This is a genomic window from Pseudoalteromonas sp. NZS11 (assembly GCF_015864765.1).
GTDB lineage: Bacteria > Pseudomonadota > Gammaproteobacteria > Enterobacterales > Alteromonadaceae > Pseudoalteromonas > Pseudoalteromonas arctica.
This window is the reverse complement of the sequence record NZ_JADYWP010000005.1, coordinates 173,015-230,685: the sequence shown is the minus strand read 5'-3', so window position 1 is coordinate 230,685 and position 57,671 is coordinate 173,015. Positions and strand designations below refer to the sequence as shown.

Genomic DNA, 57,671 nt, shown 5'->3' with positions numbered 1-57,671 from the left:
GAAGGTGAGTTCCGTTCTAACCTTCACCGTGGCGGTAGTGCTACATTAGTTCGTATTACTCCAGAAGAACGTAAAACGGCAGTAGCGGCGGCTAAATCAATGGGCTTGAACGTAGCGGGAGTTGATTTACTTCGCTCATCTCGTGGACCACTTGTGATGGAAGTAAACTCATCACCAGGTTTAGAGGGCATTGAAATAGCAACAGGTAAAGACATTGCAGGCATGGTGATTGATTTCATCGAAAAAAATGCTTCAAGTAAAGGAACGGCAACACGTGGCAAAGGTTAAAATTAACCGTCCTTTTTCCTTATTAGGAGAGAGTGTAGGCGTAGGCGAGCGTAAAACACTTGCCTTAGAGGCAGCTAAACTTTATACCCATTCACCACTTAATATTCCTATTGAAGTGGTTAACGGTGTAATGGAAGGTCCTGTGCTTATGGTGTGTGCGGCTATTCATGGTGATGAGCTAAATGGCGTAGAAGTTGTGCGTCAGTTAATTGCTAAAATAGACCCAAGCCAACTGCGCGGTACAATAATCGCTGTGCCTATTGTGAATGTGTTTGGCTTTATTCATAAATCGCGTTACTTACCAGACCGACGCGATATGAATCGTAGCTTCCCAGGTTCTGAGCGTGGCTCACTTGCTGGGCGTATGGCTTATATGTTTTTTAATCAAGTGGCAATACATTGTACCCACATTATTGATTTACATACTGGCGCTATTCATCGAACTAACTTACCGCAAATTCGCGCTAACTTAGCTGATGAAGCAACCGCTGAAATGGCTAAAGCATTCGGCACGCCAGCAGTTATAGATGCATCATTGCGTAATGGCTCATTACGAAGTGAAGCTGCAAACCTAGGTATACCGGTTATAACCTATGAAGCTGGTGAAGCACTGCGTTTTGATCCAATCGCAATTGCGGCCGGTGTACAGGGTGTTGATTATGTTATGCGTCATTTAAAAATGATCCGTGGCAAGCGTCCTAAAAAGTTACCAGATCCTATTATTGCAGGTTCAACTAGTTGGATACGTGCCGAAGTTGATGGCATTGTGCGTGCACAAGTATCACTAGGGGAGCATGTAACTAAAGGGCAAGTACTTGCTTATATTAGTAGCCCACTAGGTGACTCTGAGCTTGAGCTTTTAGCGCCTAAAGGCGGTATTGTTATTGGTCAGCAAACGATGCCATTAGTAAATGAAGGTGATGCGGTATTCCACCTTGCTTACTTTGCAAATGATAATAGTTTAGTAGAGCAGCAACTAGAGAACTTTATTGACGAGATAAACGATTTAGATGACGAGCTTAAAACAGCTGAGCTAAATAACTAATAGCTAGGGCGTGTTTAACTTTGCGGATTGAAATTTGTTCAATCTAGGGGCGATTAAATCGCGGCGCGAGGTTTGTAACCTAGTGGGCTAAGTAAAAACCGAGTAACAAAGAGTTTATCGCCCCTAGGCAGAACCCGAAGGGCAGCGCATGTTTGGCATTTATGCTGCGTTATCGCCTATTTATGGGGAGTAACCACACTTCATAGGCTCTGCCTTGCCTAAAAACTAAACATGCTGCTGCAAATTCAACCATCAAAGATCAACACGCCCTAGTCTTAATTGTGGTTAGTTAAAGCATTAAAAAAGCCGCAGAAGGTAATTATCTTCTGCGGCTTTTTTGTGACTATTACTTTTTTAACTATGTTTTTTAGGGCCAATAATACGTTTTATAACGGGAGCTTTTGTTGGCTTTGGTTCTTTATTTAAAACCATGACAGGGCGTGTCACAAATAAATTATTAGGGTAAATTACACGGTGCCCATCAATATGCTCAAGTACTACATTCATTAAGCCCATTTCAACAATGCGCCCTTCAACATGATTTGCACCATCAATAATTCGTACCCAATAGCCAACACGGCAATCGTTTTGAATAAACATTAGTAAAAATGCGGTGAGATTACTTAATAATGACCAGGCAGCGAAGAGTGCTACGCCCAACATAGCGAATAAAGAGGAGCCTAAAACCAATAAGCCACGCAGCTCTATACCCCAAAATACTAAAACTAAACACAGCACGACAAAGGCGAGTATAATTTTTAGTAAGAGCTCTGCACGGTATTTTCGGTGTAAATCAACTTTCCCCTTAATTGCTTTTTCGAGTAATTTTTTGGTTATTTTTAATAGCAGAGGGAAAACCAAAATAGCGATTATAGTTACAATTAACTTATATTGTGATGCAAACAATTCTAAAACTTCTATTATTTCCACATTAGGCCCTGAACTTTAATACCAATTTAATTTAATTCAATTGGTATTAGTTTAACGCGTTTGTATTATTTAAAAAGTGTTTTTAACGCTTACTAGCCACTGTACTGAGTCTACGTCATCGTAGCTATCAACTGGGGCTGCAATATCAATGTGGATCATAGTTCCTGAGTTTGCACGACTTGGTGCTAAACGAAGACCCACGCCTATATTTTTTAATACATGTGCGTTTTCGCCATTATCTTTATCGTTAAACCATGCTCTGCCCACATCTACAAAAGCTGCGCCACCCACTTTAAATAGTTGTAGTAAATCGTACTCCCAGTAATAGCGCTTTTCTAGATTAACTAAAAAGCTGCGGTCGCCATGTTGATAATCCATAGGGTAACCACGCAGGCCTGTTTCGCCGCCTAAAGTAAGTTGTTGATCAGCAGTAAGGTTTTTGGCGTATTGCACGCGGGCTTTAACATACCAAGATTGGTCTTCACTGGTATTTAAATAATATTGTACTTGGCTGGTGGCCATAAAGTTTTCGAGTTTTTTCTGTTCTTTATTCCAATAGCCATCAATATCAGCACTAAAACGCCATAAGGTATTATCGTTAGTAAAGTGGGCTTTTTTAAAGTTAAAAGAATACACCGCGCGGCTGTCGTCATTACTTAATGACTCATCTGAATAGCCAATTAAGCTTTTAATATTCCAACCTAAATTTAAATCCTCAGTGCGAGATATACTGTCAAAATTGCGTACCTTTATGTAGTTATCTTCAAACCAATGGCCGCTTATAAAGGGGTAACTTAAACTTCTGTCATCGGCAAGTGGTGCAAATGTGGTGTCTATAGCTTCAAAGGTATGCTGCTCGTCGGTATAGCCTAACGTTAGTCGCTGGGTCCAATTATTATTAAGCGCTTTAGAGTGTCCTATAAATGCACGGTTTAAATCAGTAGTTTGATCAAATTCGCTAAACTCTTCGCCGCGTTTATATAGTGACTCTTCGCGCTGCTCAGAATAGCTTAAAATACCGTAACTAAAAGGGGTGTCTATCGCGTAAAATGGATAGGTTAGCTCAAGTAAATGGCGCTTGCCATCGCTGTTATCAGCGTACTCTAAACGGCCGCGGTAGCGAGTAGATAAAATATTAGGATCGTCGTAAACAAATAAATAACCGCTACGATCGCTGTCGGTCGTGCGTGACAAAGAAAGGCGCTTCCCCCAACCAAGCAGGTTTGATTCTCTAAAACCTATACTCGATTTATTTTCTCCGCCGCTACGGCTAAAGTTTACTTCAGGTAAAAGTGTCCATAAATCACGGGTAACCACTTCTACATTAACGTCACCGTCGCAGTTTTCGATTGCACTAATTTGTGCATCATATAAGTAGCTTTCTTTACGAAGTAGGCGCTCAGACTCTGCAAGCTTTTTAGCATCGTACTTGTCACCAGGGGAGAATAATAAAAGGTTATTAATGACATCGGGCTCTGTTTGAATATGAGCGCGGTTAGCAAATCGGAATAGGGCATTATTCTCCTCTTCAAGCTCAGTATTAAATACATTAAGTTGCTTGAGCTTTATTGAGGCTATTTTAGCGTTACTATTACTGTGCGTGAGGGTTGTTTTGTCTTGAACTTCTCGGCGTAAGTTTTTATTTGTGCTTAAATCTGTCTGTTCTACAAGGCAGTTATCAGTTTTCGTTGAAGATTGTTGTGCGAATGCATTAGGCACATAAAAGCTTAAAACCGTTAAGCTAATACAACATTGTGCTATCCATTTCTTGTTCACCATTAAACCTCTTTACTGCTACGTAGCAAATGACTATCGTAATATCAGCTTACATCATTGTTATTATAATGTAAGTAAAAGGTATGGATTTTGAAACTAATTAATTGTTACTCATATTCACTTATGTTAATAACCAACCTGGTTTAGAACCGCCTGTGGGCGGGATATTAAAAGCTAACTTAAATAAAATGCTAAAGCGGCTAATAAGTGTTCAGCTTCATGGCCTTCGGCATTAATCCAAATACTTTGGCTGTAATGCTCATAGTTTAAATTAAAGGTCTGCTGATTATAGGTAAAGCGAACTTGATGGCGATCGGCGCCTGCAGAATACTCATTGAGTGTTACATCGTCTGAGTGTAAAAAGAGTGTGCTCCACAGTTCAAAGTCTTCATCGTGTGGAGGCTCGACTGGTGTAATTAAAATGTATTTATGGGCGTGGTCATATTCTATTTGGGTCATAACATTCTTAATTTGTAGCTAGGTAATTGCGAATTGCAGTTAAAAATTCGCCGCCGTACTTATTTAACTTAGTAAAACCCACACCCGACACTTTTAAAAATTCACTGTCGTTTGTTGGCATAAGCTGCGCCATTTCGGCTAATGTTTTATCATTAAATACCACATAAGGTGGTACATCATCGGCATCAGCAAGTTCTTTACGTAGTGCGCGCAGGCGAGCAAACAGTTTTTTGTCGTAATTAAATTGTGCTAATTTATCTTGATAAACGTGTTTGGCTTGCAGGCGTGGCTCGGCTAATTGCAGTGCGTACTCACCTTTTAAAATTGCACGCGCGGCTTCGGTTAAGCGAAGCGACGCACCTTGCGTTATATCTTGGCTAAGTAAACCTTGATGAATAAGCTGGCGTAAAATACTGAGCCAAAATTCACTACTTTTATCCCTACCTATGCCGTAAGTACTTAGCTCATGATGATTGTTATCGCGTATGCGACTAGTGTTTGCACCGCGAAGTAATTCAACAATGTAACCAAGACCAAAGCGTTGGTCAGCTCTATATACACACGAAAGTGCTTGTTGGGCGACTAAGGTACCGTCAAAGCTTTTAGGTGGATTTAGACAAATATCGCAGTTACCACAAGGTTCGCGTTGATATTCACTAAAATAGTTAAGCAATATTTGCCGACGACACGTTTGTGCTTCTGCAAAGCTTGCCATTGCGTTAAAGCGTTGTTCTTCTACACGGCGGCGTTGCTCGTCGTCTATGTCTTCAAAAAAGCGTCTTACACGGCCAATATCAGCTGGGTCAAAATACATTATGGCTTCTGCGGCAAGTCCATCTCGCCCAGCACGCCCTGTTTCTTGATAGTACGACTCTATACTTTTTGGAATATCGTAATGCAGTACAAAACGCACGTTAGGCTTGTTTATACCCATACCAAAAGCAACGGTTGCGACCACTATTTGTATATCGTCACGGGCAAAGCCAGTTTGTACAAATTGTCGTTGCTCGTTACTCATACCTGCATGGTAAGCGGCAGCGTTTAGCCCTGCATCTGCAATTTTTTCAGCAATGTCGTCTACGCGTTTACGGCTGGTGCAATAAATAATACCGCTTTGGCTTTTTTGCTCCTTTAGGTAGCGAAGCAATTGCACCATAGGTTTAAATTTTTCTTCTATGGTGTAGCGAATATTGGGGCGATCAAAGCTGCCAGTATGAATATAAGGCTGTTGTAATTTTAGTTGCTCAACTATATCAAAACGGGTGGCTTTATCGGCAGTTGCAGTGAGCGCCATCATGGGTACATGTGCAAAACGTTGCTTTAATTCGTTTAAGCGAAAGTAATGAGGCCTAAAATCGTGACCCCAATGCGACACACAATGCGCTTCGTCAATGGCAAATAAGCTTACATTTAAATGCGATAAACGCTCTAAAAATTCGCGTTGTAATACTTTTTCAGGTGCCACATATAAAAGCTTAATTTGCCCCTGATGAAGCTGTTGATACACCAATTGCTGCTCTTCTCGCGCTAAGCTGTTATTTACGTAAGCGGCTTTTACCCCAAGTGCTTGAAGTTGCGTTACCTGATCTTGCATTAGCGATATGAGCGGAGATATGACAATAGTTACGCCTTCGAGCACTAAAGCGGGTATTTGATAGCAAACCGATTTTCCGCCGCCAGTAGGGAGCAATACAAGCGAGTCTTGGCCGTTAATAGCAGCATCAATAACTGTTTTTTGGCCGTCGCGAAATTCACTGTAGCCAAACACTTGTTTGAGGACAGTTTCGGGTTTACGCACAAGGGTGCTAGAAGGTGGTGTTGATGTATTCATTGGCGGGTATTTTAGTGGTTTTTTAGTGAGATGTCTTTAGCTGAGTTACTTATACCAATCCGCAATACTACTTAATCAATTTGAGGGATCAAATCTGACGCTCGCTGCGTTAAAAATTTCTGATATAGAACAACTAAATAACGAGTTTTTTGCCTTGTTATAGACACTATTTTCTTACCTCCAGATAGATCACTTAATTAAGCTAATTGGTATTAACCTCAACTCTATTGTAAGTAAATTAAACTCTGGTAGTGTTGAAACCGCTTATTAAGATAGATCTGCTTTCTTAAAGTTAGGTTGCTAAGTAAATGATTTAACTAGAACCTCGTAGTTTTGCTTAAGTTATGCTTTACTCATCGTACCAGTTTAAACATAGAGAATAATAATGAATAAAGAAATGTTAATTGAACAAGTGGGCGCATTATTTGTAAATGGCATGCCATTTAACCAGTTTTTACAAATATCGGTTGAGTCGTTGAGCCCTGAACAGGCCAAAATTACGTTTCCGTGGCAGGATGTACTCATTGGTAACCCTGCGCAAAAAATACTGCACGGTGGTGTTATTTCAGCCGTACTTGATAATGTAGGCGGTATGCTCGCTGCAGCAAGCGTGATTGATAAGCTCACCGATTTAGATATAGGAAGTGTGCAAACAAAATTAGCCACGCTTGGGACTATCGACTTGCGCACTGATTATTTGCGCCCTGGTAAAGGAGAGAGCTTTACAGCGAGTGCCACACTTATTCGCTCAGGTAATAAAGTATGTGTATGCAGAATGGAATTACATAATGAGCAATCAGTTCAAATTGCTTTTGGGACAGGCACGTATTTAGTTGGATAAAACGTGTATGGGAAGTAAACTAGCGGCCTTTTAAATCACTAAGTGTTTATTATGTCGATTGATACTGAGCAGCGTAAAGGTGCTATTTTTGCTTGTCTTGCTTTTTTTATGTGGGGCCTTGCGCCAATATATTTTAAGTTAATTCAGCATGTTTCTGCCTTTGAAATTTTAATGCATCGGGTTGTTTGGTCGGTTGTATTTTTAGTACTAGTAGTAAGTGTTTTAAAGTATTGGGATAAAGTTAAACGCATTATTGTTCAGCCTAAGCTTTTGCTTATGCTTGTTATTACCTCAACATTACTAGGGTTTAACTGGGGTTTATTTATATGGGCTATAAATAATAACCATATGCTTGATGCGAGTTTGGGCTATTACATAAACCCTCTTTTAAATGTATTACTGGGTATGCTCTTTTTAGGTGAACGCCTGCGTAAGTTTCAAGGTGTAGCAGTGGCACTGGCCTTTACCGGTGTTGTGCTGCAGCTAATTAGTTTTGGCTCGTTTCCGGTAGTGGCATTTTCATTAGCTATATCGTTTGCGCTTTATGGTTTGTTACGTAAAAAACTACCCGTTGAAGCCTTGCCTGGCATTTTACTCGAAGCACTTATATTACTGCCTGTTGCACTCATTTATTGGTGGTTAATGGTGCCTACAGCAACATCAAGCCTGCCAGCTAACGATTGGCATACTAATGCATTACTGATTAGTGCAGGTATTGTAACTACATTACCATTGCTGTGTTTTACCGGCGCCGCTAAGCGTTTGCAATACACTACATTAGGCTTTTTTCAGTATATTGGGCCAAGCCTAATGTTTATATTGGCAGTGGTGTTTTACGGTGAAGTGTTTGACGCTGAGAGATTAGTAACGTTTGCATGTATTTGGAGTGCGCTAGCTATTTTTAGTTGGGACTCTTACCATCAATCACGCAAACGTAAAAAAGCGGCTATTACAGCCGCAGAAGTATAATTAACCTAATAGAGCTGTTAGCTAACTACTTTATTACGACCAGATTCTTTAGCGTCGTAAAGCTTTAAATCGGCCTGTTTTAATAATTCATCAATTTGATAAACAGGCCCATCTGCAAAACCAATAGATATAGTAAATTTGATTTTTTCTTTACTAAACTCTTGGCTGTTCGCCTCTATAAAGTACCTAAAACCTTCAAGTCTTTTTAGTGCTTCTTGTTTATCCGCATTTGCAAAGTAAACGGCAAACTCTTCACCACCTAAGCGGGCCACTAAATACTTTTTAAAATATTTACTAAAGCAAATGGAGAGCCCTTTTAATACTTCGTCGCCTACATCATGCCCGTGAGTGTCATTAATTATTTTAAAATGGTCAATATCAAGCATGGCTAGCGCTCCTGAACCTTGCTTATTTTTAATATTTTTAAGTGATTTGCTTGTTTCTTCAAAAAAGTAACGACGATTAGGTAGATTAGTTAGGTAATCGGTGTTGGCTTGGCGTTTAATTGTGGCTATTTGCTCTAGCATATCGACGTTTTGGCTAAGCCTGCAGTAAAACTCTTCACTATTAAAAGGTTTATGTAAATAATCGTTTGCGCCATTTTTTAAAAATAAACTAGAAAGCCCTAAAGAGTCAGAGCCCGAAATACCAATAATGGCTTTTTCGTCGTTGCTATATAAGCGGCGAATTTCGCTACATAACTCATCACCATTCATGTTTGGCATTTCGTTATCAGTAATGATGACTGAAATGTCGGGTGAATTTTCGAGCATTTTTAATGCTTCTTCACCGTCTTGTGCTTCAATAATTTGATATTTGTGACGAACTAACAAGCTGCAAATGTATCGGCGAGTCGATTTAGAATCATCAACAACGAGTACTTTTACATTTTCATTGCGAGGTAAGCGGTGTAATTGTTTTTCTAGGTATTGGTAAGCTTGTTTGTTTTCTTTAATGATGTAATCGATGATTGGGTATTTTTCTACGGTGTCGCGAGTTTTTTTATCAATATTGCCCGTCATTACAATCGTTGGAATATCAGCATTAACAGTGCAGGGTACTGCTTCACCTGATGGGGCATCAGGTAATATAAAGTCAACTACAGCGCAAAAGTAGCTATTTTTACTTATAAGCTCTTTTGTTTGTGCTAATGACTCTGCTATATCAACTTCATAGCCTGCTTTAAGCGCGATGTGCTTTTGCACTCGCGCCATTGCAGGTGTATCTTCAACTATTAGTATTTTTCGCGTCACGGAACAACCCTGTTTATATTTTGCAAAAATATTTGCTTATACAAGTTGTAACTGTTAAAACGCAAAAAAGCAAATAACTTAAGTACTTACAGATTATCCGCTTCTGAATAATACTCTTGGCTAATCGGTGCCGGTCCTGACATTTTTGAGCGGCCAAATAAAGTATGAAACTTAGTTTTACAGGTCGTTAGCTTTAAGTATTTTATCCAAGCACGTTCGATTGGGTTAGTAGGTTCTTGTGAGCCAGTTACTACTGCTACAAACTGTTCTTGATGTTCGTTTTGCGGCTCAATTGTTTTACTGTATAAGCCTCTTAAAACAACACCGTGTTGTTCTAATATACTGGCTTCTAATAAGGTGAAGTTTCCGCTGCGGCTAAAACCACGTGGAAAATTCTGATCATCATAAAATTGACGTTGGCTAACAAATGCTTGGCGTAGTAATGAAATGTTATTGCTCATAGCTTTATCCTCATACCCTATTAATTAGCTGGAGTATGATGCAAGTTTGGCAATTTATTAAACAAATTATTTTTATCGTGAGGATAAAAAATTGGATATCGATTTATTAAAAACATTTGTTGAAGTAGTGCGTACGCGTCACTTTGGTAAAGCGGCCGAAAACCTTTATATTACGCAGTCTGCAGTGAGCTTTAGAATTCGCCAATTAGAGCAAGGGCTTGGTGTTAATTTGTTTATTCGCCAGCGTAATAATATTCAACTTACAGCACCTGGCGAGCGCTTATTACCGCACGCACAAATGATTATTACGGGCATGCAGCGCGCCAAAGTAGATGTTGCACTTGCCGACAATATGCATAAGCAAATTAGCTTAGCAGGAACGCCTAATATTTGGGATGCTTTTTTACAGTTTGGTATAACAAATATTGTATCGGCGATGCCGGGCGTGTCGTTGGTTGCAGAAGTTAAAGCACAACAAGAAAGCACTCGACTTTTATTAGAGCGTACTCTCGATTTGGCAATATTGTTTGATCCACCAAAAGTAGATGAATTAGTGGTAGAGCGAATTTGTGAGTTGCCAATCATTCCAGTAAGCGGATACGACACCGCAACGAACGAAAACTTTTTTGATAATCAATATGTGTATGTGGATTGGGGAACTACTTTTTCTCTTTGGCATGCGCGTCAGTTTACAGGAAAAACGCCACCTTACTTTAGAACCAGCACGGGACGTATTGCACTTGATTTAATACTGCAATGTGGTGGTAGTGCATTTATACCTCAAGTATTGGTTGAAGGGCATTTAGAAAAAGGTGAGTTGTTTCATGTTAAAGGGGTAGAAAACACCTCAAGAGACGTATTTATAGCGTATCACAGAGACAACGAGCAAAAAGAGCTAATAGAAACCTTAGTTAATTTACTTTCGCAAATGACGCCAAGCTTGTCATTAAAGCAAGGTAAGTAAGTTCGGCCGTTTATTAAGCTTTCATGTTATTTTGATTTCACATTTAATGCATTTTTATTAATAAAAAAAGACATTAATATTTCCGTTGTAATATTACTGTCATTTAGCGGTGACAAAATGCAGCAGTTTTAAAAATTAGTCTTTTGTGATTATCCAAGGAAATAACATGAAATTTGTAAAATCGAGCTTATGCTTAGCACTATTAAGTGGTTTATCTTTTAATGCACTTGCTGATGTAGACATTTACGGTAAAGCGAATGTAACAGTGCAATCATCTGATGATGGCGAAGGGTCTTTTACTGAGATAAAAAGTAATGCATCTCGTCTTGGTGTTAAAGGTTCTGAAAAAATAAATGATAGTTTAGAAGCAGTATATAAGTTTGAGTTTCAAGTGGATGTGTCTGATGCTGATTCAAAAGGCGATAACGACGACAACATTTCTGCGCGTAACCAATACGTTGGTTTAAAAGGTGCGTTTGGCCAAGTGGTTATTGGTCGTAACGATACTGCGCTTAAACAATCTCAAGGTAAGTTAGATTTATTTAACGATCTTGAAGGCGACATTAAAAATGTATTTAAAGGTGAAAACCGCTTAGGTAATACTGTTAGTTATTCATCAAACTCATACGAAGGTTTTAAAGTACTTGCTACTTTTGTAGCTGAAGATGATGTAGACGCTGATAACGGTTACTCAATGGCGGTTACTTACGGTGACGTTGCACTTAAAAAGAGCGCAGTATATGCCTCTATCGCAGCCGATAGTGAAGTAAATGGCTACGATGTAGTACGTGCATCAATCCAAGGTAAAGTTGAAAACTTTAAGTTAGGTGCAATGTACCAAACACAAGAAAAAGTTGACGGCAGCGCAGAAGCGGATGGTTACCTATTAAATGCAGCTTACAGCATGGGTAACAACACATTTAAAGTGCAATACCAAGACATGGACTTTGACGACAGCGACGATAAGTCAGCAATATCAGTTGGTCTTGATCACAAATTAAATAAAAACATTAAAGTATTTGGCTTTTACTCAAGCTTCGACATGGACAACAACGTTGACCAAGACTACGTAGGCTTAGGTATGGAATACAAGTTTTAACTATTCGCTAAATTAGTTAAAACACTCCCTTTTTAACCGCGCTCTTTTGAGTGCGGTTTTTTTTGCTTTAAATTATTTACTTAGCCGCCCATAATAGAGCTTCATTTGGAATGAGGTGCGAGTCCTCGACTGTTCCCGCAACTGTAAGCAGCTGAGCTGTAAGTCAGATACAAATGGTATAATACCAATTTTATTAAAAACATGATCTTTCTAGCGAATTAAATAACTTACTAACTTTGTTCAAAATTATTCATATATAACAACTATATGTCATAATTTCGCCTTGTTATTAAGCTATTTATTTGTCGCTATAATAGCTTACTAATTTAATGCAATTGGTATGAATTTTTTTAACGAGCGGGTTTACTCATTTTTTCTTGTAGTGCATTAGTATTTTTATCGCATTTTGGTGAGTTTAACCTAGCCTAGGACTGACTATTGCACACTCAAACGCCATTAAATACACCATTACTAAACGTTAAAAACGTATCGTGGGATATTGGCAATAAAACGATTCTCAAAAAAATAAACCTTAAAATAACCACAGGTAAATTTGTTGGTTTAATTGGACCTAATGGCGCAGGTAAATCGAGCTTATTGCGTTGTTTATATCGCTTTAATAAACCTAGTGATGGCGTGGTGGAGTTTAACAACACCGACATTTGGCAGCTAAAAAGCGATGAGTACGCAAAAAAAGTAGCGGTTGTTTTACAAGAAACCCCCTCGCAATTTAACTTAAGCGTATTTGACGTTATTGCGCTTGGGCTAACGCCTCATAAATCGTTATTTAGCTCAGTAACTAACATTGATAAACAAAAAATCATCCAAGCTATCAACACCGTAGGGTTGGCAGATCATAGTGAGCAAAGCTTTGAATCACTTTCGGGCGGTGAAAAACAACGTGCCTTGATAGCCCGCGCCATAGTCCAGCAACCTCAACTGTTAATAATGGACGAGCCAACTAGCCATTTAGATGTTAAATACCAAATACAGGTAATGGAGCTTGCTAAATCGTTGGGTGTAACGGTGTTTGCATCGTTTCATGATTTAAACTTAGCCTCGGCAATGTGCGATGAACTAGTGGTTATTAAAAACGGTGAAATTACACATACAGGTACGCCAAGTGAGGTATTAACCGAAAACATGCTAGGCGACGTTTTTGGTGTCTGCGCTCAAGTAAATAACCACCCGCAAATATCGAAGTCGGGAAATAGCATCCCTCATATCACTTACTTTTATGGTTATGAATAATATGAGCGCAGTTAATAATCGCCACTCATTTGCGCTTTTTATAAGTACTTTAGCTGCTTTATTTAGCTTATTTGCAGCACTTAGTTTTGGCGCAGCAGAGACCTCACTTCAAGATGTATTTAATAGCTTTTTACTCTCAAATGATGCGTCTTTTAATTCGCGTATTATTTACGAGCTAAGAATGCCACGCACATTACTCGCCTTTTTAGCAGGCTCTGGCTTAGCAATTGCGGGGCTTATTTTACAAACGGTAACGCGTAACCCTTTAGCCGATCCTTACTTGTTTGGTATATCGTCGGGTGCCTCATTTGGTGTGGTGTTACTTATGGCATTAGCAGGCATTAGCGCAGGCTTTATGCTATCGGCAGCAGCACTGCTGGGCAGCTTACTCGCTATGAGTTTATTAATACTTATTGCAGGTAGGCAGCAAAGTGCACAGGTAGAATCAATGTTATTAGCTGGTGTTGCTCTGTCGTTTTTATTTAGTGCGTTTACCAGCTTGTTGCTTTATTGGAGCGATCCTCAGGCGGTAGCCGCTATTTTATTTTGGACACTGGGCAGCTTTGCTCGTGCGCAGTGGGCTACGCTTTGGTTACCTTTATTGGTAATTACATTGTGTACGTTTGTAATGCTGAGCTATAGAAGGCAGCTCAATGCTATGTTGCTGGGCGATGAAAGCGCAATTACATTAGGTGTGAGGGTCCAGCGCTTTAGAATACTCATGCTGGTTTTGAGCTCATTAATTACCGCTGTGCTGGTGGCTATGTGTGGTGGTATTGGGTTTGTAGGATTAATGGTGCCGCATATTGTGCGCTTTTTTATCTCCCAAGGCACCATCGCGGGATTGCTAGTAACCAGCTTAGTGGGCGGTACATTTATGGTGTGGGTTGATGTACTTTCGCGCTCCTTGCTAAAAAACCAAGAGTTACCTGTAGGTGTTATAACCGCTGCTATTGGTAGCGTGTTCTTTTTAAGTTTATTGTTTTTTAGAAAGCGAAGGGTGTAATTCCATGAAAACCTTAATGGTTCAAGGCACTACATCAGATGCTGGTAAAAGCACCCTAGTTGCAGCCCTTTGCAGAGTGTTTGCTAAGCGTGGAGTAAAGGTTGCGCCTTTTAAACCACAAAATATGGCACTTAATAGCGCGGTAACAAAAGATGGCGGAGAAATTGGCCGTGCGCAAGCCTTGCAAGCAATAGCCGCTAAAGTCGAGCCCGAAATAGATTTTAATCCCATATTGCTTAAACCTAATAGCGATACGGGCGCACAAGTGATTATTCACGGAAAAGCCATTAGCAATATGGAAGCGGGCAAATATCACGACTATAAAAAAGTGGCGATGGATGCAGTAATTACCTCACATAACCGCTTAGCTAAACGTTTTGATTTACTCCTTGTTGAAGGAGCGGGGAGTCCTGCTGAAATAAACCTGCGTGAAAACGATATTGCCAATATGGGTTACGCCGAAGAGGTAGATTGTCCTGTCATTATTATTGCCGATATTGATAAAGGTGGTGTGTTTGCACATTTGGTAGGTACGCTTGCGTTGTTAAGCGAGTCAGAACAGGCGCGTGTAAAAGGCTTTGTTATAAACCGCTTCAGAGGCGATATAGGTTTGCTGCAAGGCGGGCTTGATTGGCTTGAAGAATACACAAACAAACCCGTGCTTGGCGTATTACCTTATTTGCACGACCTCGCGCTTGATGCCGAAGACGCCGTCGCAATTGATAATAATGTAACCAACGCCACAATTAATATTGCAGTGCTACTTGTTCCCCATATTAGTAACCACACCGATTTTGATGCACTGCGTTTGCACCCAAACATTAATATAAATTATGTGCGCCATACCCAAACGATCCCAGACGTTGATCTGATAATTCTCCCAGGCAGTAAAAATGTGCTGGGTGATTTAAACTTTTTGAAAAATGAAGGCTGGGACACTCAAATTAAGCGCCACTTACGCTATGGTGGCAAAGTACTTGGCATTTGTGGCGGCATGCAAATGCTGGGCAATACAATCAACGATCCCGATGGTATTGAATCGTCATTAAAACAAGTGAATGGGCTTGCTCTATGCGACTTTGAAACCACGCTAACAGCACAAAAAGTATTAACTAAAATAACCGCTACACTGCTTTTAAATAACCAATCAACACCCTGTAGTGGTTACGAAATACATGCAGGAATTAGCCAAGGTGCAGCGCTTGATAAGCCATTTTTAACCTTTGATGAAAGCCATCCACATGGTTTTATGTTCGATGGCTTTATTAGCGATGATAACGCCATTGCGGGCACCTATTTACATGGTTTATTTGATGAAGCCGATGCTACATCGCAAATTTTAAAATGGGTAAAACCAAGCGCCTCAATTAACCCAATTAGTATTGCCACTCATCGCGAGCAGCAGTTAGAACGATTAGCAACCATGTGCGAAACGCATTTAAACATACAGCAAATTATCTCGATTTATGAAGGACACAATAATGACTGAACAAAACAACGATAAGCACAAGCAGCGCCAACAAAAAGTAAAAGAACAAGTGGATGCGCGCGTTGCTGCAGCACAAGATGTAAAAGGTATTTTTCAGGTAATTACCGGCAATGGTAAAGGTAAATCAACCTCGGGTTTTGGCGTTGTAGCACGCTGCGTAGGGCATGGTAAAAAAGCAGCCGTTTGCCAATATATTAAAGGTACATGGGAATGTGGCGAGCGTAATTTATTACAAGGTGCAGGCGTTGAGTTTGTTGTAATGAACACCGGTTTTACCTGGGATACGCAAAATAAAGAAGCCGATACCGCAGCCGCCCAAGCAACATGGCAAGAGTCAAAACGCATGCTTGCAGATAGCAGTATTGATTTAGTATTACTCGATGAGCTTACGTATATGGTGACCTACGGCTACGTTGATTTAGATGAAGTGGTAACAGCGCTTAATAACCGCCCACCAATGCAGTCAGTTATTATTACAGGGCGTGCAGCGCATCGTACTTTAACCGACCTTGCCGACACTGTAAGCGAAGTGCGTAATGTAAAACACGCATTCGACTCAGGCATAAAAGCGCTAGAAGGGTTTGATTACTAATGCTTAAAGCGTTTTTTATTGGGCTGCTGCTTTTTAGTGTATCGGGCAGTGCACTTGCAGAGCAGGATAATGATTCTAAAAAGCTGCGCATAATCGCGCTTGCACCACATATAGTCGAAAACCTATTTGCCATAGGGGCGGGCGATAATATTGTGGGCACAGTTGATTACGCCGACTACCCTGCTGAGGCCCAAAGTATTGAGCGCATAGGCGGTTATTACGGTATCTCGCTTGAAAAAGTATTGGCGCTTAAACCTGATTTAGTAATTGCGTGGAAAAGCGGAAATCAAAGCGAAGATTTAGCCCAAATAGAGCGCCTGGGCATAAAAGTATATTTAAGTAACCCGGCCACAATCGCTGGTGTAGCCGACGAGTTACTTACTTTTGGTGAATTTACAGGGAACATTAAGCAAAGCCAGCAAGCGGCAAGCGCATTTAAACATAAGCTAAATGGTATTGTTAAAAGCCAGCAAGATAAAAAAAATATTACCGGGTTTTATCAGTTATGGGCTGAGCCCATGATGACAGTAAGTAAAAATACATGGATAAGCCAACTGATTGAAACATGCCATGTAAGTAATGTATTTGCACAGAGCGTTACAGATTACCCACAAATTAGTATCGAAAATGTCATTGTTACTAAGCCACAAGTTATTATTATCCCTGATGAAAAATCAAAAACACCACAGCCGGTTGTTAATTGGCAAAAGTGGCCAGAAGTGCCCGCTGTTAAAAATGATCAATTTATTAGCGTAAATGCCGATTTATTACATCGTTTTACTCCGCGCATGCTAGATGGACTCGCGGATATGTGTGATAAAATAGATGCATCACGTAAACAGATTAAGAGTACACAATGAGCGATTGGGCTACATTTTTAGAAAGTGAATTACAGCAACCTTACATGCAGGAAACGTTAGAGTATGTGGCTAATCGCCGCAATGAAGGTGTTGCTGTTTATCCGCCTGAACCTCAAGTATTTAGTGCTTTTGATGCCACAGCACTAAATGACATCCGCGTTGTAATTTTAGGACAAGACCCATACCACGGAGAAGGGCAAGCGCATGGCTTGTGTTTTTCGGTATTGCCTGATGTAAAAAAGCTGCCGCCGTCGCTTAAAAATATGTACAAAGAGTTAGCTACCGATGTCAGCGGTTTTGCTGTTCCTGAACATGGGTACCTGCAAAGCTGGGCAGATCAGGGCGTGTTTTTACTCAATACAGTATTGACCGTTGAGCAAGGGCAAGCGCATTCTCATAAGCATTTAGGGTGGGAGCAATTTACCGATAATGTAATAGCGCATATTAATAAACACTGCGAAGGTGTGGTATTTATTTTATGGGGTGCACATGCACAAAAAAAAGGTAAAGGCATAGATAGCGCTCGCCATTATGTTTTAAAAGGGCCGCACCCATCACCGCTTTCGGCGCATAGAGGCTTTTTTGGCTGTCAGCATTTTTCAAAAACGAATGAACTATTACAAGCCCAAGGTGAAAAACCGATTAACTGGCAGGTGTAAATAACCTGAGCTCTGAATAATAAATTTATCTCATACAGCTATTTTCAGCGCATTAAAAAAGGCTTCCATATATCGGAAGCCTTTTTGTTTAGTTGGGGCGTATTGAATTAAAAGTCGAGCTCTTCAATTGCAATACTGTCTGTAAAGTAGTCTAGTTCTTGTAGTTCTTTACGTAGGCGCTGTTTGTCTTTTATTGCTTCTATTTCACGCCATTTTCTTTTTTTATTTTTCTGAGAGGTTTTCCTTGTTGTATCTGGTCCTTCTAATATCTCTAATATATCGTTTAGGCTATCCATGAACTTCTCCTATTGATTTTATTGACCTCAAGAATACCTATACCACAGGCCTAGTTAAAATAGAATAAAAAAGTGACAGTTATGTTACATAAGTGTGATTAATTGATGAAGGTTTATACGAGGATTATATGAAGTCGATATGAAGATTATATAGAGGGGTAGCGTATTTTAGGCATAAAAAACGCCGCTATTGCGACGTTTTTAAAACACGATTATAGCAAATTACATTGCTTTAAAGCGCGCCTCTAGTTGTTCTTGTGCATCAGCAAAAGAGCGAATACCTTCAGCTAGTTTTTCAGTAGCCATAGCATCTTGGTTATGTAACCAACGGAACTGTGCTTCTGTTAATGGCTCTGGTTTTGGCTCTTGTGGAACATCGCTTTCAAGCAAATATTCTTGTGCGCCTTCAAGGTTACCTAAATCTTCTAAAAGATTAGGGCTAATAGTTAGCTTGTCACAACCTGTAAGTGCAATAATTTCGCCTGTATTACGGAAACTTGCACCCATCACAACTGTTTTGTAGTTATGGCGTTTGTAAAATTCAAAAATGCTGCGTACAGACTGAACACCTGGATCTTGTAGCGGATCGGTTGGTTTTTCCATACCGTTAGCAACGTGCCAATCTAAAATACGGCCAACAAATGGCGAAATTAGAAATACGTTTGCATCGGCACACGCGCGAGCTTGGGCATCGCTAAATAATAAAGTAAGGTTACATTTAGTCCCTTCTTTTTCTAGCTGCTCAGCGGCTTTAATACCTTCCCATGTAGACGCTACTTTAATTAAAATTTTGTCTTTGCTTACACCTTCTTTTTCGTAAAGGCTAAGTAGGGTATGTGCTTTATCAATCGTAGCTTGCGTATTAAACGAAAGGCGTGCATCTACTTCAGTAGAAATATAACCAGGTACAATAGCGCTAATTTCTTTACCTAGTAATACGGCAAAGTAATCACATGCTAGTTCAAGTTGTTTAGCTGGCTCTTGCTCGGTTTCTTTTGCGTAGCTCCAAGCTTTATCTAGGTAAGGCTTATATGCTTCAATCTCGCTCGCTTTTAATAAAAGTGACGGGTTTGTAGTTGCATCTTCTGGTTGATGCTTTTTAATCGCTTCAATATCACCAGTATCGGCCACAATAGATGAATGTTGTTTTAGCCTTTGTAGAGCTGAAGTCATTTGCTTTCCTCATTCCAAGCAAGTTAAAAGAAAAATCTAATCACTCTTAATATATTCAATCCATACTGCAACAGTGTGACAATGCTTGATAGGTCTTATGTCCTGATCAATAAAAAAACGGCTATGCATGGATTTTAAGAGAGGATTTATTTAAACAAAACGTGCTTTTCGTTTCATTTAATGTTGAAATTGACACTAAATAAATTACAAGTCAATAGCTAACTATGATCACTGTTATTTCACCTGCAAAAAATCTTGATTACGAAACGCCACCCGCAACAGACAAGTTCACTCAGCCTGAATTACTAGAGCACAGCGAAGAGCTCATGAAAGTATGCCGTGAACTAACACCAGCGCAAATTGGCAGTTTAATGAAAATTAGCGATAAGCTTTCTGGGCTTAACGCAGCACGCTTTAGTGAGTGGGCGCAGCCGTTTACACAAAGTAATGCTAAACAAGCCGCACTTGCCTTTAACGGCGATGTATACGGCGGTTTAGATGCAAGTACACTAACGGCAACTGAGCTTGATTACGCACAAAACCATTTACGTATACTCTCGGGTTTATACGGCTTATTAAAACCACTTGATTTAATGCAAGCTTACCGTCTTGAAATGGGCACTAAGCTTGAAAACTCACGTGGTAAAAACTTATATGAGTTTTGGGGCAGCGTAATAGCGAATAAACTAAACGACGTATTAAAAGCACAAGACGCACAATACTTAGTTAACCTTGCTTCAAACGAATACTTTAAAGCGGTTGATAAAAAAGCGCTTAATGCACAAATTATTACCCCTCACTTTAAAGATTGTAAAAACGGTCAATATAAAGTAATCAGCTTTTATGCTAAAAAAGCACGCGGCATGATGGCGCGCTACATTATCGAAAATAAAGTAACGCAGTTAAGCCAACTTAAAGAGTTTACGGTAGCAGGTTATTACTTTAGCCCAGAGGCAACAGTTAAAGAGCTTGAGCCGGTATTTATGCGCGACGAACAAAATTAGGTTTATAAGCTTAAATAAAAAATTTAAAAGCCATGCATTGCATGGCTTTTTTGATGTTGGCGTTATATTTGCAATCTCATCTAATATTAATGAGAACACTAATTAAATAGGTGCAAATAAAATGATCAGCATTCCGTCAATTGACGAAGCCGAAAAACTAATAGAAGAAAAGCTCGGAGGCTGGTTTGATATTGTTATCAGCCATATCCCTAATTTTATAGTTGCGATACTGATCGCAATTGTGTTTTCAATATTGGCACGCTTTGCTGGCAAGCTGATGAAAAACGTATTACGCCGCTCACTCGACTCAAAACAAATTGCCGACTTAATGGCGTCAATTTTTAAAGTTATTGTGTTGTGCATAGGTTTATTTATAGCGCTCGATTTTGTTGGCTTAAAAGGCACCGTTACTTCGCTACTTGCTGGTGCAGGTATTGTGGGTTTAGCCATTGGTTTTGCGTTTCAAGACATGACCGAAAACCTAATAGCTGGTATAGCAATGGGTGTACGTAAGCCATTTAAAACAGGGGATGTAATAGAAACCGATGATGTGTTTGGTTCGATACATTCTATAAACCTACGTAACACGCTAATAGAGAGCTTTTACGGGCAACTAATACTTGTACCAAACAAAGTCTTATTTAGAAATGTACTAAAAAATTACACCACGCTAGGTATTAGACGTATAGAAGTACCTGTAGGTATTTCGTACGGCGATGACATAGAAAAAGCAAAAGACGTTATAGTCGAAAAAATTAACGAATTTGACTTTGTAATACGCAAAGACGAAACCGCCGTATACGCTGAAGGCTTTGGTGACAGCAGCATCAACTTACTGGTGTGGTTTTGGATTAAATACCCAGGCGAGCCTGACTTTATGACGGTACGCCATAAAGGTATAGTTGCCGTTAAGCAAGCACTAGACGAGGCGGACATTAGCATTCCATTCCCAATTCGCACTTTAGATTTTGGTATTAAAGGGGGCGAAAAACTCGATGCTATGATTAGCGATAAAATAAGCCAGCAGTCACCAAATAAAGACAGTAGCGACGGTACTGACTCTAGCCAAAGTGAGTAATTTAGTTAAAGCTCATTAGGCAAAAGCATTGGGAAATAGTTACTTACCAACAGCGCATTTTTACAGAGTAAAAATGCGCTTTTTAGACATTTTATAAAATAAAGGATATTTCTAATTTTAAAGTTAAGTCCTTTCATATAAGTATAAATTATCATTTTCCAATAAGAGCGCAATAAATAAACTTGTAACCATTACAAATACATAAACAACGAGGTGTTTGGATAATAAATGCATTTTAGTGGTTTTATGTTCCTTTTTTGTTTGTTTCCCCTTGTAAATTCGAGGTTTTTGAATAAATAAATTTATTTTTAGCTTTTGGTAGGCTAGATTTAACTTAACTGCTCTTTATTTAGTAAATACAAATGCCAAGCAAGAAAGAAAATTCAGCTTTTCAAACGAGTCACTGGAGTTTAAAAACTAAGCTAACATTAATTTTCCTACTCGTAGGGATAATACCCGCCCTCATAATTACTACAATTTCTACATTACAATCAAAATCACGCGTCGAATACAATATATCTCAGTCGCTTGAGGCGATTAATCAAATAAAAAAAACTCAGATCGAAAATTATTTTAATCAAAAAAGGGCAGATATTGAGCTTTTGGCTTTGATTGTTCCGCAGCTTGAGGAAGACAACTATGATCGCTTTTTTACAGAATATATACAGAAGTATGACTATTACGATGTGTTTTTAATTAATAACAATGGGCTTATTTATTACACTCAAGCTAGAGAATCTGATTATCAAACAAACATATTACAAGGGAAATATGCGAGTTCAAATTTAGGAGATTTAATTAAAGAGGTTAAACAATCTAAAAGTTTTAGTATTGCTGATTACAAACCGTATGCACCAAGTAATGGAGAACCCGCTGCGTTTATTGCTATACCTGTTGATGGTAGCGATACAATAGTTGCTTTGCAGCTTTCGAGCAAAGGGACTAATCAAATAATGGGTGTTCGCGAAGGGATGGGAGAAACTGGTGAGAGTTACCTAGTTGGAGAAGATAAGCTAATGCGTTCTGATTCATATCTTGACCCTGAAGGACATTCACTCAAAGCAAGTTTTGCAGGAACTGTAACAAATAATGGTGCTGATACAGAGGCTGTAAATTTAGCTTTAAATGCTCAACATGGTACTAAAATAATAAAAGATTATAATGGAAATAACGTACTTTCTGCCTTCGATAGTATAAAGATTGGAGATTTCAGCTGGATTATATTAAGTGAAATTGACGAATCAGAAGCATTTGCACCAGTCCATCAGACTGTGCTTTTTAGTGTGATTTCTATAATAGTAGCTGCAATTGTTGTTGTATTTATTGGTGTTTTCTTTTCTCGAAAAATAGCGACTCCAATAATTGTAGCTTCCACTTTTGCTAAAAAAGTGGCGGCAGGAGATCTTAGCAGTAATATCGAAGTTAATTCACACGATGAGGTAGGCATGCTACAAGTTGCATTGCATACCATGTTAGAAAATCTCAGAAAAATGATTGGTGAATTATCTAACGTTGCAGTTCAGCAAGGCAGTACAGCAACAGAGCTTGCCTCAGTTACTGAGCAAACTAGCTTAGCAGTTACCGAGCAGCAAGCACAAACTATACAAGTTGCAGCCGCCACTACCGAAATGACTGAAACAGTAAAAGAGATAGCGAGTACAACTGCTAGTGCATCATTATTATGTGAAAATATTCAAAGAATGGCTCGAGAAGGCTCTGAAAATAATGATAGTACTTACAACGCACTTGTTTCTCTTGGAGAAGCTACAAAAAAATCAGCACATGAAGTGACGGAGTTGAAGCATAATTCAGAAAAAATAGTGAATGTATTAGGCGTTATTAAAAAGATAGCTGATCAGACTAATTTACTTGCTTTGAACGCAGCAATTGAAGCAGCTAGAGCTGGTGAACAAGGGCGTGGTTTTGCTGTTGTTGCTGATGAAGTACGAAGCTTAGCTAAGTCTACGCAAGAGTCTACAATGGAGGTTGAAGTGATCATTGAAGCTGTTGTGAGTGCCAGTAACGCAGCTGTTCAAGCAATGACAGACAATGTAGGACAAACAATTCAAGTTCAGGAAATAGCTAAGAAAGCAAACTTAATCAATAGTAATGTAGGCAAAGCAGTAGATGAAATTTTTGATATGGTTGTTCAAATTGCAACCGCCTCTGAGCAGCAGGCAACCACCATCGATGAAATATCACGAAATATAGGTGTCATAAATATGGGTATATCAGAGACCGAGCAGGCAGTTAGAGATATTGCACAGTCAAGTAGCGAATTGTCTAGAATGGCAAACGGTTTAAATGATGAGGCCCAAAAGTTTAGTCTTTAACTTACTCCATTAATTTAGAAATCTTTGATTTAATGCCGCTAATCATACAGATATAACTACGGTAGGATGTTACAGGGACGTACCATAAAAGACGTGAATAAGCGCGTGCCAAATAGTGCACGCGCATAAATAAATATTAGAGTTGGTGAGACACTTTGCAACCGACGAGCTCGTAAATTACAAACTTCCAACATATTTATGTTTTATTCTAACATGTTAAATAACGCTAATTTTGTTACGAATGATTTTAACCCCATCCATATTTTCTAAAAACTTTTGAGCCAGTGCGCGCTGAAAACCAGTTTGTGCTTCACCGTATAAATCTACTTCACCATTTTTTACCTGCACGCGAATATCACTTAACGCTAGGTTAGGATTAGTTCGTAGGGTGTTGGTGATAGCTTGTTGTAAGTTAGGTTGAGTGGCTACACTGCTTACTACGGCCATGTTGGTTGCTGCACTTACTTTTGTAGCGCAAGCTAATAAAAATAAACAACAAAATGATACTAAAGCGATAGTTAACTTGAAGCGGTTCATAACTTAATCCTTACATTACGGTGAATAGTGCAGCCACAATATGGAAATTCCATCGGCTAGGTTATCTTTGTAGTTACAATTTCGGTGCCAATATTAACGCTATGAAATATAAGGGAATTTTATTAAGTGGGAATTCAGGTGGGCAAAAATTACATTTAAATGAGTATGAGTTACATGCTTGGGTTACATATGTAACAGGTACAAACAGCAGAGCCTGCAAGGCTTGCATTAAAAAGCCGACAAAAGTCGGCTTAGTATAAAAATGTTTTAGGTTACTTTTTCTTTTTAACCTTAGCCTTTTTCTTGGCTTTCATTTTTACTGGATCTTTACGCTTTTTAGCTGGTGGCTTAGCTTCTTTATGCTGTGGCTCAACACCCCTAATTACACGGCGTTTTAATTTTTGTTCAACGTAGCGCTCTACTTTATATAAAATACCAATATCGTGTGCTTCAACTAGCGATATTGCTATCCCTTTTTTACCAGCACGGCCAGTACGACCAATACGGTGTACATATACGTCGGCAGTACGCGGCATATCAAAGTTAATAACGTGGCTGATGTCAGATACATCAATACCACGTGCAGCTACGTCGGTAGCAACTAATATGCTTGTTTTGCCACTGTGGAAGTTTTCCATGGCTTTCATACGTTTGTCTTGTGGCATTTCGCCGCGTAACCACGCTGCTTTTACATCATTAGTTGTAAGTTCGCCAATCAATGTTTCTAAGCGTTCGCGAGTTTTAACAAACACAATCGCTTTAGTTACGTCAGGGTTTTTTAGCGTATTAACTAATAATTCAAGTTTGTGATGATAATCGTCGGCTAAATGTACCCATTGGTGAATTTTTGCTTTTTCTTTACGTGACGATTCGGCTTCTAATAGAGCTGGGTCGTTTAATGTTTTTTCAGCAAACCTTTCTACGCTGTCACCTTCAAGTGTTGCTGAGAATAAAAAACATTGGCGACGATTTTTAGCTTCGTCACAAATACGGCTCATTTCTTTTTTGAAACCCATATCTAACATGCGATCTGCTTCATCAATAATAAGCATTTCTACGTGTTCAGCATGAAAGTTTTCGGTTTCTAGGTATTCCATTAATCGACCTGGTGTGGCGATTAAAATATCGTTATTTTTTTCAAAAATTTCTTTATGCGTACCGTAGTTAATACCGCCTGTTACTACACCAATTTTTAGGTGTGTGCGTTTAGCTAGCAGTTCACATTGTTCATGAATTTGATAAGCCAGCTCACGAGTCGGGGTCATAACGAGTACGCGCGCAAAACCAGGGTCACGACGTGGGAAATCCAGTAAGTACTGAATAGCCGGAATTAAAAATGCCGCTGTTTTACCTGTACCAGTAGGCGCAGATGCTAAAATATCGCGCCCCTGTAGTGCTTCAGGAATAGCTTGTTGTTGAATGCTGGTTGGCGTCTCGTAGCCCATTTTATTAATGGCATCGAGTAGCTTGTTATCAAGATCAAATTCAGAAAATTGCATAGAGTGTCTAAAATAAGGGACAATTACCCTGATTATACGCGCTATGCTGCGCTTGGTGAATGAAAAGGTGAAAAAATGTCTGGTTTTGTATTTAAACAATTTAAAGTTGAACACGACCACTGTGCAATGAAAGTTTCTACCGATGGCATTTTGCTTGGCGCATGGGCTAATTTAAGCGGTGCAAAGTCATTACTTGATATAGGCACCGGCACTGGCTTGTTAGCACTAATGTGTAAGCAGCGCAGTAATGAGCTTGATATAACTGCGGTAGAAATTGACGAAAGCGCCTATACCCAAGCATTACAAAATGTAGCTAATAGCCCGTGGCCAACTATAAGTATTACGCACCAAACTATTCAAAGCTTTAGTAGTGAAGTTAAATTTGACGTGGTTATCTCTAATCCACCGTATTTTAATCACAGTTTAAAAGGCGATAATGTTGCGCGTAATACCGCACGCCATACCGACGGCCTAAGTTTTGAAGAGTTAATTAATGCGTTTAAACATTTAAGCCATAGTGGTTCCCGCTTTAGCTTAATACTCCCAAGCGTTGAAGGCGCATTATTTATTGAGCTTGCTACTCAAAATGGGCTTTATTTAAATACCCATTGCCAAGTAAAAGCCACGCCCAACAAAGATATTAGCCGCAGTTTAATGACATTTAGCTACGTAAAAAGCGATATAGAATCATCAACCCTGTGTATTAGAAACTTAGATAATACCTACACTGCTGATTATATAGCCCTGTGCAAAGCATTTTATTTGAAAATGTAAATTGCCTAGCTATGTAGGTTATCTAGTAATAAAGGATAATTTACCTATTATGCATACGTATTCAGTTTTTATTTAATCAATTACCAATCTAGTGTTAACCACTTGTAAATAACATCGAGTAGTTGTTTTGCTCGCTCAACAATTGGATCACACACTATGAAACTCAATAAAATAATCACCACCGCAGGTTTAAGCCTAGGGTTGCTCTTACCTAGCATTGCGACTGCTACGCCCACCACATTTGTACATTTGTTTGAATGGAATTGGCAAGATGTAGCGCAAGAATGTGAGCAATACCTAGGACCAAAAGGCTACGCTGCAGTACAGGTCTCGCCACCTAATGAGCACATTACAGGAAGCCAATGGTGGACACGTTATCAGCCAGTAAGTTATGAATTGCAAAGTCGTGGCGGAAACCGTGCACAGTTTATCGATATGGTAAATCGCTGTAGTGCAGCTGGGGTTGATATTTACGTTGATACGCTTATTAACCATATGGCAGCAGGAAGTGGCACAGGCACAGCCGGAAATAGCTTTGGTAATAAAAGCTTTCCTATTTATAGCCCACAAGATTTTCATGAAAGTTGTACCATTAATAGTTCTGACTATGGCAACGATCGCTACCGAGTACAAAACTGTGAACTAGTTGGACTTGCCGATTTAGATACCGCTTCAAACTATGTGCAAAATACCATTGCAGCATATATTAACGACTTACAAGCTATTGGCGTAAAAGGCTTTCGGTTTGATGCTTCTAAACATGTTGCAGCAAGCGATATCCAAAGTTTAATGGCCAAAGTAAATGGCTCGCCAGTGGTTTTTCAAGAAGTGATCGATCAAGGTGGGGAGGCTGTTGGTGCCTCTGAATATTTAAGCACAGGTTTAGTAACTGAATTTAAATATAGCACTGAGCTTGGTAACACTTTTAGAAACGGCTCGCTTGCATGGCTGAGTAATTTTGGCGAAGGGTGGGGCTTTATGCCAAGCTCTTCTGCGGTGGTTTTTGTAGACAATCACGACAATCAGCGCGGGCACGGCGGCGCTGGCAATGTTATTACCTTTGAAGATGGCCGCTTATATGACTTAGCCAATGTATTTATGTTGGCTTATCCGTACGGTTATCCAAAAGTAATGTCGAGTTATGATTTTCATGGTGATACAGATGCTGGTGGGCCAAATGTACCGGTACATAATAATGGTAACTTAGAGTGTTTTGTGAGTAATTGGAAGTGTGAGCATCGCTGGTCATATATTGCAGGCGGGGTCGATTTTAGAAATAACACCGCCGACAATTGGGCAGTAACAAACTGGTGGGATAACACAAATAATCAAATTTCATTTGGCCGAGGTAGCTCGGGTCATATGGCTATTAACAAAGAAGACTCAACACTTAGTGCAACTGTGCAAACCGATATGGCGCCAGGGCAATACTGTAATGTGCTAAAAGGCGAACTGTCAGCTGATGCTAAAAGTTGTAGTGGTGAGGTTATAACGGTTAATTCCGACGGTACTATTAATCTTAATATTGGCGCTTGGGATGCGATGGCAATTCATAAAAATGCCAAGTTAAATACCAGTTCTGCCTCAAGCACTGAAAGTGACTGGCAGCGAACGGTTATTTTTATTAATGCACAAACACAAAGCGGACAAGATATGTTTATCCGTGGTGGAATTGACCACGCTTATGCAAACGCAAACCTTGGTCGAAATTGCCAAACAAGTAATTTTGAGTGTGCAATGCCTATTCGTCATAACAATTTAAAAAATGTCACAACAAGCCCTTGGAAAGCAAATGATAACTACCTTGATTGGTATGGTATAGAAAATGGGCAAAGTAGCGAAGCAGAAGGTTCTGCTACCGACTGGACAACGAAAGTTTGGCCAGCAGGTTGGGGCGTTGAAAAAACGGTAAACACAGATGGCTTTGGTGTGACACCTTTAAATATATGGGGCGAACACTATTGGATGCTTGATGTAGATATGGATTGCAGTAAAGCGGTTAATGGATGGTTTGAACTAAAAGCATTCATTAAAAATGGCCAAGGATGGGAGACTGCCATTGCACAAGACAATCCACTTTATACAAGTACTAATCATATGGCGCAATGCGGAAAAATTAATAAATTTGAGTTTAATAATTCAGGTGTAGTAATTCGTAGTTTTTAAAAGTAAGCAAAAAAGCTCATATGACAACCTAAACTAATGATTATTAGTTTAGGTTTTTTATTTTATGTACAGCGCTTTAATAGTGTGTTTATAAATCACCTGATATGATTTAGCCATTGGCCACTTAATTTAAAAGGCAACACAATGAAAAAGTTAAATAAATTAGCATTACTTAGCACGTTAGCAGCCACCATTTTTGCAAGCCAAGGTGTGTTTGCTGCTATTACGCCTGTAGGGCTTTGGAAAACGATTGATGAGGATACAAACCAAGCTAAGTCGTATGTACGTATTACCCAAACCAGCGGTGTATTGAGCGGCAAAGTTGAAACCATTCTTAACCCGGCAAAACAAAACGATATATGCAGTAAATGCGATGATGAGTTAAAAGATCAGCCTATTTTAGGAATGACTATAATCACGGGTGTAAAAGCACAAGATGATGGTGTTTGGGGAGACGGTGAAATACTCGACCCAACAAACGGTAAAACCTACACTTTACAACTAACCCCGCAAGATGAAGGTAAAAAGCTCGAGGTACGCGGCTACATTGGCTTTTTTTATCGAAACCAATATTGGCTAAAAGTAGAGTAAGTTTTACTACTTATTTAATCACTGGGCGTTAAATAATTAAGCATTAACTGAAATCATTTTTGCGCTTTGCCTTTCTTACTCACTAAGCCAGCTATATTTAATTGGCATTCAATTTTGAGTAAATAATAAAGGAAAAAAGATGATTAAGTACATAGTTGCTTTAATAATGCTTAGTGCACTGTTAATAAGCGGTGGGGCAAATGCAAAGGATGATGCTGTAAATACGGGTTGGTTTAATAACACGGCTATTAAAGGGTACGACAGCGTTGCTTATTTTACGCAAAATAAAGCCGTTAAAGGCAGCGACAAATACACATTTAGTTATTTAGGTGCCAACTGGCACTTTTCGAGTGAAGAAAACAAAACGACATTTGCAGAAAACCCAAAACGTTATGCACCGCAATACGGTGGTTGGTGTGCTTATGCAATGGCTGATGAAGGTAACGCTGTAGGTATAGACCCAGAAGCATTTTATATTCACGAAGGTAAGCTTTACTTAAACTATAGCGAAAGCGTGCAGCAAAAATGGTTAAGTAATTTACTACCGTACATTGTTATGGCAGATGGGTACTACCCACAAACAACCAATGTGATGACGTTTCAATAAATTGATTTATATTAATTAAAAAGCCCGCAGCTAAACTAGTTGTGGGCTTTTTACTTTTTATTTGTCGGTATTGATAAGTGAATTAAAGCGTTTCGCCGTATTCAGTCATTACCTGTTCAACCCATGTTGCAATGCGGTCGTCGCTTAGCTCGTATTGACTGTCTTCGTCGAGCGCGAGTCCTACAAACTGTTTACCATCAGGCGTTAATGCTTTTGAAGCTTCAAACTCGTAACTACTGTCGTTTGGCCAAAAACCAAGTTGAGTAAATGTTTGCGTATTTATTTCGTCGTGTAGCATGCCTAGCGCATCTTGAAACCACTGCCCGTAACCTTGCTGATCGCCCATGCCAAATAAAGCAATGGTTTTACCATTTAGGTTTACGTCGGCTATGTCGTCCCACTTTGACTCCCAGTCTTCTTGTATTTCACCAAAATCCCATGTTGAAATACCAAAGATGATAAAGTCATACTGCTCTGCATTTTTTAGTGGCTCGTCTTTAATATTGTGCAGGGTAACTATATCGGCACCAATAATGTCGCGAATCTTTTCTGCTGCCATTTCGGTGTAGCACGTAGTAGAACCAAAAAATAAACCAATTTGCATCGTATTTATCACTGTGTAATTGCCTGATATGATAGGCTCAAGTTTACCGTAAGGTATTTTTAATTGATACCTTAGCAAAGCATGAGAGCATAATGTGACAACGCTATCTGACGATTCTTTTGAAAATAATAGCAGTATGAGCAGTAATAGCGACTACCTAGAAACCTTTTTAGATAGCCTGTACTTAGAACAAGGCGTAAGCGAAAACACATTAAGTGCTTATCGCAGTGATTTAGATAAGTTTTGCCTATTTTTAAAGGGCGAAAATTTAATGACGGTAACAGGGCTTGATGTTGAAAGTTACTTAGCGCATCGAGTCGATTTAGGCTTAAAACCACGCAGTACGGCACGTAGTATTAGTGCGCTAAAGCGTTTTTATCAGTACTTTGTGCGCGAAAAACTAATTAGCGATACCCCCATGCTAAATATTTCTCAGCCAAAAGCAGGGCAGTCGTTACCTAAAACACTCTCAGAGGCCGAAGTTGAGGCATTATTAAATGCGCCTAATACCGAAGAAGCGATGGGACTGCGCGATAAAGCCATGCTAGAGCTACTTTATGCAACGGGTTTGCGTGTAAGTGAGCTTGTTGGACTGCGCATGGAGCAAATTAATTTGCGCCAAGCAGTGGTGTTTGTAAAAGGTAAAGGTAATAAAGAGCGCTTAGTTCCACTGGGTGAAGAAGCCATGTATTGGCTTGAGCAATTTTTAAAGGGTGGGCGTGCGCAAATGATAAAACATGCCACCGATTTTGTGTTCCCATCTAAACGCGGAGTAGGCATGACGCGACAAACCTTTTGGCATAGAATTAAACACTATGCTATTTTGGCAGCAGTTGAGTCTCCATTATCGCCCCATACTATGCGCCATGCTTTTGCTACGCACTTATTAAATCATGGGGCAGATTTACGTGTGGTACAAATGATGTTGGGCCATAGCGATTTATCAACGACGCAAATTTATACCCATGTTGCCAATGAACGGTTAAAGTCGGTACACGCAGAGCACCATCCGCGTGCGTAAGTTTGAAAGTAAATATCATTAAGCCGGTCAATATATTAAGTATTTTTAGGATAGAGAGAAGTTATGAAAAAATTAATGTTAGCAGGTGCCATGTTGTGCACAAGTATTAGTGCATTTGCAAATGGCGTTGCTGTAACACCAGATGCTAATGATCCTATTATTACTAAATTTGCCGAGCTTGGTGTAACTGTAAAGCAAATTAACCCAAGTCCAGTAACGGGTTTAAAAGAATTGATTACTAATAAGGGCGTGCTTTACGCAAGTCCAGACGGTCAATATTTAATGCAAGGTACGTTAATTGATTTAAATAATCGTAATAACCTAACAGAGCAAGCATTAAATGGCGTGCGTGTTGAAGGTCTTAAAGAATACGAAGAATCGATGATTGTGTACAAAGCGCCAAACGAAAAACACAGCATTACTGTATTTACCGACATTAGCTGTGGTTACTGTCGTAAATTACACCGCGAGTTAGACGATTTACTTGATGCGGGTATTACCGTTAAGTACTTAGCGTTTCCACGTGGTGGCTTACAAGGTTCAGGTTACGCAGATTTAATGAATGTATGGTGTGCACGCGATCAGCAAGAAGCACTAACAGAAGCTAAATCGGGCACAAGCACTAAAGTAGTTGCAGGCTGTAGCGCACCGGTTGCAGAGCATTACCAATTAGGTCAAAGCTTTGGTATTAGCGGCACACCCGCTATTATTTTAGAAGATGGTACAATGATCCCTGGTTACCAGCCAGCAGCAGCACTAAAAGCAGCATTAGAAGCTAACAAAGCGTCGTAATTAAACGCTTAGTTATTATTAAAAAGGCCTTAATGGCCTTTTTTTGTCTTTTTAATACGACTCAATAAGTTAAAACCCTGCATGAAAAAACTAATCATTGCGCGTGAAAACGTTGACGACTCGCATCTGCCGAGTAATTTACACCCTGTAATTAAACAAATTTATGCTAACCGCAATGTATTCAATGCCGAAGAGCTAAATAACAGCGTAGCTACGCTTCACGACTTCAAATTGTTTAAAGACATCGACAAAGCCAGCGACTTATTAATTGAAGCATTAAAAGCGCAAAGCCAAATATTAATAGTTGGCGACTTTGATGCCGATGGCGCAACAAGCACTGCAACATTAATGCAAGGCCTTGAGATGTTTGGCTTTAAGCATTTAGATTACTTAATTCCTGACAGGTTTAGCTTAGGATATGGCTTAAGCCCCGCGCTTGCTGAGCAAATAGTACAAATAAAACCTGATTTAGTGATCACCGTAGATAACGGCATATCGTGTATTGCCGGTATTGATATTTTAAAAGCGGTTGGCATAAAAGTGCTGGTAACAGATCACCATTTACAAGGTGAGCAGCTGCCAAATGCAGATGCAATCGTAAATCCAAATAGGCACGAATGTGATTTTCCGTCTAAATCTATTGCAGGCGTTGGCGTTGCTTTTTACTTATTAATAGCGCTGAGAAGCGTAATGCGAGATTTGGGTTATTTTGAGCAACAACCACCGCCTAATTTAGCTAACTTGCTCGACATTGTAGCGCTTGGCACGGTTGCCGATGTAGTGGCACTTGATGCAAATAACCGTACCTTAGTACACCAAGGTTTAGCACGTATTCGCAGTGGTAAAACACGCCCAGGCATTACCGCGCTTATTGAAGTGGCTAACCGCAATGCTGCCCGCTTAAGCGCAAGCGACTTTGGCTTTTCACTTGCGCCGCGTTTAAATGCAGCAGGGCGATTAGACGACATGAGTTTGGGTATAGCTTGCTTGCTTAGCACCGACATAAACCAAGCGCGTAGTATAGCCAGCGAGCTCGATAGCTTAAACTTTGCAAGGCGCGAAATAGAACAAGGCATGCAAGCCGAGGCGCAAGCCGTGCTTGATAGGCTCGCATTTAGCGATGATAACATTCCTGATGCTATTTGTTTGTTTCAAGACGATTGGCATCAAGGTGTTATTGGGATTTTGGCTGGTCGCTTAAAAGAAAAATACCACCGTCCAACCGTTATATTTGCTGGTGGCGAAAACGGTGAGATTAAAGGCTCGTGCCGCTCTATTGAAGGGCTGCACATGCGCGATTTACTCGAAGGGCTTAATACTGCCGACCCGCACTTAATTAATAAATTTGGTGGCCATGCAATGGCCGCTGGTTTAAGTATTAATGAGAAACACTTTAACGACTTTAAAAAGGCATTTGATGCTGCCGTGAGTGCGCAACTGAGTGAAGAAAGTAAACGCTGTATTGTATTTACCGACGGTGAGCTGCCAAACGACTGCTTTACGATGGAGTTTGCTCAGCTATTAAAGCAATCGGGCCCGTGGGGTCAGCAATTTCCTGAGCCGGTGTTTGAGCATACCTTTGAAGTAATACAGCAGCGCATAGTAGGCGAAAAGCATTTAAAGCTCGTGTTAAAGCATCAATCTGGTCGATTAGTTGACGCCATTGCTTTTGGTATTGATGTAAAAGAATGGCCAGATACTGAGGCGAAGTTTGTAAAAGTAGCGTACCAGCTCGATATAAATGAGTTTAGAGGTAAATTTACGCTGCAATTAATAGTTAGAGAGCTTGAAAAAGTACACTAAAAAATATGTAATATCATGCATAAAATGCTAATAAAGCGCGCGGTTTTTTGTTAAAATCGGGCGTTTTTATCATTTGACGATAATTTATTGCGAAAATCCCATTTAAAGGGGCGCAATTACCTAGCCATTTTGGAGTGATGTACATGTTTGAAGTGAATCCTGTGATTAATCAAATCAAGGAAATTCGCGAACGTACTGAATTGCTTCGGGGGTACCTTTGACTACGCTCTTAAACAAGAACGCTTAGAAGAAGTTAACGCCGAGCTTGAAGATTCAGCCGTGTGGAATGAGCCTGAACGCGCACAAGCGCTTGGCCGTGAAAAGTCAGCATTAGAAGCGGTTGTTGAAACAATCGACAACCTTGTAGCCGGTACTGATGATGTTGAAGGCTTACTTGAGCTTGCTGTAGAGGCTGAAGACGAAGATACCTTTATTGAAGCGCAAACTGAGCTTGCTGATTTAAACGGACAGTTAGAAGGTTTAGAGTTTCGTCGTATGTTTTCAGGTCCTCATGACTCAAACGATGCGTACCTTGATTTACAATCAGGTTCTGGCGGTACTGAAGCACAAGACTGGTGTAATATTCTACTTCGTATGTATTTACGTTGGGGCGAGGCTAAAGGCTTTAAAGTTGAGCTAGTTGAAGCGACCGACGGTGATGTTGCTGGTATTAAAGGCGCAACAGTTCGCTTTGTTGGCGAATACGCTTACGGTTGGTTACGCACAGAAACTGGCGTACATCGCTTAGTACGTAAAAGCCCATTTGACTCTAGTGGTCGTCGTCATACTTCATTTGCTTCTGCGTTTGTATACCCAGAAGTTGACGATAATATTGAAATTGATATGAATCCGTCAGACCTGCGTATAGACGTTTACCGTGCATCGGGCGCGGGTGGTCAGCACGTTAACACCACCGAATCGGCGGTTCGTATCACTCACGTACCAACAAATACCGTAGTGCAGTGTCAAAACGAGCGTTCGCAGCATAAAAATAAAGCCCAAGCGATGAAGCAGTTAAAAGCTAAATTATTTGAGCTTGAGCTACAACAGCAAAATGCTGAAAAACAAACGCAAGAAGATGCTAAATCTGATATTGGTTGGGGTAGTCAAATTCGTTCATACGTACTTGATGACGCACGGATTAAAGATTTACGCACAGGCGTTGAAAACCGCAATACCCAATCGGTACTTGACGGTAACTTAGATAAATTTATTGAAGCCAGCCTTAAATCTGGCCTATAACCACCAAGCTAATAAAGAGCTAAAAAATGACTGATAAAATCCAAGACGAAAACAAGTTAATCGCTGAGCGTCGCGGCAAGTTAGACGCTATACGCGAAAATTGCCCAGCCAACGGTCATCCAAACCAATTCCGTCGTGAGCATTACACGGCTGATTTGCAAGCCCAGTTTGGTGATAAGAGCAAAGAAGAATTAGTAGAGATGCAAGAAGTTGTGTCTATCGCTGGCCGTATTTTAGCAAAGCGTGGACCGTTTTTTGTAATTCAAGACATGAAAGGTCGCGTACAAGCGTATGCATCTAAAGATGTTCAAAAAGATCTTAAAGAAAAATATGGTCAACTAGACACTGGCGATATTATTGGTGTTAAAGGCGCATTAAATAAATCAGGTAAAGGCGATTTATACGTAGAAATGACTGAGTACCAACTATTAACTAAGTCACTTCGTCCGTTACCAGAAAAATTCCATGGCTTATCAGATCAAGAAACAAAGTACCGCCAACGTTACGTTGATTTAATTACTAACGAAGCAACGCGCGAAACATTCCGTATTCGTTCACAAGTAGTTGAAGGCATTCGTCGCTTTTTAGCAGACCGTGACTTTATGGAAGTAGAAACACCAATGCTACAGGTTATACCTGGCGGTGCATCTGCACGTCCGTTTGTAACTCACCATAATGCACTTGATATCGACATGTACTTACGTATAGCGCCTGAGCTTTACTTAAAGCGCTTAGTGGTAGGTGGTTTTGACCGTGTATTCGAAATTAACCGTAACTTCCGTAACGAAGGGTTATCTACGCGTCACAATCCAGAATTCACAATGATTGAATTTTACCAAGCATACGCTGATTACATCGACCTGATGAACATCACCGAAGACATGCTTCGTACGGTTGCAGAAAACGTACTAGGTAGTGCAGTTGTAGTTAATACAACTAAAGACGAAAACGGCGAAGTTATCGATTCAGTTGAGTACGACTTTGGCCAACCGTTTACACGTTTAAGCATGAGCGATGCAATATTAAAATATAACCCTGAGTTTGATGCTGCGGTATTTAACGACCCAGAAAACCACTTTGACGAATTAAAAGCGTACGCTAAACAAGTGCACGTTAAAATTCCTGAAAATTGTGTTTGGGGCCCAGGTAAGTTCTTGTGTGAAATATTTGAAGAAACAGCAGAGCACATGCTTATTCAACCTACGTTTATTACTGGCTACCCGTGGGAAGTTTCTCCACTTGCACGCCGTAACGACGAAAATGCATTTGTTACAGACCGTTTTGAATTTTTTGTTGGCGGTCGTGAACTTGCAAATGGTTTCTCTGAGCTTAACGATGCACAAGACCAAGCTGAGCGCTTTACTCGCCAAGTTGAAGAGAAAGACGCAGGCGATGATGAAGCAATGCATTACGATGAAGACTACATACGCGCACTTGAGTACGGCTTACCGCCAACTGCAGGTGAAGGTATTGGTATTGACCGTTTAGTAATGTTGTTTACTGACTCATCAACAATTAAAGACGTTATTTTGTTCCCGCATATGCGTCCACAAGCTGACTAAGCTTTGGGTAGAACAAAGTAAGTTAATAAACGCCGCTTAATAGCGGCGTTTTTTTTGCTTTGCATTAGTATTTTAATTAATAAGTACTACACTAAAAATTAAATGTAGTTATTAGTACTGGTTAATGTGCAATTCAGCTTCGCTAATTTATTGTTATTGGCAGTTTTTAATATTAAAACTAACAGTGCTATAACTTTTTAGTATGATTGTTTTTTAAACATATGTTGTATTTATGTAAAGGTTTTAGCTAGAATACGCACGAAATTTACACTGCTTGGTATTTAGCAGCTAAATATAGATTCTTAAAGGACTTAGAATAATAGTATGAAAGACAAACGAGTAGATGATTTATCAGAAGAATGCACATCAGAGCAAGAAAGAAATGCTTACTACCGTGCTTGTATTGCTGAATTTCAACAATTAGGTTACCAAGAACAGTATTTGGCTCAGTTAACTGATGACTTAGTTCCTGTGCTAGGTGTTAATCCTTCAAATAAAAATACGTAACCCGCTTAAATTTCAAACTAATTACACTTTTAAACCAAGCATATGTGCAATCTATAACCATATAGTCGTTTTTGGTAGAAAAGTGTTTGACATATTTTCTGAAATCTTTATTATACGCCCCACAAGACGGAGAGGTGTCCGAGTGGCCGAAGGAGCTCCCCTGCTAAGGGAGTATAGAGTTTGTAGCTCTATCGAGGGTTCGAATCCCTCCCTCTCCACCATTTCTTTTAATGGCGTGTTTTGTAAAGTTTTAAAGTATGGGTGCATAGCTCAGCTGGATAGAGTACTCGGCTACGAACCGAGCGGTCGGAGGTTCGAATCCTCCTGCGCCCACCATACTTTAATAACTCTGCTTAGAGTCTAAATAAGCAATTAAAGTGTTTGGTTTTATAACCAAGCGGTCGGAGGTTCATTCTTAGAAGATACGTCCTGCGCCCACCATACTTTAATAACTCTGCTTAGAGTCTAAATAAGCAAAAGCTCTACTTAGAGTTAAAATAAGTAAACTATAAAGTGGGTGCATAGCTCAGCTGGATAGAGTACTCGGCTACGAACCGAGCGGTCGGAGGTTCGAATCCTCCTGCGCCCACCACTTTATAGACTCATACTTAGAGTATAAAAAAGTAAAGTGTTGGCTAAAGCCAAACGGTCGGAGGTTCATTCTTACAAGATACGTCCTGCGCCCACCACTTTATAGACTCTCACTTAGAGTAAAAACAAGTAATAGTAAAAATGAAAGTGGGTGCATAGCTCAGCTGGATAGAGTACTCGGCTACGAACCGAGCGGTCGGAGGTTCGAATCCTCCTGCGCCCACCATTTTCATACACTTTTAAGTGTAAGAAAAATAAACCGATGGAAATCGGTTTTTTTATGTCTGAATTTATACGCTCTGCTTAGAGTTTAAATAAGCAATCTATGAAAGTGGGTGCATAGCTCAGCTGGATAGAGTACTCGGCTACGAACCGAGCGGTCGGAGGTTCGAATCCTCCTGCGCCCACCACTTTCATAAATAAGCCGACATTAAGTCGGTTTTTTTGTGCCTAAAATAAAGTGAAATGTAGAGTTTAGGAGGATTGAGAACCAAGAAGTCGGAGGTTCACTCTTACAAGATACGTCCTGCGTCCACCACTTTCATAAACAAGCCGACATTAAGTCGGTTTTTTTGTGCCTAAAATAAAGTGAAACGTAAACTACCACTCCTGTAGCCGCAGAGCTTGCTCGCGTGAGAAGCGCCAGCTTCTAATCACTTACCACCGATATAACTGATACTTTATTTACGAGCTTCGCTCGTCGCGTCAGCAAGCTGCACGCCTACAAGTAAAACAGCTCTAATCTTTAAATCCAAACTCCGAGCTTATTCATCCGTTGTAGACGCTGAGCTTGCTCGCGTGGGAAGCGACAGCTTCTATTCCCCCTCAAAATATAATTTATAAGATTTTATTCGTTGGCAACGCCAGAAATAAGTAATTTATTCACAAAGAGGTTAAGAGGCGCTGCGCTTTTAGAGGTAGTAATAAAGCTAAGCTAAACTAATAAACCCGGGCTTATGTCTTATCATTTACTTCTCTTTGTGTAATAGATCTTTAAGTGGTTCATTGACCAAGAAATTAAATAACTAGAAGCGTTTAGCTCTAAGAAGGTTAAATTCGGTCTTTGAGCTTAAAATGAGAGGTGGTATTTTCAAGTAAAACTAGCTCTAATCTTTAAATCTAAACTCCGAGTTTATTTATCCTTTGTAGACGCTGAGCTTGCTCGCGTGAGAAGCGCGAGCTTCTAATCACTGTATCTGCTCAAGCCCACTTAACCCTTTTCTAAAGCTGCTCTTTAATATTACCTATGTTATTTTAAACGCCTTGTTTAAAAGGATATTGCAGTATGTTCAAAACCCTATTTATTACGTTATTTTTTATTTTTAGCGCTATTTGTATTTCCAGCGCACAAGCCAACGAAGCTAATAACTCACTTATGGTAGGTGCGCAGCAATATGCTAAATATTTACCGCAGTTAAAAAATAAACGTGTAGGGCTAGTAGTCAATCAAACATCAAGCGTAGGGGAAACTCACTTAGTAGATACTCTACTGACTAAAAACATAAACATAACTAAAATTTTTGCACCTGAGCATGGCTTTCGTGGCGATCACGATGCGGGCGCCCATGTAAAAAATGCCGTTGATAGCAAAACCGGTATTCCGCTTATTTCTATTTATGGTAAAAATAAAAAACCAAGCCGAGCTGCTTTAGCTGATGTTGATGTGATTATTTTTGACATTCAAGATGTCGGAGTGCGTTTTTATACCTACATAAGCTCTATGCACTACATGATGGAAGCCGCTGCAGAGCAGGGGATAGAATTTTTAGTACTCGACAGACCCAACCCAAATATTGCCTACGTTGATGGGCCAATATTAGAGCCAGAATTTAAATCGTTTGTAGGCATGCACCCAATTCCTGTGTTACACGGCATGACCGTTGGCGAACTTGCCAAAATGATCAAGGGCGAGGGCTGGATCAATAAAGCGCCCGATTTAAAATTAACGGTGATCCCTGTTGATCATTACACTCGCAAAAGTACTTACAGCTTGTCTGTAAAACCCAGCCCTAACTTACCTAACGATCAAGCCATTGCGCTTTATCCATCACTTTGCTTTTTTGAAGCAACACCTATCAGTATTGGTAGAGGCACCGACTTTGCATTTCAAGTAATTGGCTATTCGCCAGTTGCATTAGGTGATTTTAATTTTACACCGCGCGCAATTAAAGGCGCTGCTTTAAACCCTAAATTTAAAAACCGAACCGTACAAGGGCTCGATTTAAGACAAGCAAACATTACAGGCCTAAATTTAACTTACTTAATAAATGCGTACACGGAGCTTAGTAAAAATAACATCTCATTTTTTGAGCGCGCTGACTTTATGGATAAACTAGCGGGTACTAATAAATTGCGCTTAGCTATTGAAGCAGGGCAATCAGAGGCGCAAATAAAACAAAGCTGGCAGGCGGGGCTTGCGCGATTTAAAGCGCAAAGAGCGCCTTACTTGTTATATAAATAAGGGCTAAGCATGTTTATTGCTTTTAAAAAAAAATGTGGTTATATAAAAAAAGCGTTTGTAGTGATTTTAAGCTTTATTATTGTGGGTTGTAGTACACCATCTGAGCCTATTAGCTCGGTGCTACCACTTACAAAAAGCCAACTTGTAGAGCTGCCTAACGCACAAGTGGTCGTTACGTTTCCTGAGGTAAATCCAAGTAGCCGGTTTTATGTAAATAACCGAGGAACGTTTAAAGCTTACAAAGGGCGCGGGCAATTATTAATACAAAACCACAACGCACAAAGCGCCGATATTTATATTAATAATCAAAAGCTCGACGTTAGCCAACTGAGCGCCAACACTCTATACAATTACAGTTTGGCAAAAAATACTCACAATGGTGTTAATACTTTTAAAGTTGAAAATATTTTCCCTGTTGGCGCAAGTTTAACGCTACGTTTTGCATTTCCTACTTTAAGCGATGAGCCCATAAAGCTCGTAGACTTTAGTGAAGTAGACACATTAATTGAGCGTGATGTAAAAGCGGGTTTTCCTGGGGCTGTGTTGGCTGTTGTTAAAAATGGTGAGCTAATAAAATTAACCGCTTATGGCGATGCAAAGCAATATCAGCAAAGTGATTTAATGCTACTTCGTCCAGAGCTAATGCAAACTAATACCTTGTTTGATCTTGCCTCAAACACCAAAATATTTGCCACCAACTTTGCACTTATGAAATTAGTAAGCGAAGGGCTGTTAAATATTAATAAACCCGTGCAAAGCTACCTAAGCGAATATAAAGGCGAAGGGCGAGCAAAGCGCACAGTAAAAGACTTACTCACTCATAGCGCCGGATACCCGCCAGTATTTGACTTTCACCGTAAAGATGGCAGCAATGGCGACGCGTTTTATTCGCAAAACAGTAAAACCACCAAACAGCTATTACTTACCAGCGTGCCTTTTAGTAGTAAATCATCTGGGCAGCATGTTTACTCAGATATTGATTACATGATTTTAGGCGTACTAATTGAGCGCATTACAGGGCAGCCCCTTGACGAATACCTAGAGCAGCAAGTGTACGCGCCACTAAAATTAACTAACACGTTATTTAATCCACTTAAAAAAGGCTTTAAGCCGCAGCAATTTGCAGCCACTGAGCTTAGCGGCAACACACGAGACGGGCGCATTAAGTTTGATAATGTTCGAACTGGGGTTTTACAAGGCCAAGTGCATGACGAGCGCGCTTACTATTCTCTTGATGGTGTAGCAGGGCATGCAGGATTATTTAGTAATGCTCACGACTTAGCCGTGCTTTGCCAGCTATTATTAAATAGCGGTGGCTACGGCGACCAACAATTATTTAGTGCAAGCGCCTTAGCGCAATTTTTAACGCCGCAATCAAGCGATGAAACCTACGGGCTTGGTTTTAGGCTAGCTGGTAACAATCAAGCAAGGCGCTGGCACTTTGGCCCTTATGCAAGCGCACAAGCATACGGGCACACTGGTTGGACGGGGACAGTGACCGTAATTGACCCCGCTTACGACTTAGCTATTGTTTTACTTACTAATGCTCGCCATAGCGCAATTAAAGGTTCGCTAAAACGTTACGAATTTACAGGCAAACAATTTGAAACCGCACAGTACGGATCGGTGGTGTCGCTTATTTATGAAGCGTTACTAAATCAATAAGCTATCGTATAGGTTAAAACGTACTAACCGTGCCACCTTAAGTGATTTATTTACAGGTGACTTGAGTAAGCCAATCCATTAAGCTAAGCGGTCTATAAAACTAAGCCGGTTTATGTTGTTAGGCTTAACAAATAAGCGTTAAAACGCGTACAAAGCGAGGTTTACTCGCTAATAATTAAGGTTAACTTTTTATGCATTGGTATTCTATTTTACCGCCGCTAATTGCGATTGCTATCGTGTTTTGGCGAAAAGAAGTGATTATGGCGCTACTTGTTGCTGTTGCTTCTTCTGAGTTTTTACTCGCCTTTCAGGGCGAAGGTAATAGCTTGTTTGACACTTTTTTAAATACCATTGAACGTATTATTTCGGTTGCCAGCTCGCCAGGTAATACACGCATACTAATTTTTAGTATTTTAATTGGTGCACTGCTTGCCTATATTCGCGAATCTGGCGGCGTTGCAGCAACTGTTAATATGCTAATGAACAAAGGCATTGCAAAAAGTAAGCGCCAAGTGGGCTTTTTAACCATGTTTACCGGCATTGCGGTGTTTATAGAATCTAACCTGAGCGTACTTACCTCGGGTATTTTATCGCGTGGCTTGTTCGATAAATTTAAAATGAGCCGAGCGCGTCTAGCGTACATTATTGACAGCACCAGTGCGCCAGTGTGTATTTTAATACTACTTAACGGCTGGGGCGCATTTGTACTTGGTTTGTTAGGTAACTACGAGCTAGGTGAGTCGGCTGTATCGGTATTGTGGGGCAGCGTTGGGTATAACTTTTACGCCATAATTACCCTTGTTATTGTTTTTTACACAATCGCGTTTGATAAAGTGCATGGCCCAATGAAAGAAGCCGAAGAAAAACTAGAGCTTCAAAAAACCGACTTAAAAGATGAAATAAAAGCCTCTAAAGCGCGTTATATGTTAATCCCGCTTATTACGCTCATTACCAGCATGGTTGGTTTTATGTATTACACCGGTAATGGTGTGTTGGCAGAGGGTAGTGGCTCTAAGTCAGTATTGTACGCAACGGTTTTAGCCATTGTTGTCGCTTACTTTTTAATGATTGGTTCTCGTAAATTTACGCACCATCAATTAGTTGATACCGGTTTTAAAGGTATGGGCGAATTAATGCCGCTAGTCGCTATTGTACTGCTTTCGCTTACACTTGGCGCAAGCTTAAAAGAGCTTGGTACTGGCGTATTTGTAGCGTCACTTGTTGGTGACTACTTACCTATTTACCTAATAGTACCGGTGCTGTTTTTAACCGGCGCAGTTATGTCGTTTACTACGGGTACATCGTGGGGCACGTTTGCTATATTAATCCCAATTGGTGTGCCACTTATTCAAGCGCTAGGTTTACCACCGTCGCTTGTGGTAGGTGCTATTTTGGGTGGTGGTATATTTGGCGACCACTGCTCGCCTATATCCGACACCAGTGCTGTATCGGCTATTGCATCGGGGTGTGACTTACTCACCCACGTTAAAACGCAGCTACCATATGCCTTATTTGGTGGCGGCCTTACGTTTTTAGCGTACTTAGTAACAAGCATTATTGTTTTATAAGATACAATTGCTTAAATAGTCAAAAGCCGCTTATTGCAGGCTTTTTTGTTTATTAAAATTATAAATGAATACTCTTCAATAGAATGAAGCTAAATTGACAAGGTGGGATTGTCCTCGTATATTTATGCCCATAATGGAATTTAAATATATTAGGGATAAAAATGGTAAAGGAATACATTGTAAAAAAAGGTGATACATTATGGGATATATCTTCTAAGCACTTAGGGTCTCCAATGGAATGGCCTAGGTTGTGGAGGTTTAATAACCGAAAAGAAGTTTTAGCTATTACTAATAAGCCTATAACTAATCCTGACCTAATTTATCCAGGGCAAAAAATACTTATACCCTTGCTTGGCCAAGCGATTAAAAATCAAAAAGATATAGGAAAACCTCAAGTAAGGCCTAAGAAATCCCCCTCAGAAAATCTGAGAACATTAAAATCTCCAATTACTATTAGCTATAAACTAGATGATATAACACATCCTCCTATCGTTTTACCCAATGCTATCGTAGAGGTTAAAATGACGGGTAACATTACTTTGTCTAGTGTGGATAAATACCCTGTTAATTATGTAGTGAATGATAAAAAATTAGAAGCAACTGTCTCCTCTCAAGCAAATAAAGCTTTTGGATCGTTAATTGGCGAAACGAAACTAGCTTTCGACAAAAAAACTAATGAGTTAACTCTTGGAACTAATATTGTTTCTAAAAGTACCACACCAAATAGACCAACTACCTCGGTGGGAATAGAAATGACGTCTAGCTCTCCGATACCTAAATTGAAATATGAGGTGCGACTTCAGCAACTAAAAGGAAAAATAAATCAATTCAATTATATTGCTGAAAATGTGTCATTTGTATTAGAGGTGACATTTACATCTGCTGGTGATATTGGTACACGGAAAGGGAAACCGGATAACTCAACCCCTTGGGATAAGATTTTGGCCGTTGGGTTATTTGCTGGGGCAACTGTAATTGTTGTAGGGACTATTGTTGAGGATTACGTTACATTTGGTGCAGGTGTTGCAGATGATCCTGCTAGTTTTGCATTGGCTGCGGGTATGACTGCTAGGGGGGTTGCTTTATGGGGAACAGCGAGGGCTGTCGTAATATCAGCATCATTACCAGCGGTTGTTAGGTTTACTATTTCAGTAGTACCAGCTACAACACTTAGACATGCACATTAAAGTAGGCCATACATGAAAATTAAAGCTTTTATTGTATTTACTTTATTACTATTTATCTACGGATGCTTAGATATAGAAAGTGAAATAGAACAAGCTAATAGGTTAGCAGAAACATACCAGCTCAATATAAAAACAGATAATCCAAAGCAATTTTATTCGAAAGATTTTACCGAAGAAGAGGGAAGTTTAGCGAATGTTGAAGTGACTATAACCTCTTTAGATAGTGCACCTGAAACTCTTGATGGGATTGAGTCTGCCTTGGGAGTTTACCCAGAAGGATTTATTTCTGAAGTAATTGATACTATCTATATTGCTGGCTCTATAACTATTGAAGGTGCTGCGGCTGGCGGAACTTATGGTTCTAGGTGGATAGCTTTATCTAATGTTGCACAATGGAATGGAACAAAAGCTAACTATGAAAATGCGCATCGTGGAGTACATCATGAACTTAGTTCACTCATATTTAATAACTCACCATTTAGCGTAATGACATGGCAAAGTTTATTAAATAGAGATTGGAAACCTGCAAAATCAAATTTTGAGGCACTTACAAAAGATGAGTTAGCGCCAGATTATAGCGCGGGCTTTTTATCTGATTATGGTAAAACATCTATGGGTAATGATTTTAATATTTACGCCGAATTTGCTTTTGCAGAGCCTGAAAAACTACGAGAACTCGCTGCAACGTATCCGATTATAGCTAAAAAGTTGAGTGTATTTATTACCGCGTATACGCAGTTTTCGGCCAAATATCAGCAAAACTTTGAAGATTATTTTGCGAGAACGGGTTTAAGCGATGTTGCCGTAGAACCTGATAATGTAGAAATGACGATTCATTTAGACGTGAGTAACGTTAAGCCACAAATAATTAGATAGTGCTTTGTAATTAGTATATTACGTTTGTAAAATTGTTTAGTATTTAATATGAATTTATACAAGTTGAATAAAAAACAATCCAAATATTTGTTTTTAGATATTAATATTATTGACCAACATGATATAATTTTGACCATAAAATGATTAATAAGGATATTTTAGTGGATATAATTATCGGCCAACATGCGCTAAAGAAAAAAACACAGCTAACGCAACTTTCTGAACGTGCGATTGGTAAAGCCTTTAAAGATCAAGCTGCTTTAGCAATACAAATGACGCAATGTAGTGCAGCTGTTTATCGTCGATTACAACGTACTTATAAATCAACTGTAACGCCACGCGATGAAAAAAGAGTTAAAGCAGGTGGCTTAAGTACACAATCAGTTACTTTTTCAACAAGTAATAGTAGCCAAAAATCCTTTAATAGCTTACTTCCTGCAATGCGAGGAAGAGGTGCACCTACAAATACTTCAAAAACGTCAAATGATGTTGCAGTTGCTTCTAATCAACCACAAGCAGTTAACTTACTAGCTTTGTTGCACCCGGTTATAAGTGGCGACATAATGAAAACGGGTAATGCTGTTGAAAAAACAGCGACTATATTAGGGCTAGTAACAACGACTGTTGGTTTTGTAGTTCCAGGCGGTGGAGCTGTTTCATCAATTGTTAGTTGGGTAGGAAGTGGTGCTACGTATTCAGGTTTTTCAATGTCTAGAATTCGCTCTGATGCGCCAGACCGAGCTTATCACCAACTAACAAATTATATTACATGGCTAGCCGCTTGGAATAAAAAAGCGTGTGAGTTAATTGATATAGCAGATCCTAATGGTCAATGGACCTTTAGGGATATCGAGCATGGACTTTCATAAGATTAGACTGTAAGCAGCGTTTTAAAAGAAAGTGTAAGTACGTTATACCTGTAACTTACGATTATTGAAAAGCCTGCTTAATTGCAGGTTTTTTGTTTTTAAAAACAAATAAAGTTAAGTTGAATGGAGCTAAGCTAAGTAATATTAAGTTCAATAACACTCTCTCTATTATCTAAACCACTTAAATATAGACTTAATTACCCGTATTTATATTTTTTAGGTTATTGTATAGCATGAGCTTTAAGCTTTTTAATAGCTATAAATTCTTACTTTTTAGTACCAATTCGCTTAATTAAGTGATCTATTTTGAGGCTGGAAAAACGTGTTGATAGCTAGGCAAAAAAATCGCTACTTAGTTGTTCTAAATGAGAATTTTTTTAACGCCGATAGCGACACGTTTAGCCCCGTAAAATGATTAAGTATTATTGCGGATTGGTATAACTCATATAAGGCTGTAAATCCACACTATGTTTGCAATTGATAATATCATTCTCGTTAGTGCCATATTAATTTTACTAGGAGTGATCTCGAGCAAGTTATCTGCACGCGTTGGCTTACCTGTGCTGGTGCTATTTTTACTTGTAGGCATGCTCGCAGGTGAAGATGGTATTGCAGGTATTTCGTTTGATAACGCAGAGGCTGCACATGCTTTGGGTACTCTTGCGCTTGCCATTATTCTATTTGATGGCGGTTTACAAACGCCTACCAGTTCAATTAAACAAGTGTGGAAACCCGCGTCTGCTTTAGCAACTGTCGGGGTGTTATTTACCGCTGTAATTACAGGCCTTGTGGCCACTTATATTTTAGACCTGCCCATATTACAAGGTGTATTACTGGGCGCTATTGTTGGCTCTACAGATGCCGCAGCAGTGTTTGCACTTTTACGAAGTGCGGGTATTCACTTAAACAAAAAGCTTAAATCTACGCTTGAAATAGAAAGTGCCTCGAACGATCCAATGGCTATTTTTCTAACGGTTGGTTTGTTAGAAATGCTCGTTAACGACATGCCAATAGGGCTGGATTTACTACAGTTATTTGCTCAACAAATGGGTGTTGGCGCTATTTGTGGTCTTTTAATTGGTAAGGTATCGGTTTGGTTTATTAATCGAATTAAACTAAATGCATCGGGTTTGTATTTAGTGATGGTAACTGCATTTGGACTGCTTTCTTTTGGCCTTTCTGCAACGCTCGGCGGCAGTGGGTTTTTAGCTGTATTTATAACAGGCGTGATTTTAGGTAACAGTAAATTTGTATATAAACGCGGTATTTTTCTTTTTCATGACGGCTTAGCATGGCTTGGGCAAATAACCATGTTTGTTGTATTAGGACTCCTTATAAACCCATCGTCGTTGGTTGATGTATGGTTAGAAGGACTGCTTATTGCACTGGCACTCATTTTTGTTGCTCGCCCATTAGCTGTAGCGCCTATTTTAAAACTGTTTGGCTTTAATAATCGCGAAACCTTATTTGTATCTTGGGTTGGCCTTAGAGGCTCAGTACCCATTATTTTAGCTATATTCCCATTACTATTTGGCCTTTCAGGGGCTGAACTTATTTTTAACGTTGTTTTTTTCGTGGTGTTAATTTCAGCCACGTTGCAGGGCTCAACAATGCCTTGGATGGCTAAAAAACTAAATTTAGTAGAGCCGCCACCTGATTTGGCTGCTGCAACGCTCGAAATCACAGCCCTGAACGATATTGATATAGAAATTGTAGAATACACCTTAAGTGATGTTTCTCGGGTTTCTGGGCGCAGCTTGTCACATGCGGCACTTCCTGAGAGTGTGGTTGTTGCTATGATCACGCGGGGTCCGTCAATCATACCGCCACGAGGTTCAACTAAGTTAAAAGCAAATGACCACTTATTTGTTGTTTTAAAACCAGATAACAGACCTTTTGTTGATTTAGTTTTTACAGCAACCGATAAAACAAACCATCAAGATAGCCATTTAGCGCACAACGAACTTAAAGTGAAAGGGGTAACGTTGGTAGGCGATATATTTTACTCTTATCACATGCAAATAGACGCCCCAGAAGAGATAAGCTTGGAAGAAGTGATTAACCAAAAGCTTTCAGGAGAAGTCAGTAAAGGCGATATTGTTGTTATTGGCAATGTGCAAATACGCGTTATAACAATGGTACATACACGCATAGTTACCATTGGCTTAAAGTACTTAAATAATCCAGAAAAGCGACTTTTAAAGCAGTAATCATTAACAATAATTTGTTTAGCGCTAGGCTCACGTTTATAGCGGACGTAGGTTGGGTTGAGTGACACGAAACCCAACGGATCGCCAATGCAATGAGCACACCCAAAGCTAGTTATATGTAGTGTTTGTTGTAGGCGCTTAGCTTGCTGGCGCGTTGGGCGTTAGTCTTATTTTTTGCTTACTTTATTACAAGAATTATTGTTTTATAAACATTCAGTACTCAAAAGCCTGCTTATTGCAGGCTTTTTTGTTTCGGCTATACGCCTATCTTTTAGTACATCGTTTTACAGCCACTAAAAAATGCCAAGTAAAAGTTAAAAATAAAATATGGTAAATCAAAGTTACGAACTCCATCCCCTCTTTTAAAAATCTACCATATGGTGATATTCCTTTGGCAAAGGTGTTACCAATATTCGCAATGCAAATTATGTATTCATTTAAAGGTTCATATATTTTATACAAGTAATTATTTTCATAACCTAAAATAGAAAAATAATAAATAACTGATGTCATCACCATTAAAAATAGTGGAGTAAATATACTCGAACCAAAATTTGATATACTTTCATTCAGCCATAGGACAGCTTTTTCGGCTGACAACCCCTTTTTAGCTTTGAGCTCCTCCTTGTACTTTTTCATTTCTAAAGCGAAGTACTTATTAGCTTCAATTTGATTCCCTATCTTATCGAATGAATGCTTTATGATTCTGAAGGTTTCTCTGTTTGTATTTTTGTAATTTATTTCTGCATTTAAAAAATTTGGTGACTCCTTTAAATTGGTATGTTCAAAATCTAACCCATTATAAAATTTAGCTTTTCTAAAATTAGTAAAATTAAGAAACGTAACATATTCAAATTCAATTTTTTCTAGACATGTATTATCGATGCAACCAAATTCACATTTTTCAAAGCCCGAAAAGTCATCAAAAATACTTTGATTCATCTTAAAATGGTTAAATTTTGTTTTGTAAGCATCGAATAATGACTTGAAGTTAACATTAGATATCAGAGTATATTTAATAACACACTCTTTAAGCTCAACTTTTCCTTTAAATACTATACCGTAAATTTTTAATGTGCCTACCTCACTTTTATTAAGAGATAATTCTCCCTCAAACTCACAATTCACTAAATTTAACTCAGGTATTTTTTGGATATATCTATCAGTATTATTGAAAATATTTTTTTTGTAAGTACCTCTAAATAGTGATAGATGCTTATTAAAGATACAGTCATTAAATATGTGGTTTTCTAATTGAAGAGTACTCCTTGAGTCTTCCATTAGTGAGCTTGTAACTTCTCTTTGAAAGGTACAGTTTTGAAAAAGTGTTTGATAACTAATATCTTCAATGATTGAAAATGGATAAATGTACCATGTGTTTTTAAATATACAGTCTTGGAAAAAAAGCTGAATGTCAGGTAAGTTTAAACTGTCAAAACTTATCGTCGAATTATCAAAATGTAGTCCTTTGAGCATTTTGAAGAGCTCAAAATAATCAAATGCGTCTCTTGGATCTCTATCTGGAAACTGAATATCTTTTAGATGGATTATCATTTGTTTTAGAACTTCGACTCTTTCATGAGCTGGCACTTTGGATTCACTAAAAGCCTCATTCAGAATAAGTCTTCTTAAATCTTCGTAGAAATCTGAAAGTTTTTCGCTCATTCGATCAGTTGCATAATCACCTTTGTTACAATGAAGAGAGCATTTATCGTGATATTTAGCATCCAGTGCACAATTATTGTGAATACAAATCTTAGACAATTTTATTTCCTTATTCTTTGACCCTTAGTTATCCATGATAGACCTAATACTAGGGCGATGACATGAGAAGTTAGCTTAAATATATGGAGTACAACTTTAAATATAAAAATTAACTAGTATCTTATGGGTCTAAGCCCTACACCGCCTAACCCCAGCTCCCGCATGTTTAAGTGCAATAATCTGCCCTTTGCCGTTATGCGCCATAGCTAACATATCACCCGTATTTAGACCACTTTCAACCGCGTGTTTACCTTTTAAATCACTCAACAGCGAATGCTTAATTTGTACGAGTACCTCGTCATTACAGCTGGCTATGTACCAGTCGTTATCTACCTTCACTAGAGTGCCGTATTCTATATGGCGCTGTTGGTGGCGGCGTAAATCGTTAGCTAATTGGCTGTCGAGTGCGTGTTTTTGTTCTGTGATAGAGCTTGCGTAGCTACCAGCTTGGTTTATTTCGTGTGTTTTAATAATTGAATAGTCGTGAATGTCTATAGTGTTAAATACGCTGTTAAGTACGGTTTTAGGCTCTGTATTTATTACGTTGTTATTATCAAACACAATAAAGGCGAACACACCGAGTGCGCAGGCTAGGCTGGTTAGCTGTAGCGTAAAGCCGATCTTTTTAGGCTTAGTGTGGGTGGCTTTATTAAGTAACGCTTTTTTCTGATCGCTTGTAAGTGTAGTGCGCGCTTTTCGCTCTTTGTAGTGTTGTGTGAGCTTTTGATCAAGCGGCTCATCAGGCTTGTTCATTGTTTGCTCCTAATAAACGTTTAAGGTTTTGCTTGGCATAGCGCAGCCTTGTTTTAATAGTCTCAAGGCTGCTCTGCGTTATAAGTTCTATGTCGGTGAGCGAAAAGCCTTCTTGTTGTAAAGTAATGGCTTCGCGTTGTACAAAGCTGAGTTGTTTTAGGGCGGCGTCGAACGCGTCATAGCTTATGTTTGAGCTGCCTATATGCGAGTCTCCACTAGTTAAGTCACTGCTATTTAAGTCGCTTTCGCTTTTATCATTTTGTGCTGCTAAATGCGTGTTTTCGTCAAGCTCTACAAAGTGTTGTTGCCTGCGGTATTCGTCAATGAGTGTGTTGCGGGCAAGTTTAAACAGCCACGCTTTGGGTGTGGTTTGCGCTTGGTAAAGGTGGCGTTTTTCGATTACTTTTAGCCATGTTTGTTGGCTTACGTCGTATGCTAAATGCGTATTAGATTGAGTAACAAGGTAGTGGTATAAGTCGTTACTGTAGAGGGCAATAAGCTGCTCCAAGTAACGATTGTCGCCACTTTTTGCGTAACTTGCCATGCAGTCCTTGCTTGGCGTTTCAAATAACCATGACTTAATACTTAGTAGCATAGGCTCATCGCTTTTATTGTTGTAATTTGAAGTCGAGTTGTACGGTTTGACCTGTTTGTAATTGTGCCACACCTTCAATTACTTTGGGGCGATATTTCCAGCGTTTAATTGCTCTTATTGCTTCGCGATCAAAGGTACGTTTTGGCTCGGCGTTAATAACTACTGGGTCGATTACTTCCCCCGTTGGCGAAATACTAAAACTTAGTTGCACCCAACCTTCAATACCATCGCGCGCTGCTGTGGTTGGGTATTTAGGGTTTATGCGCACTATGGGTGTTGCATCCCCTGTTGGGCGATTAATGGTGTTGTTAATGTCGCCACCAAAATCGTCAATTGTAATCGGCGTAAAGTCGCTAATTGCCAGCACAGGATCGGCTGATGTATCAAGCGGTGGAGCTTTTTGCGGCACTTTAGGCATTGGCGGTGGCGGCTGTATTTTTTGTATATGCCTTAGCTTTGAATCCTCAGGGAGGTGAAAAATCTCTACTATAATATCGCCCCCTGGTTTAACCGGTGCGCGTTGCTCGCCACTTATTAAATATTGCATAAACGCAAAAGCTGCAAAGGTCATTGCGGCGCCGCCAATAACGGCAGTCGATGTTTTAATAAATACTGGGTTGTTAGGTACTTCAAGTGTGTGCATAAGCCGCTCCAAATTTTATTGACCACTACAATTAGGGTATTTTCAAAGCTATAACGGGTGGCAAATCAAAAAGGGGTGAAATAATTTTATAAAAAATGTGGGGTTTAGTTACAATAGCCATTCGCAAATATTAAAACTTAACTTTTTAGGCTGTTATGCAACTCATTGAAATAAATAAAGCGCGTTACCGTAAACATTTAAACCGTGTTATTGCAGGATGTGGTATTGGTTTGGCGGTAGGCAGCTTGGCTATATCGCAAACGCTGATTGCTTTATTTCCTGATGAAAGTGGTAGCCACTTTCATTGGAACTTAATAGGCGTTGCTATTACTAGCGTTGGGCTTGCGTGGTTACTTCATAAATATCGTACACATACGTTTATGACAGAAGTTGTTTATGTGTGGGAGCTTAAAAAAGCACTTAATAAAATAACCCGTAAAATGGCTAAGTTAAAAGCCGCTGGCCGTGAAGGTAATGCCGATGCGTTATTAGCGATTCATTATAGCTACGCGGGCTCTCGGTTATTGTGGCAGTTAGACGATAACCTAATCACTATGGACGATTTAGCCATTAAACAAGCTGAGCTTGAATCTGTTGCAGCGCAACATAACGTAATGCTTAACGTTGAAGATTACGAAGAAAGTATTTTAAAACAGTTTTAAAACATAGGTTTTTAAATTAGTTAGAGGAGCCTTAATGAAAAAAGTACTCATAGTTTGTTTAGGTAATATTTGCCGCTCGCCAACCGCAGAGGCGGTATTAAAAGCCCGTGCTAAAAAGCTAGGTGTTAACGTTAAAGTCGATTCGGCAGGGACTATTGGTTACCACGAAGGTAAAACGCCTGATAGTCGCTCAATGGCTGCAGGGGAGAAGCGCGGTTATAGTTTTAAAGGTATTTATTCACGTAAAGTACGCACAAGCGACTTTACTGAATTTGATTTAATTTTAGCGGCCGATACGCAAAATTTAGCTGATTTAACAGCGCAATGCCCTGAGCATTTACGCTATAAGCTGGCGCTATTTTTAGAATATGGCGAGCAAGCCCAAAGCGCTATTCCAGATCCTTATTACGGCGGCGATGATGGCTTTGAAAATGTGCTCGATTTAATAGAAGCGGCTAGCGATAAAATACTCGCTAAAATTTAATCCCTATTTTATTACTAAAGCTAAATTTAACGAGCTTTTTGTCGTATTGCACAGCGTCCCTAAAGTAAGTACATTTTATGCTTACTCAAAGGGAACTTTATGAAAATAAAAATATTACTACTCACTTTATCTATCGCTTCTTGTTCTACTTTTGCTAACGATGTTAGTTTTTCGATTGGGGGTGGCTATCCTTACTTAGTTATTCCTGAAGTGTCTTTGTCGGCTAACGACGACACACAACGCTGGTATGCAAACTATAAACTAGGCCTTGATGATGGTTTTTCAGCCGGTTTTGAACAAGCAGTTAGCGATAATAAAAAACATGCTTTTGGCGCGCTTGTAGGTGCAATTGGCGCAAGAGATACAGACCAAGAGTGTGAAAGTTCAACTAATGATGTAGCAACTGACTTTGCTAATACGCTAGGTTGTGTAATTGGCGGAATTTTTGATGAAGAAACAACAAACGGCATAGGGCTTACGTACAGCTATAACTTTAATGGATTGAACAGCGCTGGTTTTAGATTAGAGCTAGATGTGGGCTATGGTAAAGCAAGCGACAGCAACGAAAAAAGAGCCGATGGCGGTATTAGCGTAAGTTACGAATTTTAACTACGTAGAATTTGTATTAGTTGGTATTAAAAAAGGCGCATAAAGCGCCTTTTTTAATGAGCCGCTTTTAGTGGCGGTTAATTTTAAAGTCGAGTTGTACCTGAGAAATAGCGCTAACGGGTTTGCCATTTTCAAACTTTGGCGCGTAACGCCATTGCTCAAGCGCTGCTTTGGCTGACTTTTCAAATGCGCTGCCGCCTTCAGAGCTAAGTACTTTTGGGTTTTTTACAAAGCCAGCTGCGTCTACCTCAAACTCCATAATAACGCTACCATCGGTACTAAATCTGGCTTTGTGCACTGGGTATTTAGGATTAACACGATAGAGTGGTGTTTGCTCTTGCGATTCTTTCCATGGCACCATTTGAGCGATAGCGAGGCAATGTTTAGTTGCTTCTTCGCTTTTGCCTTGTTTTTCGTACAGACCTACAAGTTTAGAGTGAGCGGTTAGCTCAGCACTGTGATCGTATTTTAAGTTATCGTCAAACGCGGTAACTATGTTGTTTAAGCGCTCAATTGCCTGATTATATTTTTTACTACCTTCGGCAAATGCGGCTATTAAAAAATTAGCTTTAATTTGCTCTACCGAGCTACTAGGCAGATTTTCACGGTAGTATTCGTCGGCTTCTTCTAGGTAGTTTTTCGCTTCGCGATATTTTTTAGAGCTAAACTTTTTAGCAAGCAGTGATGCCGCTTCTAGTTTCATGTCGGCTACAAACTTAGGCTTATTTTGTGTTTTAGCTATATCTATTACTTGTTCTAAAAAGTTAGCTGCTTTGTAAGCTGATGTTGTGTAGTTAGCTTGGCCGAGTAGTGCATCAATTGTTTCTATTGATAGTTTACCGTGGTTTGCAGCTAAAATAGTATGGGCTTCGTTATAGAGTGCAAAACGCTGTTCGTTTAGCTCATCGCCGTAGCCTTTTATTGCTTTAGCGTAATTAATAGCTAAGTTGGCAGTATTGTCGTCGCTTTTACCGTAAACGGCTTTACCTGATGTGTAAGCAAGTTTGGCAGTTTGTTGTACGTTTTTGTCTGCTTTAACTGCTGCTAAATAGCTTTGGTATGCTTGGCTAAATACCGTTTGAGGATCGCTTGCTTGGTTGGCGAGTGCTGTAGTACTTAAAGTTGTTGCGCTCAAAGCAGATAAACTTAAGCCTATAAATAAAGCGAGTTGCTGACGTTTCATAATAATCCCTATTAACTTTTAAATTGAAACTAGGTTGACGTAATTACAACAGTTTCTTATTAATATAATTTTTGACTGAATGGTAAAACTACTTAAAGGCGTTCAAAATACAGTTCAGCTTGAGTTGTTGCATTTACAGGTTTTCCATTTTTAAACTTTGGAGCGTAACGCCATTTTTTAACAGCGGCTATCGCTGATTTTTCAAACGCTTTAGAACCTTCAGAACTAATAACCTTAGGATTTTTCACAAAGCCATGGGTATCAACAGTAATCTCTAATATAACTATTACATGACTTTTAGTTTCACCGCGAGGGTATATAGGCTCGGTTATGTAGAGTGGATTTTGCTCTGAGGTATTTTTCCAGTGCGTATTTTTAGCAAAGGCTAAGGCGTGTTTAGTCGCTTTATCGCTTTCATCTTGTTTTTCATATAGCTGAACTAAGCCAACATGCGCATTAAGCTCAAAGCTTTGATCTAAATTTTTATATTTATCAAATAAGCCAACTATACGGTTTAGCCTTTTAGTTGCTTTGTCGTAATCTTTACGGCCACTCTCAAATGAAACCATTAAAAGGTCAGACTTTATACGCTCTACTGCATTATCAGGTAGCTGGGCTTGGTAATATTTATCTGCATCTTGAGCGTATTTTTTCGCTAAAGAATATTCGCTATGGCTAAACCCATAAAGTAATGTTTCTGCAGCTTCAAATTGCATATTAGCGACAAGGCCAGGGTCATTTTGTAATTCAGCGATTTTAATGAGTTGCTTAAAGTTTTTGACTGCGGTATCTGATTTATTCGTATGAGTGGCTTTGGCTAGTAGCGTATCCATAGTCTCTATTGAGTTTTCGCCATAGTTTTTAACTAAAATACGGTGGGCCTGTGAATACAAATCAAACCGTTTCTCTTCATTACCATACCCTATAGCCACAAGGTTCTTTGCAACATAACTGTTGATGGCTTTAGCGTAGTTAATAGCAAGCTTTGCCGTTTCATTGCTATTTTCTCCATATAGAGCGAGCCCTTTTTGATAAGCAAGTTGTGCTTCTTTTTCAGCTTGTTCTTTGGCTGCAACGAATGCTGAGTCAGTTTCTTCGGCGTTTGCAGATACAACTTGAATGCTATTTACTTGGTTTGCGAAAGTGTAGTTAGCAAAGGCTAATAAGCTTAATCCTATTGATATGGCGATCTGTTGGTGCTTCATAATAATCCCTATTATTTATTAGCCCATAAAATTACCAAAACTATCAAGGCCTGTCATTATTTTAGGTAAATTAAAGTAAACAAGCGAAGTTGTAATATTCGGGTTATTAATTGCTTAACAATCATTGAAAATAACGCCTGTCGTCGCCATATATTTGCCATAAACAGTCTTGTACTACGGTGTATTTATCCTATTTTGTGATATTATCACTTTATTGTCGTGTCGTAGTTATTTAAATATTTGGATTTGTCGTGGCGCAAGTAAGAGCAAGAGTCCAGCTTAATGTTGGCAGAAATAGTGATATCCCTGCAGAAATAATCTCATTTACTGATTTAAAAGATGGTAAAGAACATATTGCTATGGTGTTTAACAACGCTGATACAGAGCAAGATGTACCGCTTATTCGTATGCATTCAGAGTGTTTAACAGGCGATGTATTTTACTCATCGCGTTGTGATTGCGGCGAGCAGCTAAATGAATGTATTGAAATGATGCACGAGCAAGGCGGTATTTTATTGTATTTACGCCAAGAAGGCCGTGGCATTGGTTTATACAACAAAATTGATGCTTACGTACTGCAATCGCAAGGTATGAACACCTACGAAGCTAATAATCATTTAGGCTTTGCTGATGATTTACGTGATTTTTCGGATGCTGTGTTAATGCTTAATGCGCTTAATTTAAGCCACGTTAAATTAATGACCAATAATCCTAAAAAGCTTAACGCATTAAAAGATGCCGGTATTAATGTTGACTCGGTTGTGGGCACGCATGCGCACATTAAAGCGGGTGTTGCGGGTAATAAATCGTACCTAGAAACAAAAATTAAACATGGCGCGCATATGTTAGATATTAAGAAAATTAAAAAACCTTAATCATTTAATTACGTTTCGTCTATTAATACCCCCTCACGCCAAGTTATACTTGGCGTGTTTCGTTTTAAATTAAGAGCAAGTATGTCTACACAATTACGAATTTTTAAAG

The 57,671-nt window shown here is 39.4% G+C and carries 54 protein-coding genes, 5 tRNA genes and 1 riboswitch (2 of these 60 running past the window's edge); of the genes, 42 read left to right on the top strand and 17 right to left on the bottom strand.

All coding sequences use genetic code 11. From position 1 onward, the window contains the following. Both rimK and I6E82_RS13120 read left to right on the top strand, forming a co-directional pair. Positions 1-288, top strand: the 3' end of a protein-coding gene (gene rimK, locus I6E82_RS13125) for a 30S ribosomal protein S6--L-glutamate ligase (RefSeq protein ID WP_002961977.1). The gene continues 618 nt to the left of window position 1, outside the view; 288 of the gene's 906 nt are visible here — the last part of the coding sequence; the start codon falls outside the window, past its left edge; its stop codon occupies positions 286-288. Beyond that, positions 275-1,333: a succinylglutamate desuccinylase/aspartoacylase family protein gene (locus I6E82_RS13120; RefSeq protein ID WP_007585786.1), complete on the top strand. Its 1,059-nt coding sequence runs from the start codon at positions 275-277 to the stop codon at positions 1,331-1,333. The genes rimK and I6E82_RS13120 overlap by 14 nt, the downstream gene beginning before the upstream one ends. 354 nt (positions 1,334-1,687) lie before the next feature. On the opposite strand, the gene I6E82_RS13115 is transcribed toward I6E82_RS13120, so the two are convergent. From I6E82_RS13115 to recQ, 4 genes are all read right to left on the bottom strand, one after another. Beyond that, positions 1,688-2,263 (bottom strand): mechanosensitive ion channel domain-containing protein, encoded by a 576-nt coding sequence (locus tag I6E82_RS13115; RefSeq protein WP_007583721.1) that lies wholly within the window; start codon positions 2,261-2,263, stop codon positions 1,688-1,690. Positions 2,264-2,332: 69 nt separating this feature from the next. Next, the gene (locus I6E82_RS13110) at positions 2,333-4,042 is read right to left on the bottom strand and encodes a ShlB/FhaC/HecB family hemolysin secretion/activation protein (protein WP_024609055.1); all 1,710 of its coding nucleotides are present in this window, start codon (positions 4,040-4,042) and stop codon (positions 2,333-2,335) included. Positions 4,043-4,213: 171 nt separating this feature from the next. Beyond that, positions 4,214-4,498: a DUF3630 family protein gene (locus I6E82_RS13105; protein WP_007583724.1), complete on the bottom strand. Its 285-nt coding sequence runs from the start codon at positions 4,496-4,498 to the stop codon at positions 4,214-4,216. 7 nt (positions 4,499-4,505) lie between these two features. Continuing rightward, positions 4,506-6,329 (bottom strand): DNA helicase RecQ, encoded by a 1,824-nt coding sequence (recQ, locus tag I6E82_RS13100; protein WP_197118067.1) that lies wholly within the window; start codon positions 6,327-6,329, stop codon positions 4,506-4,508. A gap of 385 nt (positions 6,330-6,714) precedes the next feature. Between recQ and I6E82_RS13095 the strand changes: the two genes are divergently transcribed. Beyond that, a complete protein-coding gene (locus I6E82_RS13095) occupies positions 6,715-7,170 on the top strand; it encodes a thioesterase family protein (protein ID WP_007583728.1) in 456 nt (151 codons plus the stop codon). A 51-nt stretch (positions 7,171-7,221) separates the two neighbouring features. After that, on the top strand, positions 7,222-8,139 hold the full coding sequence (gene rarD, locus I6E82_RS13090) for an EamA family transporter RarD (protein ID WP_101216526.1): 918 nt from the start codon (positions 7,222-7,224) through the stop codon (positions 8,137-8,139). 17 nt (positions 8,140-8,156) lie between these two features. Here the strand turns inward: rarD and I6E82_RS13085 are convergent, their stop codons facing one another. Both I6E82_RS13085 and I6E82_RS13080 read right to left on the bottom strand, forming a co-directional pair. After that, entirely contained in the window at positions 8,157-9,392 is a 1,236-nt protein-coding gene (locus I6E82_RS13085) for a GGDEF domain-containing response regulator (RefSeq protein ID WP_197118066.1), read from the bottom strand. Between the two features lie 86 nt (positions 9,393-9,478). After that, positions 9,479-9,853: a DUF413 domain-containing protein gene (locus tag I6E82_RS13080; protein WP_197118065.1), complete on the bottom strand. Its 375-nt coding sequence runs from the start codon at positions 9,851-9,853 to the stop codon at positions 9,479-9,481. Between the two features lie 91 nt (positions 9,854-9,944). On the opposite strand from I6E82_RS13080, the gene I6E82_RS13075 reads away from it, so the two are divergent. From I6E82_RS13075 to ung, 8 genes are all read left to right on the top strand, one after another. Then, the gene (locus I6E82_RS13075) at positions 9,945-10,817 is read left to right on the top strand and encodes a LysR family transcriptional regulator (protein WP_010553277.1); all 873 of its coding nucleotides are present in this window, start codon (positions 9,945-9,947) and stop codon (positions 10,815-10,817) included. A 166-nt stretch (positions 10,818-10,983) separates the two neighbouring features. Beyond that, the gene (locus I6E82_RS13070; protein ID WP_002961381.1) at positions 10,984-11,916 is read left to right on the top strand and encodes a porin; all 933 of its coding nucleotides are present in this window, start codon (positions 10,984-10,986) and stop codon (positions 11,914-11,916) included. A 43-nt stretch (positions 11,917-11,959) separates the two neighbouring features. Next, a riboswitch (cobalamin riboswitch) is annotated at positions 11,960-12,109 on the top strand. Positions 12,110-12,354: 245 nt separating this feature from the next. Continuing rightward, positions 12,355-13,167: an ABC transporter ATP-binding protein gene (locus I6E82_RS13065; protein WP_197118064.1), complete on the top strand. Its 813-nt coding sequence runs from the start codon at positions 12,355-12,357 to the stop codon at positions 13,165-13,167. A gap of 1 nt (position 13,168) precedes the next feature. Beyond that, positions 13,169-14,173 (top strand): FecCD family ABC transporter permease, encoded by a 1,005-nt coding sequence (locus tag I6E82_RS13060; protein ID WP_197118063.1) that lies wholly within the window; start codon positions 13,169-13,171, stop codon positions 14,171-14,173. Between the two features lie 4 nt (positions 14,174-14,177). Further along, positions 14,178-15,662, top strand: a complete 1,485-nt coding sequence (locus tag I6E82_RS13055; protein ID WP_197118062.1) for a cobyric acid synthase — start codon at positions 14,178-14,180, stop codon at positions 15,660-15,662. Then, positions 15,655-16,254 (top strand): cob(I)yrinic acid a,c-diamide adenosyltransferase, encoded by a 600-nt coding sequence (gene cobO, locus I6E82_RS13050; protein ID WP_007376484.1) that lies wholly within the window; start codon positions 15,655-15,657, stop codon positions 16,252-16,254. Before I6E82_RS13055 ends, cobO begins: the two co-directional genes overlap by 8 nt. After that, a complete protein-coding gene (locus I6E82_RS13045; RefSeq protein ID WP_197118061.1) occupies positions 16,254-17,114 on the top strand; it encodes a cobalamin-binding protein in 861 nt (286 codons plus the stop codon). The genes cobO and I6E82_RS13045 overlap by 1 nt, the downstream gene beginning before the upstream one ends. Next, on the top strand, positions 17,111-17,773 hold the full coding sequence (ung, locus tag I6E82_RS13040) for a uracil-DNA glycosylase (protein WP_197118060.1): 663 nt from the start codon (positions 17,111-17,113) through the stop codon (positions 17,771-17,773). Before I6E82_RS13045 ends, ung begins: the two co-directional genes overlap by 4 nt. A 107-nt stretch (positions 17,774-17,880) precedes the next feature. Here ung and I6E82_RS13035 read toward each other — a convergent pair whose 3' ends face one another. Together I6E82_RS13035 and tal are read right to left on the bottom strand one after the other, a co-directional pair. After that, positions 17,881-18,069, bottom strand: coding sequence for a DUF3545 family protein (locus I6E82_RS13035; protein WP_007583746.1), 189 nt, complete (start codon positions 18,067-18,069; stop codon positions 17,881-17,883). A gap of 222 nt (positions 18,070-18,291) precedes the next feature. Further along, the gene (gene tal / locus I6E82_RS13030) at positions 18,292-19,242 is read right to left on the bottom strand and encodes a transaldolase (protein WP_010553269.1); all 951 of its coding nucleotides are present in this window, start codon (positions 19,240-19,242) and stop codon (positions 18,292-18,294) included. A gap of 224 nt (positions 19,243-19,466) precedes the next feature. Between tal and yaaA the strand changes: the two genes are divergently transcribed. From yaaA to I6E82_RS13015, 3 genes are all read left to right on the top strand, one after another. Continuing rightward, entirely contained in the window at positions 19,467-20,246 is a 780-nt protein-coding gene (gene yaaA / locus I6E82_RS13025) for a peroxide stress protein YaaA (protein ID WP_197118059.1), read from the top strand. A gap of 121 nt (positions 20,247-20,367) precedes the next feature. Beyond that, complete coding sequence (locus I6E82_RS13020; RefSeq protein ID WP_197118058.1) at positions 20,368-21,324, top strand: mechanosensitive ion channel family protein; 957 nt, start codon at positions 20,368-20,370, stop codon at positions 21,322-21,324. Positions 21,325-21,686: 362 nt separating this feature from the next. Further along, positions 21,687-23,657 carry a methyl-accepting chemotaxis protein gene (locus I6E82_RS13015; RefSeq protein ID WP_197118057.1) on the top strand — a complete coding sequence of 657 codons (1,971 nt, stop codon included), beginning with the start codon at positions 21,687-21,689 and terminating at the stop codon, positions 23,655-23,657. Positions 23,658-23,873: 216 nt separating this feature from the next. Here I6E82_RS13015 and I6E82_RS13010 read toward each other — a convergent pair whose 3' ends face one another. After that, on the bottom strand, positions 23,874-24,194 hold the full coding sequence (locus I6E82_RS13010; protein ID WP_010553266.1) for a BON domain-containing protein: 321 nt from the start codon (positions 24,192-24,194) through the stop codon (positions 23,874-23,876). A 272-nt stretch (positions 24,195-24,466) separates the two neighbouring features. After that, complete coding sequence (gene srmB, locus I6E82_RS13005; protein WP_007376476.1) at positions 24,467-25,693, bottom strand: ATP-dependent RNA helicase SrmB; 1,227 nt, start codon at positions 25,691-25,693, stop codon at positions 24,467-24,469. Between the two features lie 75 nt (positions 25,694-25,768). Between srmB and I6E82_RS13000 the strand changes: the two genes are divergently transcribed. The 4 genes from I6E82_RS13000 to I6E82_RS12985 all read left to right on the top strand — a co-directional run bounded on the left by I6E82_RS13000 (position 25,769) and on the right by I6E82_RS12985 (position 29,831). After that, positions 25,769-26,467: a tRNA1(Val) (adenine(37)-N6)-methyltransferase gene (locus tag I6E82_RS13000; protein ID WP_024592856.1), complete on the top strand. Its 699-nt coding sequence runs from the start codon at positions 25,769-25,771 to the stop codon at positions 26,465-26,467. A 156-nt stretch (positions 26,468-26,623) separates the two neighbouring features. Continuing rightward, a complete protein-coding gene (locus I6E82_RS12995) occupies positions 26,624-28,633 on the top strand; it encodes an alpha-amylase (RefSeq protein ID WP_197118056.1) in 2,010 nt (669 codons plus the stop codon). Positions 28,634-28,777: 144 nt separating this feature from the next. Then, on the top strand, positions 28,778-29,224 hold the full coding sequence (locus tag I6E82_RS12990; protein WP_024607541.1) for a DUF2147 domain-containing protein: 447 nt from the start codon (positions 28,778-28,780) through the stop codon (positions 29,222-29,224). 139 nt (positions 29,225-29,363) lie between these two features. Continuing rightward, positions 29,364-29,831: a YHS domain-containing (seleno)protein gene (locus tag I6E82_RS12985; RefSeq protein ID WP_007583762.1), complete on the top strand. Its 468-nt coding sequence runs from the start codon at positions 29,364-29,366 to the stop codon at positions 29,829-29,831. Between the two features lie 82 nt (positions 29,832-29,913). Here I6E82_RS12985 and fldB read toward each other — a convergent pair whose 3' ends face one another. Beyond that, positions 29,914-30,435 (bottom strand): flavodoxin FldB, encoded by a 522-nt coding sequence (fldB, locus tag I6E82_RS12980; RefSeq protein WP_007583764.1) that lies wholly within the window; start codon positions 30,433-30,435, stop codon positions 29,914-29,916. Between the two features lie 94 nt (positions 30,436-30,529). Here fldB and xerD point away from each other — a divergent pair, with 94 nt between their 5' ends. From xerD to I6E82_RS12890, 18 genes are all read left to right on the top strand, one after another. Beyond that, positions 30,530-31,456, top strand: a complete 927-nt coding sequence (gene xerD / locus I6E82_RS12975; RefSeq protein ID WP_024590718.1) for a site-specific tyrosine recombinase XerD — start codon at positions 30,530-30,532, stop codon at positions 31,454-31,456. Between the two features lie 63 nt (positions 31,457-31,519). Continuing rightward, on the top strand, positions 31,520-32,248 hold the full coding sequence (dsbC, locus tag I6E82_RS12970) for a bifunctional protein-disulfide isomerase/oxidoreductase DsbC (RefSeq protein ID WP_007583768.1): 729 nt from the start codon (positions 31,520-31,522) through the stop codon (positions 32,246-32,248). A gap of 81 nt (positions 32,249-32,329) precedes the next feature. Next, on the top strand, positions 32,330-34,051 hold the full coding sequence (recJ, locus tag I6E82_RS12965) for a single-stranded-DNA-specific exonuclease RecJ (RefSeq protein ID WP_197118055.1): 1,722 nt from the start codon (positions 32,330-32,332) through the stop codon (positions 34,049-34,051). A gap of 143 nt (positions 34,052-34,194) precedes the next feature. After that, positions 34,195-35,293, top strand: a protein-coding gene (prfB, locus tag I6E82_RS12960) for a peptide chain release factor 2 (protein WP_165722105.1) whose coding sequence is annotated in 2 segments (ribosomal slippage) — positions 34,195-34,269 and positions 34,271-35,293 — 1,098 coding nt in all. Because the reading frame shifts where the segments join, the coding sequence is not laid out codon by codon here. Between the two features lie 26 nt (positions 35,294-35,319). Next, the gene (gene lysS, locus I6E82_RS12955) at positions 35,320-36,855 is read left to right on the top strand and encodes a lysine--tRNA ligase (protein ID WP_007583775.1); all 1,536 of its coding nucleotides are present in this window, start codon (positions 35,320-35,322) and stop codon (positions 36,853-36,855) included. Between the two features lie 324 nt (positions 36,856-37,179). Further along, positions 37,180-37,362, top strand: coding sequence for a hypothetical protein (locus I6E82_RS12950; RefSeq protein ID WP_010553261.1), 183 nt, complete (start codon positions 37,180-37,182; stop codon positions 37,360-37,362). 128 nt (positions 37,363-37,490) lie between these two features. Beyond that, positions 37,491-37,583: transfer RNA gene (locus tag I6E82_RS12945), tRNA-Ser, on the top strand. A gap of 38 nt (positions 37,584-37,621) precedes the next feature. Beyond that, a tRNA-Arg gene (locus I6E82_RS12940) sits at positions 37,622-37,698 on the top strand. A 179-nt stretch (positions 37,699-37,877) separates the two neighbouring features. Continuing rightward, positions 37,878-37,954, top strand: a tRNA-Arg gene (locus I6E82_RS12935). 148 nt (positions 37,955-38,102) lie between these two features. Next, positions 38,103-38,179, top strand: a tRNA-Arg gene (locus tag I6E82_RS12930). A 107-nt stretch (positions 38,180-38,286) separates the two neighbouring features. Continuing rightward, positions 38,287-38,363: transfer RNA gene (locus I6E82_RS12925), tRNA-Arg, on the top strand. A gap of 875 nt (positions 38,364-39,238) precedes the next feature. Further along, entirely contained in the window at positions 39,239-40,414 is a 1,176-nt protein-coding gene (locus tag I6E82_RS12920) for an exo-beta-N-acetylmuramidase NamZ family protein (RefSeq protein WP_197118054.1), read from the top strand. Between the two features lie 9 nt (positions 40,415-40,423). Further along, positions 40,424-42,079 (top strand): penicillin binding protein PBP4B, encoded by a 1,656-nt coding sequence (pbp4b, locus tag I6E82_RS12915; protein ID WP_197118053.1) that lies wholly within the window; start codon positions 40,424-40,426, stop codon positions 42,077-42,079. A gap of 191 nt (positions 42,080-42,270) precedes the next feature. After that, positions 42,271-43,647, top strand: coding sequence for a Na+/H+ antiporter NhaC family protein (locus I6E82_RS12910; RefSeq protein ID WP_101216508.1), 1,377 nt, complete (start codon positions 42,271-42,273; stop codon positions 43,645-43,647). Positions 43,648-43,808: 161 nt separating this feature from the next. Then, positions 43,809-44,834 (top strand): LysM peptidoglycan-binding domain-containing protein, encoded by a 1,026-nt coding sequence (locus tag I6E82_RS12905; RefSeq protein WP_197118052.1) that lies wholly within the window; start codon positions 43,809-43,811, stop codon positions 44,832-44,834. A gap of 12 nt (positions 44,835-44,846) precedes the next feature. Then, entirely contained in the window at positions 44,847-45,710 is an 864-nt protein-coding gene (locus I6E82_RS12900; protein ID WP_197113596.1) for a hypothetical protein, read from the top strand. A 161-nt stretch (positions 45,711-45,871) separates the two neighbouring features. Further along, positions 45,872-46,579 carry a hypothetical protein gene (locus I6E82_RS12895; protein ID WP_024599053.1) on the top strand — a complete coding sequence of 236 codons (708 nt, stop codon included), beginning with the start codon at positions 45,872-45,874 and terminating at the stop codon, positions 46,577-46,579. A 467-nt stretch (positions 46,580-47,046) separates the two neighbouring features. After that, the gene (locus tag I6E82_RS12890) at positions 47,047-48,789 is read left to right on the top strand and encodes a potassium/proton antiporter (protein WP_024607631.1); all 1,743 of its coding nucleotides are present in this window, start codon (positions 47,047-47,049) and stop codon (positions 48,787-48,789) included. Positions 48,790-49,053: 264 nt separating this feature from the next. Here I6E82_RS12890 and I6E82_RS12885 read toward each other — a convergent pair whose 3' ends face one another. The 4 genes from I6E82_RS12885 to I6E82_RS12870 form a co-directional block, all read right to left on the bottom strand. Further along, the gene (locus I6E82_RS12885) at positions 49,054-50,553 is read right to left on the bottom strand and encodes a hypothetical protein (RefSeq protein WP_197118051.1); all 1,500 of its coding nucleotides are present in this window, start codon (positions 50,551-50,553) and stop codon (positions 49,054-49,056) included. A gap of 129 nt (positions 50,554-50,682) precedes the next feature. Next, entirely contained in the window at positions 50,683-51,306 is a 624-nt protein-coding gene (locus tag I6E82_RS12880; RefSeq protein ID WP_165722098.1) for a hypothetical protein, read from the bottom strand. Beyond that, a complete protein-coding gene (locus tag I6E82_RS12875; protein WP_101216854.1) occupies positions 51,293-51,901 on the bottom strand; it encodes a sigma-70 family RNA polymerase sigma factor in 609 nt (202 codons plus the stop codon). Before I6E82_RS12875 ends, I6E82_RS12880 begins: the two co-directional genes overlap by 14 nt. Before the next feature lie 13 nt (positions 51,902-51,914). Next, a complete protein-coding gene (locus tag I6E82_RS12870; protein ID WP_165722097.1) occupies positions 51,915-52,544 on the bottom strand; it encodes an energy transducer TonB in 630 nt (209 codons plus the stop codon). 155 nt (positions 52,545-52,699) lie between these two features. On the opposite strand from I6E82_RS12870, the gene I6E82_RS12865 reads away from it, so the two are divergent. The 3 genes from I6E82_RS12865 to I6E82_RS12855 all read left to right on the top strand — a co-directional run bounded on the left by I6E82_RS12865 (position 52,700) and on the right by I6E82_RS12855 (position 54,299). Continuing rightward, entirely contained in the window at positions 52,700-53,206 is a 507-nt protein-coding gene (locus I6E82_RS12865; RefSeq protein WP_165722096.1) for a DUF3087 domain-containing protein, read from the top strand. Positions 53,207-53,240: 34 nt separating this feature from the next. Continuing rightward, a complete protein-coding gene (locus I6E82_RS12860; protein ID WP_010555493.1) occupies positions 53,241-53,690 on the top strand; it encodes a low molecular weight protein-tyrosine-phosphatase in 450 nt (149 codons plus the stop codon). Between the two features lie 99 nt (positions 53,691-53,789). Further along, positions 53,790-54,299: a hypothetical protein gene (locus I6E82_RS12855; protein ID WP_007583799.1), complete on the top strand. Its 510-nt coding sequence runs from the start codon at positions 53,790-53,792 to the stop codon at positions 54,297-54,299. Positions 54,300-54,366: 67 nt separating this feature from the next. Here I6E82_RS12855 and I6E82_RS12850 read toward each other — a convergent pair whose 3' ends face one another. After that, on the bottom strand, positions 54,367-55,482 hold the full coding sequence (locus tag I6E82_RS12850; protein ID WP_165722095.1) for an energy transducer TonB: 1,116 nt from the start codon (positions 55,480-55,482) through the stop codon (positions 54,367-54,369). 92 nt (positions 55,483-55,574) lie between these two features. Then, positions 55,575-56,687 carry an energy transducer TonB gene (locus I6E82_RS12845; RefSeq protein WP_165722094.1) on the bottom strand — a complete coding sequence of 371 codons (1,113 nt, stop codon included), beginning with the start codon at positions 56,685-56,687 and terminating at the stop codon, positions 55,575-55,577. Positions 56,688-56,938: 251 nt separating this feature from the next. On the opposite strand from I6E82_RS12845, the gene I6E82_RS12840 reads away from it, so the two are divergent. Then, complete coding sequence (locus I6E82_RS12840) at positions 56,939-57,562, top strand: GTP cyclohydrolase II (RefSeq protein ID WP_007583803.1); 624 nt, start codon at positions 56,939-56,941, stop codon at positions 57,560-57,562. Positions 57,563-57,643: 81 nt separating this feature from the next. Beyond that, positions 57,644-57,671, top strand: the start of a protein-coding gene (locus I6E82_RS12835; protein WP_007378958.1) for a BPSS1780 family membrane protein. Its footprint extends 761 nt past the window's final position; only the first 28 of its 789 coding nucleotides appear in the window; the start codon lies at positions 57,644-57,646; its stop codon lies beyond the right edge, outside the window.

Bases quoted from the DNA above. Each gene is read 5' to 3' on its own strand.
- I6E82_RS12990 (WP_024607541.1), top strand. From the start codon at position 28,778: ATGAAAAAGTTAAATAAATTAGCATTACTTAGCACGTTAGCAGCCACC.
- recQ (WP_197118067.1), bottom strand. From the start codon at position 6,329: ATGAATACATCAACACCACCTTCTAGCACCCTTGTGCGTAAACCCGAA.
- I6E82_RS12900 (WP_197113596.1), top strand. From the start codon at position 44,847: ATGAAAATTAAAGCTTTTATTGTATTTACTTTATTACTATTTATCTAC.
- I6E82_RS13000 (WP_024592856.1), top strand. From the start codon at position 25,769: ATGTCTGGTTTTGTATTTAAACAATTTAAAGTTGAACACGACCACTGT.
- I6E82_RS13055 (WP_197118062.1), top strand. From the start codon at position 14,178: ATGAAAACCTTAATGGTTCAAGGCACTACATCAGATGCTGGTAAAAGC.
- I6E82_RS12995 (WP_197118056.1), top strand. From the start codon at position 26,624: ATGAAACTCAATAAAATAATCACCACCGCAGGTTTAAGCCTAGGGTTG.
- I6E82_RS13095 (WP_007583728.1), top strand. From the start codon at position 6,715: ATGAATAAAGAAATGTTAATTGAACAAGTGGGCGCATTATTTGTAAAT.
- I6E82_RS12875 (WP_101216854.1), bottom strand. From the start codon at position 51,901: ATGCTACTAAGTATTAAGTCATGGTTATTTGAAACGCCAAGCAAGGAC.
- I6E82_RS13015 (WP_197118057.1), top strand. From the start codon at position 21,687: ATGCCAAGCAAGAAAGAAAATTCAGCTTTTCAAACGAGTCACTGGAGT.
- I6E82_RS12845 (WP_165722094.1), bottom strand. From the start codon at position 56,687: ATGAAGCACCAACAGATCGCCATATCAATAGGATTAAGCTTATTAGCC.
- recJ (WP_197118055.1), top strand. From the start codon at position 32,330: ATGAAAAAACTAATCATTGCGCGTGAAAACGTTGACGACTCGCATCTG.
- dsbC (WP_007583768.1), top strand. From the start codon at position 31,520: ATGAAAAAATTAATGTTAGCAGGTGCCATGTTGTGCACAAGTATTAGT.
- I6E82_RS13010 (WP_010553266.1), bottom strand. From the start codon at position 24,194: ATGAACCGCTTCAAGTTAACTATCGCTTTAGTATCATTTTGTTGTTTA.
- tal (WP_010553269.1), bottom strand. From the start codon at position 19,242: ATGACTTCAGCTCTACAAAGGCTAAAACAACATTCATCTATTGTGGCC.
- I6E82_RS13105 (WP_007583724.1), bottom strand. From the start codon at position 4,498: ATGACCCAAATAGAATATGACCACGCCCATAAATACATTTTAATTACA.
- I6E82_RS12920 (WP_197118054.1), top strand. From the start codon at position 39,239: ATGTTCAAAACCCTATTTATTACGTTATTTTTTATTTTTAGCGCTATT.
- I6E82_RS12905 (WP_197118052.1), top strand. From the start codon at position 43,809: ATGGTAAAGGAATACATTGTAAAAAAAGGTGATACATTATGGGATATA.
- I6E82_RS12850 (WP_165722095.1), bottom strand. From the start codon at position 55,482: ATGAAACGTCAGCAACTCGCTTTATTTATAGGCTTAAGTTTATCTGCT.
- I6E82_RS12860 (WP_010555493.1), top strand. From the start codon at position 53,241: ATGAAAAAAGTACTCATAGTTTGTTTAGGTAATATTTGCCGCTCGCCA.
- srmB (WP_007376476.1), bottom strand. From the start codon at position 25,693: ATGCAATTTTCTGAATTTGATCTTGATAACAAGCTACTCGATGCCATT.
- I6E82_RS13045 (WP_197118061.1), top strand. From the start codon at position 16,254: ATGCTTAAAGCGTTTTTTATTGGGCTGCTGCTTTTTAGTGTATCGGGC.
- I6E82_RS13060 (WP_197118063.1), top strand. From the start codon at position 13,169: ATGAGCGCAGTTAATAATCGCCACTCATTTGCGCTTTTTATAAGTACT.
- I6E82_RS12880 (WP_165722098.1), bottom strand. From the start codon at position 51,306: ATGAACAAGCCTGATGAGCCGCTTGATCAAAAGCTCACACAACACTAC.
- I6E82_RS12950 (WP_010553261.1), top strand. From the start codon at position 37,180: ATGAAAGACAAACGAGTAGATGATTTATCAGAAGAATGCACATCAGAG.
- ung (WP_197118060.1), top strand. From the start codon at position 17,111: ATGAGCGATTGGGCTACATTTTTAGAAAGTGAATTACAGCAACCTTAC.
- I6E82_RS13020 (WP_197118058.1), top strand. From the start codon at position 20,368: ATGATCAGCATTCCGTCAATTGACGAAGCCGAAAAACTAATAGAAGAA.
- I6E82_RS13035 (WP_007583746.1), bottom strand. From the start codon at position 18,069: ATGGATAGCCTAAACGATATATTAGAGATATTAGAAGGACCAGATACA.
- fldB (WP_007583764.1), bottom strand. From the start codon at position 30,435: ATGCAAATTGGTTTATTTTTTGGTTCTACTACGTGCTACACCGAAATG.
- lysS (WP_007583775.1), top strand. From the start codon at position 35,320: ATGACTGATAAAATCCAAGACGAAAACAAGTTAATCGCTGAGCGTCGC.
- I6E82_RS12910 (WP_101216508.1), top strand. From the start codon at position 42,271: ATGCATTGGTATTCTATTTTACCGCCGCTAATTGCGATTGCTATCGTG.
- rarD (WP_101216526.1), top strand. From the start codon at position 7,222: ATGTCGATTGATACTGAGCAGCGTAAAGGTGCTATTTTTGCTTGTCTT.
- I6E82_RS12890 (WP_024607631.1), top strand. From the start codon at position 47,047: ATGTTTGCAATTGATAATATCATTCTCGTTAGTGCCATATTAATTTTA.
- cobO (WP_007376484.1), top strand. From the start codon at position 15,655: ATGACTGAACAAAACAACGATAAGCACAAGCAGCGCCAACAAAAAGTA.
- I6E82_RS12870 (WP_165722097.1), bottom strand. From the start codon at position 52,544: ATGCACACACTTGAAGTACCTAACAACCCAGTATTTATTAAAACATCG.
- I6E82_RS13070 (WP_002961381.1), top strand. From the start codon at position 10,984: ATGAAATTTGTAAAATCGAGCTTATGCTTAGCACTATTAAGTGGTTTA.
- pbp4b (WP_197118053.1), top strand. From the start codon at position 40,424: ATGTTTATTGCTTTTAAAAAAAAATGTGGTTATATAAAAAAAGCGTTT.
- I6E82_RS13110 (WP_024609055.1), bottom strand. From the start codon at position 4,042: ATGGTGAACAAGAAATGGATAGCACAATGTTGTATTAGCTTAACGGTT.
- I6E82_RS12855 (WP_007583799.1), top strand. From the start codon at position 53,790: ATGAAAATAAAAATATTACTACTCACTTTATCTATCGCTTCTTGTTCT.
- I6E82_RS12865 (WP_165722096.1), top strand. From the start codon at position 52,700: ATGCAACTCATTGAAATAAATAAAGCGCGTTACCGTAAACATTTAAAC.
- yaaA (WP_197118059.1), top strand. From the start codon at position 19,467: ATGATCACTGTTATTTCACCTGCAAAAAATCTTGATTACGAAACGCCA.
- I6E82_RS13080 (WP_197118065.1), bottom strand. From the start codon at position 9,853: ATGAGCAATAACATTTCATTACTACGCCAAGCATTTGTTAGCCAACGT.
- I6E82_RS12985 (WP_007583762.1), top strand. From the start codon at position 29,364: ATGATTAAGTACATAGTTGCTTTAATAATGCTTAGTGCACTGTTAATA.